Consider the following 57,671-nt stretch of genomic DNA (forward strand, 5'->3'; position numbering starts at 1 on the left):
GCTCGGCATCGGCTGCTTGATCAGTCAAGCCGTACAGATCCTGGCGCGTTTAGCCGCCAGGTGTTTATTCTGGGCGATCCGAAGCGAATAGCGAGCGGGGCCGGAAACGGCCATTAATTTTAGGGGAATTACCATGCTGAGCCTGGATTGTGTGCCGATTTCCGCTTACTGCAAAGAGACCGGCGAAAATGTAGAAGCCATTAACAAACGGATACAAAGGGGATTATGGCGGGAGGGTGTGCACGTATTAAAAGTGGATGGCGTAAAGGAGCGGTGGATTGATTTAACTGAGGTAGCAAAATGGGCCAGGCAGAGCAATGTTTACCACGCGGAGTAACAATCAGGAAAAATAAGACCGGCGACACGCTGATCATTACTTTCACTTATAAAGGGGTTCTTTGCAGGGAACCCTTTTCCCGTCTCGAAGTAAATAACAAAAATATCAAATATGCCGATCGTCTGCTGGGGGAAATACAAAATAAAATTGAGAAAGGCACTTTCATTTATACCGATTATTTCCCGAAATCACCCAAACTATCACTTTTCGGAAACGTGCGGCGCGGGCGGGCCATTATCGACTATCTAACTGAATATCTAAAGATTTGTAAAACCCGGAATCTATCCCCGTCCACTCTCGACGGTTATAAAAAGTGTTTCACCGCCCTTTCCGATTTGCATAAATTACCTGTCACAGATCTGACGCCGGCCATTCTTAAAAACTGGATAATGCAGCGCCAGACCGCACTGAAGACCATCCGGAATCGACTCTCTTTTTTGCGCAGTGCTCTTGATGAGGCGGTGACGGATGGATTGATCAGCATTAACCCCGTTGGCCTGGTCACAGCATCGCGCTACCAGTCTGAGCGCGGCGAGCATGAAAGTGAGTATATTGTTGATCCGCTTAACCCCGATGAGGTCACGGCGCTGCTCCAGGCGGCCGGCAATCAGCAGTGGGAAAACCTCTTCCGCTTTGCGCTCCATACAGGTATGCGTAGTTCGGAGCTCTGTGCGCTGCGCTGGACTGATATAGATTTTATTGGCAAGACGGCTTATATCATTTCCGCCAGCGTCAGCGGAGTGGTTAAGGGTACAAAAACCAAGGCGGGTAAACGGAAAATTGAACTGGATGAGCAGGCATTGTCCGCTCTCAGTAGCCAGAAATTATTTACCTTCTTCCGTGGCGAATATGTCTTCGAAGATCCAAAGACCGGTGAGGCGTGGGCTGGCGCGGATGCCATTCGGAAAAAGGCATGGGTTCCCACACTCCGCAAGGCCGGGATCCGCTATCGGAATCCCTACCAAACCCGTCATACCTATGCCACCCGCCATATCAGCCGCGGCGCGAACCTGTTCTGGTTGGCCGGCCAGATGGGCCACAAAGGGCCGGAAATGCTGTTCCGCCATTACGGCTCATATCTGGAGGAATATGACGGAAATACCGGACGCCAGTCCAGCTCCCAAAATGGAAGTTGAATCGAAAAAACGGACAACGCAGGGATAGCATATGGACGTCAATATGCACGTAAAATGCACGTGGTAAAAATATTTAAAATAAATTATATAATAATCAATAGATTAACTGCATTTATACCGGGGGTTCAAATCCCCCCAGCTCCACCATATTACCTTCTAAAGAAGTCCAAAGAAGACTAAAAAGCCCGCTGACTCAATGAGTTGCGGGCTTTTTTATGTCCTGCGCACTCTGATGTCACCTAATTAAATCCAATCCTTTTGGGCCCATTGATAGGCCCAACAAAATCGCTATTGTTTTCGTTGGGCCTACAAGCACTGAGACTAATCAGGGCAAGACAAACCAAGCCGTTAACCGATACGGAAATCAAAGCACCAAAACCTAAAGATGCCGATTATCTCCTCTATGATGGTGATGGGTTGGCTCTACTTATCAAATCAAGCGGCAGTAAACTCTGGCAGTTTCGCTACTATCGCCCTTTCACCAAACAGCGGACGAAGCAAAGTTTCGGAGCTTATCCAGCCGTCACGCTTTCTGATGCACGTAAACTAAGATCTGAATCGCGCATCTTGCTGGCAAAGCAGATCGATCCACTTGAGCATCAGAAAGAGCAGCTCATTTTCACCTCGGCATATGGGCAGTAATCGAAAGATGATGAGTTAGTGCCGCCTATTCATCAACTCATCATCGCTTAATTATATGTTTTATATGATAAAAAACTAATAATGAACAGGGTTAACAGTTTTGCGTAAAATCTTTTTTTTCCGGCAGACTCGCATAACACTGTTGCTGCCGTTTTGACTTAGTGCTAAATTTAGTATCAAATATCGTACTAAAAAGGACTCGTTATGTCTGTACAACCTATCCTGGCTAATGCGTCGGTGAGTATCAGCGATTTTAAAAAGTCACCCAATGGCGCCCTGAAAGAGGCCCACGGCCAACCGGTGGCGGTGTTGACCAACGGCCATATCTCCGGTTACTACATTTCACCGGAAACATGGGAAGCCATGGTGGATTATCAGGAAGATATCGAACTTGGCAAGATCGCCCGTTCACGGATGAAAGGTAAGCGCGTTAAGGTCAAGCTGGATGAGCTATGAGCTGGAGTTTGAAGAGCATGCCCTTAAGGAGTTTAAAAACTGGGCGCGCCGTTACGGGAGCAGTTCAAAAGAAGTTAAAGAGATTTTGGTCAATCCCCATATTCCCGCCAATCGGCTCAGCGGCATGCCTGATTGTTATAAAATCAAGCTCAGGTCTGCCGGGTATCGGTTGGTTTACCAGGCGATCGATGAAGAGGTGATTGTGCTGGTGCTGGCCGTGGGCAAGCGTGAACGCTCAGAAGTATATAACGCCGCTAAAGCCCGGCTCTAACCGGGTGGCGTGTGCGGCAACAACGATTCAAAATTTGCCTTCATCATCCCATCACTTTTCCACATTGGTATACGTTCAGGTATATCCTGAAATCTGAATTGGAATTAAATCAATATATACCAATGCATTACGTGAAAAATTCAGATTCCGCCAGCGCATGGCGCAAGCCCTGCGGGCTTTTTATGTTAGTGGAATGCTGGGGAGATCTTGTGACTATGCCTAAGATATCCGGCGCTCCCTCGAAAAGGATATCTTTCCCGCCATCGGCGATATCAGCATCACGGACATTAAAGCTCGCATGCTGGTACAGGCTTTCAACGATTACCCCCCCGGCTATCGGAATGGGGCGAAACATGCCCCCCTACCGAAGCCTCAAATACCCGCTGGACATAACTCGATTTATCAGCGAGAGAATGGCATATACCGGCGGAACGCATGAAAATGAACCGGGCGCATAAAACCGAGGCAACCGATGAACAGCCAAACGGTGAATGCAGCGCTGAAGCCAGATTGAGAGAGGTAAAAAATGAACGCTAAACGCATACCGCCAACCAAAACCCATGCCGAAATGGTCTCTGCTTGGATGGGGCAACCGGAATTCAAGGCTGAATACAAAAAGCTGGACGGGGAATTCGCCCTGCTTGATGAGCTGTTGGCCGCACGCAAAAAAAGCCGGCCTCACCCAAGCGCAAGTCGCTGAGCGAATGAGGACCAAAGCAACGTCTATTACACGGCTCGAAAGCGGTTTAGCCTCCGGTACACAAGGACCGTCTTATAACACGCTGAAAAAATATGCCGCTGCGGTAGGAAAAAACTGCAAATCCGTTTTGTATAATTACTCTTAGGGAGCGGCCTGAACGGCGCACACTGATGTACAAGATTTGGCCTCAACGGTTCGTGTCGCTGCTGTCCGTCAATCCGAGGCCATCGGAAACGGTATGCTCTGGCTACTTTTTCCGGATAAGAAAAACAGCAAATGCCGTCAGAACGCCTATCAAGGGCATGGCTCCAGCGCCTGCTAAGAAGTTGTGGTGATCTATTCGCTTTTCCTTGCAGATATCAGCAAAGCGGGCAAGCGCGTGTTTTTATCAGTGGCGCTGACCTCTTCAAATTGTTTCTTATAACCTTGTTCAGTAAGGTAAGAGGCTACGTCCGCGTCTGATTTTTCCAGAACAACGGTTTGCTTACCCTTTTGAAAAAAGTAATCCGGCATTTGGCGCTCCACATAGAAGAGGATATGATTAAATAATATATCCGGTCTAACTTAATTATGTAGACATCTGTCGATATATTCGCATACACCTGATCAACCGCTTGTATTTTAGTTGCTTAATTTCAGCGAAAATTTAAAACAGTACCAGTTAAGATAGCATGCGGAAAAGCTACATATCAATTGTTTCTGTTTGCTGGGTATGGGAATAGCCTGTTTTCATACCAGCCAAACAACTTAAGTCATCGTCATCGATTGCTAAACATTTCTGCTCATTTGCCGATATTACCTCACAGTAATTATCAGTATCCATGGAGGAATATCTATGTGTTACATTAAACCGGCAACTCAAATCTTAGATGTATACTGGGAAGGACCATACTCTTTAGATGCCATCGATGAGGATAGCATCGGCGCTTTTGTAAAGAATGGCACAGCCTCTATCAGATTTATGGAGATCACCCCGCCTACGGTCGCGATGTGCTTTTATACATTGGCAAAACAGAAAGAGGTATAAAAGAAAGATTGTCGGAACATTACAGCCGTTTTTCAAATCAATGTGATGAAGTTAAGATTTTCTTCGCTTCATTTGGAAAATTTACCAGCTGGGCAGAGATGGGTAATGATCATTACAATCCAGTGAATAAAGATGATGGCATGTTAAGCGCTATTGAATCTCTGCTGATTTATGCACATCAGCCCGCTTACAATAGCAAAGCACTTTCCGGCAAGGAATTCGGGGAAAATTTTCGTGTTTTCAACACAGGAGAAGGAAATCACTTATGCCGGAGATAAGCACTCAATTTTATCGTGATGATAAAGACGAATAGATATTATCTCACCGAATGAATACTAAGGAGGTATGAATAGGCAATAAAATAGTAGAACATAGAGACTATTTATTTAAATCCCTGTGATAATGCAATGAATATGGTAACAAGGTGGCGTTGCAACATGAATTTGATTCGCCACAGGTCTTGGACTGCCCATAGGATCGTAGACAGTCCAAGCTGACATCACCCTGTCGTCATTTTTCTTACACAGATGCGCCATAGAGTAGTGCTATCTATCACGAGAGAAAAATGATGACACTGGTTAAATTAGCAGAAACCTGGATCGACCCCAGCGTGCGCTTGCGCGAATGTAAAATCGGCCGACAGTGCGAAGTGCTTGCTAATAGCGCGATGGAATACAGTACGCTGGGTAATTTCTCCTACATCGGCGAATACTGTACCGTTGCCGACGCGCAAATCGGTAAGTTTGTCGCCATTGCCAATAATGTGCGCATCGGCGCCCCCAACCATCCCATGGCGCGCCCGTCACAGCACCGCATCACCTATTGTCCGGAATACTATTCGTCCGGCGCCGTGCGCGATCTGGATTTTTTTGCTCACCGTCGCGAAGACAGCGTTATCATCGGCAACGATGTCTGGATGGGCCATGGCGCGATTATACTGCCTGGCGTCACCATCGGCGATGGCGCGGTAGTGGCTGCCGGAGCGGTGGTCAGTAAAGATGTTGAGCCTTACCAGATTGTGGGCGGCGTACCGGCAAAAACCATTCGTATGCGTTTCTCACCGGAGGTGGGACGCCAGTTACAGCTCATCGCCTGGTGGGACTGGTCACTGGATACAATCATCGAACGGCTGGCTGATTTCCAGGATGAGGACGTTGAGACCTTTTGCGCGAAGTGGGGAAATCAGTGAATCATTTCCGATTCACCCGGAAATATGGGAAGCATTGACCGACTATCGAGAGGATGTCGGACTCGCCAAAATCGCCCGTTTGAGAATAAAAGGTAAGCGTTTTAAGTCGATTTGAACGAACCATGAAATTGAGCGCCGCCACCTGTCATCACTCATCGGTCGTGCCGGGCAGCGGTTCTGCTTGATAGCGCCGGCGGTGTTCTCTCGGCGAGTACCCCAGTACCCGTTTGAATGCCTTGCCGAAGGCGCTTTCCGTACCGTAGCCGATTGACCAGGCGATTTTGGAAACAGGGTCATCAGACGTCTGCAGGCGATCGCTGGCGAGCAATATTCGCCAGTGCGTAAGATATTCCATTGTGGTCATCCCTACCCTTTCCTTGAACCGTTGAGCAAAAACGGTGCGTGACATGCCGACGTGATGAGCGAGTTCCTGTATTTTCCAGGGATGCCCCGGATCGTTGTGCATGCATGCTATCGCGGCCCTCATCTGCGGGTCGGCAAGGGCAAAAAGCCACCCTACGCCCCTGGTTGCCTCGCTCTGCAGGTACAGCCTAAGGGCCTTCACCAGCAAAATATAAGCGAGCTGTTGCGCCACCAGCGATCCCCCCAGCTGAGGATCGCGTAATTCCTCCCTTAAGGATTCCAGCGACCATCGCATCACTTCTTTACTCGACTCGTTGCGGATATGGACGATGGGAGGCAGCGCGTTCAGCAGGATGTCGGCATGCCCGCCGGTCATGAGGAAGTGCCCGCCAAGAACGGAGCATCCGCCCACGGCGTCGGAAAAGAGCGGGACATCCGGCCTGCGCGCGGCCATTTGCACGTCGAAATTCACCGGCGGAGAAGACAGGTCCGTCGCCAGGCAAAACGGCCGGCCGCGGGGAAGGAGGATAGAATCCCCCTCCCCCATGAACACCGGGTCGGTTACTCCCTCCATCGCCAGGAAACATGAACCCGCTACCACTGAGTAGCACTTCAAGCCCCGGTGCTTAGGGAATTGGATACGGGATTTTTCGTTCACCACAAAGCCCCCCGACACATAGGTCTTGAGCTTGAGCAGCGATAACACCTCTGAGAGCGGGTCCATGCAAATCCGTACGATCAAACCAGTAATACGAACTTAAAGAATACATCGTACGGCCCTCTTTTGCTATCGTGACAACTATTGGTAAGAAGAAACGCGAGCGTCCCTCGTTGAGATAACTTATCCATTCACATCAAAGGAACAGCTATGAAAATTTTCCTAACCGGCGCGACCGGGTTTATCGGCACTGCTCTGGTGCCCGAACTCATCAACGCGGGTCATCAGGTGCTTGGGCTGGCGCGATCGGATGACGGGGCGAAACGGCTCATCGCCGCCGGGGCCAAGGTGCATCGCGGCAGCCTTGAGGACCCCGGCAGCCTGCGTCTCGGCGCAGCCGGGTCAGATGGGGTGATCCATTGCGCGTATGACCATGACTTCTCGAAGTTCGAGGAGAGCGGCAAAAAGGAAAGCCGGGCCATTGATGCCCTGGGTTCCGCGCTCATCGGCACGGATCGCCCGTTGGTCATCACCTCGGTAACCGCTATGGGTGCAGCGGCTCCAGGCCGGATCGCCACGGAGGATTATTATATTCCCAACCATCCTATCCCCCGTACCCCTACGGAAAATGCGGGAGCGGCCGTTGCCGATCGGGGGGTGAATGTGTCGGTGGTCCGCCTGCCGCAGGTGCATAATAAGGTCAAGCAGGGCCTCATCAGCCAGCTTATCGGCCTGGCTCGCGACAAAGGGGTTTCGGCTTATGTCGAGGAAGGAGTCAACCGCTGGCCGGCGGCGCATCTTCTGGATGTGGCGCGTCTCTATAGGCTGGCGTTTGAAAAGCATGAGCCGGGCAGCCGATATAACGCGGTGGCAGAGGAAGGCATACCCCTGCGCCAGATAGCGGAAGCCATTGGCAAACTGCTGCAAATCCCTGTGGTCAGCATCCGTGTGGAAGAAGCCCAATCCCATTTCGGCTGGCTGGCCATGTTCGCCGGCATGGATATGCCCGCGTCAAGTCAGCTGACCCGGCAGCGCCTAGGGTGGCATCCCACCGGTCCGGGACTGCTCAGCGATCTTGAGCAAGATGCGCGCACGGATACTCAGGGTGGGAATTTTTAATCATGGGTACTGTTGCCATTTATCTTTGGATATACTTGCCGCAGAGATTCAATCATTTGGCATAGTGTATGGCTTATATATTAGGTTTGCCGACTCCGTCGGATTATGCGGTCCTGTCCACCTGGGTGGCGGATGCCACGGCCTGTATGCGCTGGGCAGGGCCTAATTTACCGTTTCCACTGGATGCGGAAAATTTGCCACAGTTACTGAATGGACAGGATGCGACCAGAAGGAGCTATATATTGTGTAACTCTGAGCGTCCTGGCGATCCCCTCGGATTTGGCCAGGTGGTACAAAAAGAATCCGGCATTAGCCATTTGGCCCGTATTATCATATCCCCGCAAGCCCGTGGGAATGGCCTTGGCCGGGTTCTTTGCCAACAGCTTATCGCCAAAGCAACCGCAGTCAGCAGCATGAACCTATTGACGCTCAATGTGTATCGGGATAATCGAAAAGCCATGGGGTTATATCTGTCCTTGGCTTTGCCGAGGCAGATAAACAACCTCGTTCTGACATGGTTCTCATGCAAAATTATTGAAGTGATGCGTTGAATTTGCGTTTTTTCAGTCCACACTGCGGACAGTTAAATATAGCTTGCTGATAGTGATAGATTCACATAAATATAGCCACTCATCAGAAACACCGTTAATACTGCAGTATTCATCTATATTCTGTAACGTCTTTCCTTGATATTTGCTAATCCAAAAATCTGTTTTATTCATTGCTACTCGCACATATACCACCGATATTCTGAACAGCCGCTGCAAATTTCTCATGCCGATGCAAAAATACTTTGTCTCTGAAAGCACGGTTAGTTAATGTTTCCGCGCTTCTGCATAGTCAGCAGCCGGGCGTGGAAACCCGAGTAAAACAAAGGCGACACAGCACGCGCCTGGATTTGACGCTCAATGCGCTGGAGAGCGTGATGGATGCCGTCTGCCAGGACCCTATCGGCACGGGCAGGCTCAACGCTACCTTACACTAAGCATAGTGAGCTAACACAGAGAATGAGGGCCGGTAAACCAACCACACAGCTAAGGCCCGGCCCCATATTGAAAAAGGGAAAGTCATCAATTCCTATTGCCTAAGGTCCAGCGCCTGCCTCCTGTAAATCAGCAACATAAATTTCAGACGCCGCATAGCTGCCGTTCCCTTTGGCATCGACGCTAAACAGCCCGATGTCATGAAAAACAACCAAGCGATCAAAGGCATTATTGAATTTCATCGCCATCTGCTTTGGCTTGGGATGGCGGGTGTCGGAGATGAGCAGCTCAGCCAACGGCAGGCTGATATGGCCCAGGGAGACCACCGCGCCTTGGTTTTCCTCATCATGGATGCGGAATATTTCGATATAACCGTCGGAAAACCCTAGGGCTACCAGTGCGTTCAGCGAAGAAAACGCCACGCTCGCCAGCCTTCCCATACCGAAGCTTTCCGTGGAACAAGGCCGGCTGCGTTGCAGTTTTATCTGCCGGTCGCCGAAGGTATCATCCAGTACAACTTCATGGGTCAATGTACTGTCATCACGCCGGGTGTAGCCAAGAAAACGCTGGTCTGGGGAAACGAAGTCCGGCTGGTAGCCCTCAGGAGTGCCGCGGTGGGGATTATCCTCGCCCAAAAAAGACCATCCATCATCCCAGGGAGCAAACAGGTCGCCGGTGTCGGTTACCCACCACTCTTTGCCCGGGACGCACGATCCGTCCAGGTTTGCCTCTTTATAGGGAAAGAGATCCTGTGACGCGAGCGGTGAGCCCATAGACGGCATGCTGTAAAATAACGCCGCCTCCGTATGGGACGTGCGGATATGAATCAGTACTACAATACTGCCGTCCGGCGACGTAACAATTTCATCTATCTCCTGATCGGTATTATGGCGATACAGCGGGGTCTTAACCCCATCCGGCGTTTGCGCCCAAATCTGGCCCTCTAGATCGATCCAAAATATCGGCTGCTGTGTTTTCGATAAGGCGAATTTTGTGACTATCGTCCGTTGGCTGGCATGCTCCAGCGCCGGCAGCCAGCGGCGTAGACTGCCTTCGGGGTCAAGCGGCTTGACCGTCACCCCCTCGCGTTCCAGCAGCAAGGCATAGTCTTTCTTTTGCCACTTATGGCCATCGATGTATTCCTTGTCGCTGATAAAGAGCTGCATATCGGGTCGCCGGGCTATCAGTAATGGCGCGGGCAAACGCCAGACGCGGCTCTCGTCCTGCCGCCATTGCCGATGGCTCCAGGCGCTTCCTAATGGTTTATGGGAACGGCAGAGCCAGACAACTTTCTCCAAAGTGGTCCAGAGTGAAAGCGCCTGAAAATCATTAGTCCACTCAACCTTCAGGTGGCGATCCATGCTGAAAGCACGCAGCGCCACGCTGGTAGCATGCAGCAATTCATACCGGCGTTGCACGTCAAGGCGTAGCAGCAGCGCCACCTGGCGTAAACGGGTGTACAGGTCGGACTCCGGCAGCGGCAAAGTATCAACGTCGCTATAATCCATCCCGCACAGTGTCGCCAGGGTAGGATAGATATGATTGGAATAAGTTCGTATCGCCAGCCGATCAAAGCGGGAACGGGGCTCTCGTATGCCATTATTTTTCGCGGGTAAATGGTCGTGGATATCGACAATATCAAAACTGCCGGTAAATAACTCGTAACGGAGCGTCCAATACCTGTCGTCGGGTTTATCCCCCTTCAGGGATAAGGTATGGTAAATCCCATTGAAATGGGCAATATGTAAAATACGATCGCCTATTTTCAGGAACATTTTATTACCGTAGCAAAATGCGCCGTTAAACAGCGGCGGCAACAGAAAATCAATATGAGGTTCTTGCGTGGCCTGCGGGTTGTCTTCAATTTTCTTTCGTAGTGATTCGCCGATATGGTGGGAGTTGGAAAGCTCTACCGGCGAGGCGAAAACAAAATCGCCGCCGTCTATCACATAGGCCACGCGAAACATCGGGGCGGCGGGTTCGCTGGGATGGCGCAACAAGAAGGTGCAGGCGTTTTTTTCGATTGAGAGATAATAATCCGCCTCGCCGATCTTGACGCTCAAATCCTTTTCGTTATGGATATTGGCGTTGTAGCTCAAAATACCGTCGTCATTCAAGGTGTAATTATGGAGCAGCCGACGCCAGTCCTGAACCCGCGGCAATGTCAGATCCCGTTTGCGCCGATGCCGCAAAGGAGACAATTTCAGCCTGAAGGACCGGTCGTCAATTCCGGGCTCAATCATCGACACCCGCTCGCCCTTCACGTTTGTTTTCGCCAGCCAATCGTCGCTGTTATCCAGGGCTTCAGTGTTGCCGGTCTGATGATCAAGGACCCAGCGGCGGTGATTGACTTCAAATGCCGACCATTGCCGGTCGCCGAACTCCAGCATATGAAGCGGGTATACCACCAACACTTGAATAGGCAGATTGCTGGAGAGCGACCAGTAATAGGGGTTGCTTTGCGATGATGGCGCGTACGCATTCTCATCCAGCCGCACGGCGGGATGGCGGTAGTCTGTCAGCAGGCAGCGCGGATTATCGCCGCTGTACAGGCAAAAGTATTTTTTATAAATACCGAACCGACTATGAATATCCAGTTGGGCAAACATTAAATGGCCGTCCGGCATGCGTTCCCCGGTTTCCACCGCTACCATGCTGCTGTTTTGTATTTGCAAAACCGAGTAATCGGTACCTTTTATTGTCAGGGTCAGGGGAGTATTACCATACGCGCCATAGAGAATCGTCCCCTCCAGATCGAGACTTTCGGTAACGATCTTGGGTAATTCCCCTGACACTTTGATAAGCCTAGGCTGTAACGCGCCGAGTCCCACCATCGTTTTGCCGAGCACCGCCAGATAAAGCCTCTTGCTCACGATGCTCAATGAGCGCAAGGCGGCAAAACCCGGGTCCAGGCTATTCAGCGCCTGTTTGCCCATGACATCCGCGAAGTGCCTCATTGAAGAGCTCGTACCGGCGATACCGCCGGCAATCTGTACTGAGGTAGGCACGACATTGCGGAAGATTTCCTGATTCGAGGCGCTGAACATCGGCCCCCTTAACGTCTGACCGGCCCCCACCATTCCTTCCCTGAACAGGCCCAGCCCGGCCTTGACACCGGTAAAGAACAGAGGTAGCCCCACCAGGGCCCCGTCCACCAAACACTCGGCAAAGGCTGCTTGATGCTGGTTATCGATAATGGAATTGATACAGCTGTAAAAGGGAATAACGTATCCGGCCACCGTATCCAAAACCTTTGTCGGCACAGACTCGCCGCCGGTATAACCCCTGGTGTGGATTTGCTGCCGATAGGATTGATAATGGCGCTCGGCGAAGTGCTGCAGGAAAAGCGCCACCGTCTCGTTCGACCGCTTCATCAAGTCGGCGTTCAGCATCGAGGAGATGGCAAGCTTGAATTGAGAAATCATCGACGGCGCCGGCCAATCCACCATAAAAGGTTTTAGGGCGCTGTAATCGTGATGCCCAAGTTTGAGTTCACGCAGAAGGTAACCCTGGGAAGTGGTCTGCAACGTAAACAACCGTTCGGTATCACCCTGTTTGGCCTGGAAAAAAAGCGCATCCGGTTTGCCGAGGTATTGGAAGACAACGCTGGAATAAAACATATCCTGCGGCCGGCGGATCAACTCCAGCTTGGGGATGACCCATTTGATCTCCGACCGCTGAAGAAAGCGCAAATCATCCGCCTGTAACGTCTCATCCCGGACGTCGCTGGGCATAAAGGCCACAGACAGCAGGGCGTTATCCAGATCCCGGATCGTACCGGCAAAGGCATCCACTTGCTGTTGATAAAACGCATCCAGACTGGGCACCCGCTCGCCGTTATCCAGACAGTAAAAACCGGACGGCGACATCAGCAGTTGCTGGACGGATGTCTGCGCGCTCCGCTTGGCATGTCCCTTGGGGAGGCTCAGCGTCACCAACCGGGCATCCGCGCTGCCGCAGGATTGTTTAATCAATTCCGCCGCCGCAGCCTCCCTGCTGCGCCAGGCGGGCCGATGATAAGCGGCCTGATAGTGCGTAAAGCCGTTATACAGGTTACCGACGGTGAGATGACGGGCCTCCAGCTCGGCTTTTAACGCGTCAAAGGCAGCGTCAACGGTATCGGATGCCAGTATTTCCCCTAAACCCAGATCCGGCCGCGCGCGCAGAAAATACAGCAGCAGCCCCAGATACATAATCGGCTCCACGCCGGAGGCCAGCAGGCCCTGGCGATACATACCCACCAATCCGAGACCCAGTTCGATCAGAGAATAATAGGACATCGATTTGAGCTTATCCGGATCCTCCTGATTAATTGCTCGGGCGCCGAATTGCAATAGGGTCCAGGTCAGACTGCCGACCCACAGATTATCCAGATCAACGCCTGTCCGCGTATCGTTATTACCGGTTTCCTGGACACCGGACGCGGCATACAGGCTATTGAGATAAAATATGGGGACTTCTGGGGCTTCGTAATTTTCCCGCCATAGCCGTTGGTTAGCCTCTTGCCCCGCAGGATAGGGCCAGGATTGCACTATTCCGGCAAATTCCTGGTGGGTAATATGGCGCTGGGCGTCAAATAGTTTTACGACACGCAGGATGATACTCTCCTCACCATAAATAAAACGGCACAAAGCCTGCGCAATCAAACTCCGTTGTTGCAGGGGTGTGAGGTTCTCGCCCCGTCGCTCGCCGTAAAGATGACTGCCGTACAGGGTCAGGCGGGCAATATCCGGAATAATGTCCGGTAACCGATCGACGCTTTCAATCAGTTTGGCGCCCAATTGTTTTACATCGACATTTTCGGGATCCACTTTTGCCGCCGCTTTTTTATTTAAATAGATTCCGAGCATGTATTGCGGATCGGAACGGGCAAACCGGGGTGAAGGCGCCGCTTCGCGCTTTACCTTTAAGGAAGAACCTTGTCCCCGCGTCACGGCATGATCATGGCGACGGTTCCCCGACGAAGAGGCATATCGGGGCGCCTGCGGCTCTATAACGAGGTCTCGTGACATCTTTAGCGTTCGACCAGCGTAGATTGCCGCCAGATTATTATCGCCAGTGGGCAACGTTGCTTGCGTCTGCCCTTCCCTTTGCCAAGGCGACAACACCATCAGGGCGCAAATAAACCGTTCCGCTAAATTTTTAGGCTTTGCCGGCAATCCTCCTATAGCAGACATGGGGTTGCAATGAGTCACTTTCTCACTCTGCAGACTTTGCGCAAGGTAATAAAGATCGCGACCGGTTAAAGGATCATTGTTCCGGACATTGCCATGGTTAATGGAATATGCCGCCGTGAAATAATGATTAAGATATTTTTAGAGGTATCCCCTGGAGACCCTGATAGGCCGCTGGTGAATGGATTGACCGATCAATGTTATTCATCATATTGAGTACCTATCTTATTTCCAGGCATTGTATATTTTGATCGCAGCGTATAAAACGATGGCCAAATAAACCTTATTCAAGGAATGACTATAATGGCAGAAATATTAATTAAAATAGATTTATCCAGGTTTTTCTTTGTTAAAGATATCAATAATACAATATAAATACATTCTTATATAGAATTACATATCGTGTTTTTCTGAATACACTGAATTGATATAAAATATATCATCACTGACTGATTATAGAATTCAAAGACATTTATTGTTAAAGAGATATTTCCAAGAAAAATCTCGAAAAGCGATTTTTACGTGCTTTTGAACTTCAATATTACATATCCATGGCGATAATTTATTACCCCGAAATATAACAAACCCGTCGGCAAAATTATTACATTGGCGAAAGGCTGTTTCACCGGCCGGCTCATAATAAACGTCTCGGCGGCTATCGCAACGTTGATTCTTACGCATCCCTTCAGGCTTGGTTTACCGCCACAGTCAAGGGATTTGTACAGCGGTATGGGAAAATTCGGTCTTGAATAACTCTTTCAGTTATTTTGAACATATTAGCCAAAAATTTTTCTGGACTATTTTATTAATGCTCGTTAATATTAGTTCATCGAAAGCAAAAAGCTTTCACCCTTACAACGAGAACACAGGATACCATCATGAAAAAGACAATCGCAGCACTCGCACTCATCGCCGCCATGGTCGCACCGGCAGTCTCGATGGCCGCCCAGAACGATTATCAGGATTATGCCCATACCTACCCGGTAAGCCAGGGCAATGCCCATCATGTTAACACCGCTGAATAACAGCCCGGCTAACTGATACAAAAATTTTCATCATAACGCCCCTCCCTGGAGCATCGCTACTGGGGAGGGGCTTTTATTTGCAGGTAAGCAGTAATTCACGCTCAAAAAAGACTGACCTCCATTCTTTTTTCACTTGAATACCCCTCGCTCAACAGTTGGTACTTCGCCAGCGCTTCACGGCTGTTTTTTGCCAGAACGTGCAAATGTGAAATGGCGAAACTCTGGCATAATGCCGCACGTATAATTTCTCCGGCGTCCGGATCGTCCAAAGACTGCGGGGTTACCACTTCCCCTTTCAGTAAAAAGATAAAGCGTTGTTTTGACATCATGATCTCCTGAGTAAACCCCGGTAGTAACCAGTGCGGGACGTGATGGTTATCACATGTGCGCGCCCTGAGGCCCATAAAGAGTAGATAGCAAAAAGCGATTTAAATATAATCACTTATTCTCTTCTTTCGATAACCAATTGGAATGGATACTCTGCTCTTGCGTGCCTTTGTCCTGTTGGCGGAGACACAAAACTATCGTGAGGCGTCGCAACGGCTTTTCATTACCCAGCCTGCGCTGTCAAAAAAGATCAAACTGCTGGAAAACGAGCTGGGCCTGACCCTGTTTGTCCGGGGAAGACACGGCGCTCAACTGACCCATGCTGGAGTGCTGCTGCTGGAGAAAGCGCGTGAACTGGTGGAGCAAGGGGAAGCGTTGCGGCATTATGCTCTCGATATTGCGAAAGGGACCAAGGGAAATCTGGCCATCGGTTTTGGCATTTCCGGCATTAAAATCGCGCCGGACTGGGTGGCGCGCTTTCGCCGGGCCTATCCGGATGTCATCGTCAGCCTGGAGGATATTTCTTCCACCCAACAGACCGCCCAACTGTTATCCGGCCAGCTGCAATTGGCTTTTATGCGCATGCCGGTGGAACCGCCGCTTACCGGACTTAAACTTATTTCCGAATCACTGGTGCTGGCGGTGAAGAAAAAAACGGTACCGGCAACCACCGACCTCCAGGACTATCAGCTCATTGCTTCGCAGCCCTTTATCCAACTGTCTGCGGAAAAAGGACCGGGCCTGTTCCGGCAAATAGAACTGTTTCTGGAATTTAACCACATCGTTCCAAATATCGTGCAGCGGACGCGGGACCTGCAAACCATGCTGGCCTTGGTGGTCGCCGGTGTAGGCGTAGCCGTCGTGCCGGAAAGTACGGTTTATATTGCCCCCGAAGGCATAGATATGATCCCGCTGCGGGGCCCTTATGCCCATTGGGACGTGGGAATGTTTTGGAACCCCGCCCTGGCGGATCCGCTGCGGGATCTCTTTATCGCCATGGTGCAGAGTGCCAATGAAGGCGACCCGGCGGCATGACGGCTGTGTTTACCTTCGCCCTTGATAAACACTTCAACGAGATTAATTTATCTCAAACCCTGGTTAGGCTTCGATGGTGAAAATTCTGTGATCAATTTCACAGAATTCAACGTCTTTAACATAGTATGGTAGTATGGAGAGTAAATGAGGATCATTATCAGATAACATCTCGTTAAGGAAATTTTGAGGCCATGCTGAGAATTAGATCATATCCATAGTGTTTATAATAAGGTCAAGAGTATGGCGCATATAATGCCTTTATTGTGGGTTTTAGTCGGGATAGCGGTGTTGGTAATATTGATTGTTAAAGTCAAAATGCACACTATTTTGGCGTTAATGGTCTCGGCAATTTTTCTTGCATTTGCCGAAGGAATGCCCATCGATAAAATAGTCGCCACGATACAAATGGGGCTAAGCAGTATTTTAGGCACGCTAACCCTGATTGTTATTTTTGGCGCCGTGATCGGTAAATTAATGACGGAATCCGGTGCATCGCAGCAGATTTCCGATACTATTATCAACCTGCTGGGCGTGCGCTACCTGCAATATGCATTGTTGATCATCGGTACTATTTTCGGCATGGCCATGTTTTATGAGGTGGCGTTTTTGATTACCGCGCCGCTGGTGATAAGCATAGCGAAAAAAGCCAATATTCCCTATATGAGATTAATTGTGCCTTTGGTGGCCGGCGCAACCATGGGGCACAGCATTTTTCCGCCGCAGCCGGGACCTATGGCGTTAACCACCGCGTTTCATGCCAATATCTCGCTGGTCTATATCTTTGGCCTGATAGTTATCATTCCCTCCATAATCTGTTCCGGCATCATATTGACAAAATTCATTCCGGGCATCGATAAAATGCCGCTGGGTGACATTATGGCGCCCCCCGAGTTCAAACCCGCCAACGAGCTGCCGGGGTTCGGCATCAGTTTATTGGTGCCGTTGCTGCCTGCTATCTTGATGATTTTCTCGTCAATCATCCGGCTGATAGTGGATAAAGACAGCGAGCTGTTCAAGGTGGCAGCCTTTCTCGGCAGCGCCGAAATCAGCATGCTGATTGCCGTGCTGGTAGGCATTTTCGCACTGGGCGTTTTAAGGGGAAAAAGCGGCCAGCAGATTACGGACACCTTAAGCGTCGCCATCTCCGGCGTATCAAACGTGTTATTGGTCATTGCCGCCGGCGGCATCATGAAAGAAGTGATTATCAACACCGGCGTCGGCAACGCCATTGTCAGCATGGTGGGGAATATTCCGGTTTCGCCGCTGATTCTGGCATGGCTCATTACCGTCATTATACGTATCCTGACCGGGCAAGGCGCCGTAGCCGCCATCACCGCCGCGGGCATTGTGGCGCCCATGATTGATGCTTTCCACGTCAATCCGGTCTTGATGGTATTGGTGTGCGCGGTGGGCAGCAATACCATGACATTGATGTATGACGGCGGGTTTCTTTTATTTCAGCAGTCATTCAAGATTTCCATGAAAGACACCTTTAAAACCTGGGGATTATTGGAGCTGGTAAATTCTCTGGTGGGGCTGGCGGTGGTGATGCTACTGAGCCTGTTTGTCCACTGAACACCAGCGGACCTAGCAGACCTTCGGCCACGACAAAGTCTCCCGGTTTATGACGTCGGTTATCATAGCCACATACGATGGCGGGACGTGTCCCGCCCTAGCATGGTGCGGTAATAGCTTACCCGTCCCAGGGAGGACTTGGCTGGAAGGCGTCCACAAGAAAATTGATCATGACGCGGGTCTTGGCCGGGAACGCATTGCGGGTTGAGTAAACCAGATGTATACCGCCCAGATCCGCAGGCTCCGCATCCAGATTAGCGCTTTCAAGTTCGCCGCGGGCAATCGCGCCGGCAACAATGAATTCCGGTTCATAAATGATCCCCAGCCCGGCGACGGCCGCCGCCAGCAGCGCATCCCCATTGTTCGCCCATAAGTTTCCCTTTATCGCGATTTTTTTGTCGCGCTTAGCGCCAAAAAACCACTCATCGGTATGGGCAGCGGCGGAAATCGTCGAACCAAGACAGTTATACCGGCGCAGTTCAGCAATCCGCTCCGGCCAGCCGTAACGCCGCCAATACGCGGGCGCGGCGCACACCACCATCGAGCAATCGGCCAGCTTGCGCGACACTAAGCGATTGTCTTTCAGCGGTCCGACCCGGATGGTCAAATCCCAGCCTTCATCGATAAGATCCACGATACGATCGTTTAATCCCAGCTCCACCGTGACGTTAGGGTGTTGATGGGAAAAGGCCGTAATCAATGGCGCAATATAACGGCTGCCAAAAGACAATGGCGCGTTGAGTCTCAATACGCCGCTGGCATCGACCCGCTGGGAAGCCAGTAGATTTTCAACGTCATCCAGCTCCGGCAACAGCCGGTTTACCACCTGAAGGTACTGCTGCCCCGCCTCGGTCAGACTTAGCTTACGCGTACTCCGCTGGAATAACCTTGCCCCCAGGCGCGTCTCCAGCGCATCAAGATGCTTGGTGGCCATGGCCGGCGACAAGCCGAGCTGCCGCGCCGCGCCGGATATACTGCCGACACGCGCGGAACGAGAGAAAACCTGCATTCCGGTGATGCGATCAAGCATTGATTTCTCACTGAGAGTAAGAGCTGAATTTATTAATGAGCAGATTATCATGCCGTCAGGAGAAATATATTATCGATCTGACTTTCAACGCCATGAACCGTCGGGAAAGATCATGGTTGCGGCCAGCATAAATCCGCCGGATCTAAAACTCATCTCCGGCCGGATGTTTGCTGTCTTTCCGCTGAGATTCGCCCAGGCGCCATCCTGCTGACATTGACCGATTGGACATTGATGGATAACGGCGCAATCTGTGGCGCTTTTGTCCAGCTCACCACTAGCGCCGCGTTGCTCGGAAATATTGCGCAATTGGTTTACGCCGGACAGCTGCGGGTGATTACGGATAGCGCCTATCCGTTGGCGCAGGCGCGCAACGCGCTGGGAAAGGTCGCTTTTGGCCATGGGGCGGGTAAGGTCCTGGTATCGGTCCAGTCCGCGGGCCGATAAGCCGCTATACCCAGACTTTCATTACCTCCAGGAGATCAGTATGAAATTTTTATTTGAAAACGAATCTTTTTCCTTCGAGACACTACGCACGGCGGGATTCGCCAATTATGGCGGCGCGGATCTCGGAGAGGTCATCGTGACGGCGCGCGCCATTCCCGAGGGGGACGAAACGGCCTGGCTGGAACAGTGGGAAGCCACCGCCAATCGTGTGGCCGCCATCGGCGAGCGTTCCCTGGCGGCCGGGCATCGGGTGAGCGCACGGGAAGCCTTTCTGCGCGCGTCGAATTACTATCGCACCGCGGAATTTTTCAAACGGGCCGCGCCCATCGGTGATGCCGATGTGGCGCGACTGTCCGGCCGCATGACCCAAACGTTTATTCAGGCGGCGCAGCTGCTCGATACGCCTTTTGAACTCGTTGATATCCCGTATGAAAACACCACGTTACCAGGCTACCTGTTCCTGGCCGATAACAGCGGTGAACCCCGCCCGACGATAATCTACAACAATGGCTTTGATTCTACCCAGGAAGAATCCTATGTTGCCATCGGCGCCGCCGCGCTGCGCCGGGGTTACAACGTTCTCGCCTTTGACGGTCCGGGTCAGGGCGCCGCGTTACGCGCCGCAAAAATCACCTTCCGCCATGACTGGGAAAACGTGTTAGGCCCGGTGATTGACTTCGCGCTGACGCGCCGAGAGATTGACCGGGACCGGATCGCCCTGTTCGGCTACAGTCTGGGAGGCTATCTGGTGGCCCGCGCCGCTGCGTTTGATCACCGCCCCGCCGCCTTGATTCTCGATGACGGCCTGCTGGATTTTCATTTTGCCTTTGAACACATGCTGCCGCCGTTCCTGCTGTCATGGATTAATGAGCGGCAAGATGAACGCGCCGATGCCGTGCTGCAACTGCTGATGTCCATAAAAACCGGCGCCCGCTGGGCAATACAAAACGGAATGTGGACCTTTGGCGCCGCGTCCCCCAGCGAGTTCGTCCGTCAGACCCGGCGTTATACGCTGGCCGGTATTGCCGGCGACATCCGGACGCCGACGCTGGTACTGAATGCTGAAAACGATCAGTTTCTCAAAGGACAGCCGCAGGCCATCTACGCGCAGCTGCAAGCGCCGAAGAAGCTGGTGACCTTCACTGAAGCCGAAGGTGCCGGAGAACATTGCCATATGGGCGCCATGTCCCTGGCCCATCAAACCATTTTTGACTGGCTGGGTGATACCCTGTCCAACCGCGGATGATAGAACGATAAGGGCCGGCATCCCTCCGGCCCCATTTCATATAATCGATTATTGATAACAGAAGAAAAAATGTCCGATACTTCACTGCTGTTTACATCAACCCAAATAGGTCGCTATACCGTTCCTCATCGGGTTGTCATGGCGCCGATGACCCGCTCCCGCAGTTCACAGCCAGGGGATATTCCCAATGCCATGAACGCGCAATATTACGCGCAGCGCGCCGGCGCGGCGTTGATCGTTACGGAAGCCACTCAAATCTCTCCGCAGGGGAAAGGCTACTCCTTTACTCCAGGCATCTACAGTCCGGCGCAGATAGCCGGATGGCAAGGCGTAACCAAGGCCGTGCATGATGCCGGTGGGCGTATTTTCTTGCAACTCTGGCACGTCGGACGCATGTCGCACCCGGATTTCCACCATGGTGAATTACCGGTGGCGCCCTCAGCAGTGCCCTTTGACGGCGCGATCTGGAAGGTCGATCCTGACACTGGGAAAGGCAGTATGGCGCCCTGTCCGATACCCAGGGCATTAACCCTGGAAGAAATCAAAAATATCGTCAATGACTACCGCCAGGCGGCGCGTAACGCCATCACCGCAGGATTTGACGGGGTGGAAGTACATGGCGCAAACGGCTACCTGGTGGATCAATTTTTACGTACCACGTCTAACAAACGCACCGATGAATACGGCGGTAGCCGGGAAAACCGGCTGCGTTTCCTGCGGGAAGTGATGGATGCGATAATTGAAGAAGTCGGGGAGGACCGCGCCGCCATCCGTCTGGCGCCCTTTCTCACCGCCCGCGGCATGGCATGCCCGGATATATTGCCCACCATCCTGGCGGCCGCTGATTACCTGCAGGGAAAAGGGATTGCCTACCTGCATCTGGTTGAGGCCGATTGGGACGATGCGCCGCAGTTTACCGAGGCGTTCCGCCAGGCCATCCGCCGATACTTTCATAATCCGATCATCGTTGCCGGCAAATATGACAAGGCCCGCGCCGAATGGATACTAAATAAAGGCTACGCCAACCTGGTCGCTTTCGGCCGAACCTTTATCGCCAATCCGGATTTACCGCGCCGGCTGGCCGAAGGACTGCCTCTGGCCGATTTCGATAACGAAACCCTGTTCGGCGGCGGGGCGCATGGCTATACCGATTATCCCTCCTGGAGCGAGAACGGCCGCGCCGTATAGCGGCTGGCCGGCACTCCTGCCGTGGGCACCATTATCCAGGTGGAAGGCACCCCAGTCCGGCCAGTGTCTCCTCCACCGCCTGATCAAGCGGGGTATGGGGCTCGCAGCCCAGCAGCGCCGTCAGACGTCGGTTGTCCAGCCTGACCGGCCGGCGCCATAAATAGCGCATCTCCAGCAATTCCCGCAGGGTGGGCGCCAGTGGGGAAGCCAGCCGCACCAGCCCCCAGGGGAAGGTACGCAGCGCCGGTTGTCCTCCGTGGCGCGCCACAACGCGGCTTATGGCCGATGCCATTTGCATGCCGTCGGCATCCCAATGGCCGCCCATATGAAACGTGGCAAAGGGCGCGAGGGAGTTCCCGCGGTCCAGCAGCGCCGCTATGGTGTTCGCCATGTCCGGCAGAAAGCACCATTGATGGCCGACACCGCGGTCGCCGGGCTGGTTGATACGCTTCACGGCCCGTCCCGGTGCGATCAAGCCCTGCGAGAACCAGTTATTGGCAGCCCGCGGCCCGAAGAAGTCCCCTGCCCGTACCACTATCGCCCGGGCGCCCTGCCCGGTGGCCGCATACAAGCGCCGTTCCAGTTCGACGCGGATGCCGCCCTTGCGGGTCAGCGGGTGCTGCGGGGCATCTTCATCCAGCAGCGGAAAGGCATCCGGGCCATAGTTGTAAACCGTGCCCGGCAGCACGATGGTGGCGCGCTCAGCGATGGCGGCGGCAATGGTATTATCGATCATCGGCAGGACCAGTTCCCCCCAGCGGCGATAGCCGGGGGGATTAACGCCGTGCACAATGACGCCGCACCCTTGGGCCGCCCGCCGTACGTCATCGCTATTCATTGCATCGCCGCGCAGCCAGGTGATGCCGTCGTGCCCTGCCCCGGTATCCGGCGGCCGGCGATGCAGCGCCACAACCCGCCAACCGGTGTCGCGAAGCCTGCGGGCCGTTTCTCCGCCGATACCGCCGGTGGCGCCCAGCACCAGGACCTGTTTTCTCGAATTATCCGCTCTCGTCATTTTTCATCTCAGTCTATTGGCCGATGGAAAGAGTCTGCCGCCGCCGGTAGCAAAAGGAAATTGTTGATGATAGCGTATCGGCTATACATTTATGTATGGTGATGGGAGCGAAGAGGTATGTCTGACGCTATTGGATGGGAGCTTTACCGGACCTTTCTCGCCGTGCTGACCGAGGGGTCGCTTTCCGGCGCGGCGCGCGCCCTCGGCATTACCCAGCCTACGGCGGGTCGCCATATCTCGGCCCTGGAAGCATCGTTCCGCCAGCCGCTGTTCATTCGATCGCAGACGGGGCTGATACCCACGGAAGCCGCGCTGTCCCTGCGCAGATATGCGCAGGACATGCGGGATACCGCGGCGGCCCTAGCGCGCGCGGCCACCAGCCGGGGCCGGGAGGTGACGGGTACGGTGCGCGTCTCCGCCAGCGAAGTCATCGGAGTAGAAGTGCTGCCGCCGACGCTGGCGCGGCTGGGGCAATCGCATCCGCAGCTCAGGATTGAACTGGTGCCCACCAACCAGGTGCAGGACCTGCTGCAGCGTGAAGCCGATATCGCGGTGCGCATGACGCCGCCAAAGCAGGAGTCGCTTATCGCCCGGCGAGTGGGGGAGGTGGAACTGGGGTTGTACGCCCATGCCGGCTACCTGCGGCGGCGGGGCATACCGTCGGCGCCGGCGGATTTGATGGGGCATGCGCTGATAGGGTTTGACACGCAAACGCCCTTTTTGCGGGCCGCCAGCAAATCGCTGCCGGAGTGGACACGCGAAGGGTTTACCTATCGCACCGACAGCGATGTGGCGCAGCTGGCGCTGATCCGCGCCGGCTGCGGTATCGGCTGGTATCAGTCGGCGCTGGCCGGACGGTCCCCGCAGCTGGTGCGCGTGCTGCCCGCCCAGTGCCAGTTCAGGCTGGAAACCTGGGTTACCATGCATGAAAATTTGCGCAACAGCCCGCGCTGCAAAGCTGTTTTTGATGCGCTGGCGCTATGTCTTCAGCAGCATACGGCGGCGTAGAAAACAAGACCGGGGGCACCGCCGCCATGGACCTGGGCGCCGGTTTATTTGCCCAGCGTGGCAAACATGGCCACCACAGCTACGGCCATTACCGCCGTGCATATCCAGCCCAATACGCTGAGCCGGGAGGAGATGACAAATTTACCCATAATATCCTGACGCGCCGCCATCAGCATCATCACCACCATGATAGGCACGGAAATAACGCCATTGATTACCGCGCTCCAATACAGCGCCTTGATGGGATCAATGGGCATGAAACAGATTCCGATGCCAATCAGGGTCGACACGGCGATAATGGTGTAGAACTCTTTGGCATACTTGAATTTCAATTCCAGGCTGTTTGGCAATTTAAAGGCCCCGGCGGCGGCATACGCGCCCGAGCCGGCCAAGACCGGAATCGCTAGCATGCCGGTGCCAATGATGCCGGCGCTGAACAGCCAGAAGGCAAAATCACCGGCGACAGGGCGTAACGCGGTCGCCGCCTGCGCCGAGGTATGGATTTCAGTCACCCCGTGCATATGCAGCGTCACCGCGGTGGTTAAAATAATGGCGAATGCCACGACATTGGAAACCGCCATGCCGATGAAGGTATCGATTTTAATCCGGCGGAAATTGATTGTCGCCTGCTCGGGGGCATGTTTAATCGCCTCCGCCTCGTCATCGGCATGCTGCTCTTCCACCTCTTGCGAGGCCTGCCAGAAGAATAGATAGGGGCTGATGGTGGTACCGAAAATGGCGACTACTGTCGTAACATAGGCCGGCTTCCAGGATAAATGCGGCCAAAACGTATTAATTAAGACCTGTGTCCAGGGTATATGAATAATAAAAATGGTTGCCACGTAAGCAAGCAATGCCAGGGTTAGCCATTTCAATATTCGCACATAGCGTTTATAAGGAATAAAGATCTGCAGAAGTAATGATATTAAGCCAAACCCCACCACATACCAGCGGACGGGACCTTTTACCAATAAATTCAGTGCTCCCGCCATAGCGGCAATATCAGCGCCGATATTGATGGTATTGGCAATCAGCAGCAAACCCACGATGGCATAGAGCAGCCATTTGGGATAGTGTCTGCGAATATTGGTGGCGAGTCCATGACCGCTGACACGGCCTATTTTGGCGCTGATAATCTGGATACCCACCATTAGGGGATAAGTGAGCATCAGCGTCCATAGCATGCTGTAGCCAAATTGCGCGCCGGCCTGGGAATACGTCGCAATGCCGCTGGGGTCGTCATCGGCGGCGGCGCTAATCAAACCCGGCCCGAGTTTTTTCAACCAAGATTTCGACGGTTCGTTTTTATTATCTTCGGGTTTAACTTCCACCCCTTCCAAGCCCGTGGTATTTGACATATGACTCCAGAGCAGACCTAGGTATGTCCGCCCATTTACTATTGCTCTCTTTTTGAACTTCTGCCTGGAAGGCTTTGCCGCTAATAGCAAAAAATCCATTTTGACTTTAGTTCACGGCTAATGAATATGCCACTGACAGCCCGGCTCATTTTGATATCAATGTGGTCTGGAGAATCGTATAAAAAAGCTTATACAGCTCTGATGATTTTTTAATTTTTAAATCAATAGCAATCCTATAAAAGGCAATGACAATTAACCGATTCGGCGACAAATGAAACAGTCCCTTCGCAAGGAGGACGAAGGGTGGCATAAAGATTGTCCTACGAGGGACCCAATGATTTAAAACGAATTTTCCCAAGAGCAATGACCAATAATTTTTTAGGGACTGACATAAAAAAATATGACGTTTATCTCAAAATCACTGTTTAAGGAATAAAGGATATTTTAGATCACCAGGACAATTATTAAGCGCAATGTTCAATTTTGCTGGCCTATACTCCTGACCATAGCGGCGGAAAGCTCGACGGATTTGTCACAGGCATTGCCCCAACTATCCCAGCCCGGTACCCGGTTTCGGGCAAAGAGTTCGATACGCGGGACGTCGCCCACCAGTTCCACCAGTAAGCGACGAAACAAATCGGGCTTGGCGCTGTGTTCGCCGCGCGGCGCCGTCTGGTGCTGGCAGATGCCGGCGCTTGCCCGCACGGGCAATCTGCCCCGCACGGCAAACATGCAGTCTTCGGAATTAGCGCGCGTCAAATGGCCCATGCCGATAGCGGAATTCCCTTTGCACGGGTTTGTTTTATGCCAGGTGAAGCCTTTCATCGTCATAAAGCGGAACCCCCAGGCCTCCACAACCTTCAATGCCTCAAGGGGCATAGAGGGTACGTGCCACATCGCCAACAGACAGGATGCGGGATCGGCTAAATCCCAGACCGGCAACCGGCAGATATCGGTAACGGTCATGACGGGATACTTGAATTGAACGCCCCGCTCGCCGTCCTTGGATTTATCGCGATATTGCCAGGGCGGGTCGGCGTAAATAAGCTTAAATTTCACGCCGCACCCCAGCTTTATAAAATAAGAAAAAACCGCTCATGAGCTCAATCCTGACATTCGATGAAGGAAATTGCATAAGCCAGGGAGGGGAAGAGAAAAACATGAGCGATGGTAACGATCGAAAAATTTTTCTTTTCCGCCAATGGCCTTCAAACCTTAGGAAGGCGGTCAATATATGTCAAATAAACAACCGGGCCAATGCCTTCACTGCAGAAAAATTAATCATTGCTAAAGAGGCTTGCCCGGCAGCAGCTATTCCTTGGCGATATGCACGCGCAGCCCCTCCTCTCCCGGCGCGAGATCGGGGCGCAGCGTCAGTGCCGGAATATCGTAGGCACCCGTATTCTGCGGACGGAAGGGGATAGGCGCAGCGGTCCACAGCGTATCAAGACGTTGCCCCAAGGCGTCGCGGATATGGCCATATCGTTCTTCATCGGTGCGGCCGGTACGGTAGATAACGAATGGCGGCACGACATCGAAACCGGGGTAATACAATATCCCATGCTGAATAGGGAATAAGATATCCTCAATGGGGCCGTTAATGCCGCGGGGGCCGTAATGGGACTCCCACCCGCCGGTGGTGACCAGCAGCATCGCCCGCTTTCCCGCCATCGCACCTTCGCCGTAGCGATCGCCCCAATGGTTGTCGGAGTGTTCACCCACCCCGTAAGCGAAGCCATAGGCATAAACGCGCTCCACCCAACCCTTGAGAATGGCCGGCATGGAGAACCACCACAGGGGGAACTGCAGGATAACCGCATCCGCCCACCTGAGTTTTTCCTGCTCAAGGGCGATATCATGGCGCTGGGTGCCCGTTTCATAAGCCTCTTTGGACGCCAGGGAGGCGTCAAAGCGCGCATCGGCCGGCCACGCCGTACTGTCTTGCGCGTCGAGGGAGGCCTTCCATTTCATGGCGTACAGGTCCGATACCTGTACATGATGGCCGGCATCCTCAAGATGCCTGACCGAAAAATCCTTCAGGGAACCATTTAAGGACCGGGGTTCCGGATGGGCATAGACAATCAGGACATTCATGACTGAACCTCTGTAGTTGAAATAAGGTGTAGTTGGAATAAGGGCAGCATAGGAGCTTGTCAGGTATAGTGGAAATGAATTTCCAATATTACAGGTATTAACAATATGAATAGCCTGCGCCGCCTTGACCTTAATCTGCTGATCACGCTGGACGTACTGCTGGCGGAACACAACGTCACCCGTGCGGCGGAGCGCCTGAATTTTTCCCAACCGTCGGTAAGCGTACATCTGGCCAAACTCAGAGAAATTTTCGGCGATCCGCTGTTGTTGCCCGGACCACGGGGGATGCGGCCCACCGCCAGGGCCGATGCTCTGCGCGAGCCTTTGCGGCAGGCGCTGGAGGCTCTTGAATCCGCGGTATCCCCCGCCAGCCCCTTTGATCCCGCCGCGTCCCAACATACCTGGCGCGTCGCCGCGTCCGATTACGGCGAATCCACTATTCTGCTGCCGGCGCTGGCGGGATTGCGCAGCGCAGCGCCCAGCGCCCGGCTGGCCTTTATTGAATCGGTTCCGTCCGGCCTTGCCAGACAGGCGGAACAGGGTGAAATCGATCTGGCCCTTCATACCAGCGAAGGGGCGCCTTCCGGCCTGCATCGCCGGGCGCTGTTTACCGAGCGCTATGTCCTGGCCGGCCGGGCCGGTCATCCCCGCTTGAAAAAACCGCCGACCCTGGCGCAGTTCTGCGAGCTCGATCATGTGATGGTGTCGCCGGACGGCGGCGGGTTTTACGGCGTAACGGATACCGCCCTCGCCCAATTGGGCCTGACGCGCCGGGTGGTGCTTTCCGTTCCCCATTTCCTGTTGCTCAGATCGGTGCTGGCCGCCACCGACCTGGTGGCGATAATGCCCTTGCGACTGATGGACGGCCTGCCGGCGCTGCAGGTCGTCGAACCGCCCGTTGCCGTGCCGGGCTTCGAAATGTCCATGCTCTGGCATGAACGGGTTCATCGCGATCCCGCCCATCAATGGCTGCGGGACTATATCGCGGCTTCCTGTGATTCCCCGATGGCGGGATAGCGTCAGCGTAGTGTATTAAAAAAACGCCGTATGTCAGCCGCCAGCTCTTGCGGGCGTTCCAACGCGGCAAAATGGCCGCCGTGAGGCATGCTGCTCCAGCGCTGCAGATTGTAGCCCCTGCGCACCCAGCTTTGCGGCGGCATTGGGAGCTCTTTGGGAAAATGCGCCACCGCCAGCGGCGGACTGATGCGTTCACCGGCAGATAACAGCAGAGGATTCCGGCGCCCCTCGACATACATACGGAAGGAGGAGCCGATGGTGCGGGTAAACCAGTAAAGGGAAATATTGGTTAACAGAACATCCAGCGATATGGCCTTTTCCAGATCTCCGTCACAGTCGCTCCAGGCCCGGAATTTTTCCGCGATCCATGCGGCAAGCCCCGCCGGCGAATCGTTAAGAGCAAACGCCAGGCTTTGCGGACGCGTACCCTGCACATGCCCGTAAGCCCCTTGCTCATTGGCCCATGCGGCGCTTTGGCCTGCAAAATCCTGTTCTTCCTCGGTTAGCGGCTGTTTGTCATCTATATAAGGGCGATACGAGCCCGGAATAAAATTCAGATGCAGGCCAATCACTCTGGCCGGATAAAGCCTTGCCAGCCAGCTTGATACTCCCGCCCCCAAATCGCCGCCCTGCAGGGCGAACCTGCCGTAACCCAGCTTCCCCATCAAGGCGGCCCATAGGTGCGCGGTTTGGCCGGCGCCCACGCCGGGTACCGTCGGCGCGGACGAGAAACCATAACCGGGCAATGAAGGCACTATAACATCGAAAGCATCGGATTCACTGCCGCCGAAACGGGCCGGATCCGTCAGGTAGGGGATAATATCAAGCATCTCCACAAAGGAACCGGGCCAGCCGTGAGTCAGGATCAGCGGCATGGGAGAAGGCCCTTTGCCGCGCTGATGGATAAAATGGATCCGCTGACCGTCAACCCCGGCGATAAAATGGGGAAAAGCATTAAGCCGGGCTTCCTGCGCCCGCCAGTCAAACCTGTCCCGCCAGTAGTCAACAAGATGCCGCATAAAATTTAACGAGGTTCCCTCACGCCAGCTGTCGTCGTCTATGGACTCAATCCAGCGGGTGGCTGCCAGGCGTAATTTCAAATCGTTTAACTCGGATTGCGCAATCCGTAACGTAAAAGGTTGTATGGCCATAGTGAGAGAGCACCCGACGCTTATTGGATAAACCCAGTATAGGGGGACGTGGATCGTTCATGAAGGAACCAAACGGAAAATTAACGTAACTCATTAAGTTAAGGGGAAAGTAAATTTTTGCGAAGACGATTCCAAGCACATGTTTTCAATTTGCATTGTTTGCAGCGATTATCTAATCTTCGTCACATAAAAATAAGTCTGCATGTCTTCATTTTTGGGCCTACCCTGGCCCATTTTTTTGTCAATTAAAGGTAGAGGTTAAGGAACCATTTAATCTGGACCATAGCGCTGCGATACCATTCGGGCATCCTTTGCCGGCAGCCGCTGTCAATGGCTAGAGTTCAATGTGTTCATGACGCAGTATCATCGCCAGGGCCAATCCCTGTGCCGGGTCGTAGCTATCAGGCAGGAAGCGGATATGGGTATGGCCATAGGCAAAAGGGAGAGTACGATGCCGCGCCACGGTTAATACCCGTTCGGTAAAGAGCGGCGACACGTTGTAGACGCAATCGATAAGCAAGGTCTTGGGGTTCACCAGATGAATGATCTGGCTAAGGGCATTGCCCAGCAACTCTCCTGCCCGGGCGATCGCTTTATCCACCAGCGCCGGAGCCTGCGTTCGATCGGCCCACCGTAAGCCCGGCTGTAGCTGGCCCAGCTGCGCGTTGATGGCGGATAATCCAATGAGCGATTCCAGGCAACCCCTCTGCCCGCAGGTACAAACAGGGCCATCGGATGCCACGTTAAGATGGCCCACTTCACCGGCGGTCCAACTGCCGCCGTAATAAACGCCGTGCCGGGTAATCAACGTGCCGCCGATACCTTCGGCAATCCGCAGGTAAAAAGCGGGTTCATCGGCGGGAGCGGTGGTTCCATGCTGGCGCGAGACCAGCGCCGCCGCCTTGACGATATTCATTACCCCCACCGGCAAAGGCACGCTGCGGCGTAGCGCCGCCAAGATGTCCACCTGCTGCCAGCCCAGATGGGATGAGACATGCATATAGCCGTTCTGCGGATCGATAATACCGGGAAAGCCGACGCCGATACCGATAAGCTCAGGATAACGACGGTGCATCCAAGCGCAGAGGCGGGCAATTTCCCCTACCACGCTGTCGGCGTCGGCGGTATCAATAACCAATGTCTTTTGTTCCAGCAGCTCGGAAAAATAATCATATACCGCCCAGTGCAGATGCTGACGCTCCACCATAATCCCGGCGGATTTCATTTTCTCCGGCCTAAGGGCGATATGAATTTTGGGGCGGCCGCTGGAGCTGGACTGGGCAACGCCGATTTCAGCAACCAAACCCGCGGCGATAAAATCGTCGATGATAAGGGAAATGGTATTTTTACTTAATGAAAGCGCGCGGGCAATATCAAGACGTGAACTGATCCGCTGTTGGCGTAAATAAGACAGCACATGCATTTCATTATATTGACGCAGCAGCGCGGGGCCCTTTCCTGGCTCTTTCATTGTTGGTTTAACCTGGCAATCGGCGGGAAATAAGCCGGCATTATGGCATAACCCGGTCAGGGTAAACACTATTGCTCCCGCCAAACGCACTCGCCCTGTGCATAGGTGGACAACACCTTCAACTCCCCTGTACCGTTTTCGCCAAGCAGCGCCGCATCCAGCGGGGAGCCCACCGCCAAGCCCCCCTTCGCCGGTAAATCAAGCATGGCCGCGGGACGTACCGATGCCATATCCCACGCCTCATGCCGGCTGGCCATACCCGCTGTTATCAGGGCATTGACACCGTACAGCAGCGAACGCGCCGACCCCGCCAGCAAGCCGGGATTATCGGCCAGCGACAGACGGCCCTGCTCGCTCAGGACCACATCGCCGCCAATGTGCAATTGATAGCGTCCGGGAGGCATCCCGGCCAGGCTGGTGGTATCGCTCACCAAAAAGGCCCGCTGTCGCTTCACACGCATAAATACTTTCAGCACCGACATTGGCAAATGCTCGCCGTCGCCAATCATGGCGCACCATAATTTATCCTGCGCCAACTGTTCCCAAATATAATTGGGATGTCTGGGCAGCAACAGGTGCGCCCCATTGCCAAGATGGGTTGACATCGATGCGCCCGCCTCCACCGCCACGGCAATTTGGGCGGCATCAGCGCCGGTATGGCCGAGGGAGACCGTCACGCCCTCCTGCACGCAGTTCCGGATAAACGCCGCGCTACCGGGCCACTCCGGCGCCAGAGTCAGCAGTCGGATATCTCCCCTCGCAGCCTTCTGCCAGCGCTGAAACAAGGACCAATCCGGCGCCTTGACCAAAGTCCGGTCATGGGCGCCGCGCGGCCCGTCTTCGGCGGAGATAAACGGGCCCTCCAGATGTATGCCGGCCACGCCGTAACCGACCGCGGCAAACCGGCGGCGGGCGTTGGCTATCCCCCGGACCATCTGCTCGGTGTCATCATCGTTATTGGTGATAACCGTGGGCAGAAATGTTGTTACGCCCTCCTGCCATAGACGCCGGGTCACCGCCAACACCGATTCCTCGTTGATAGGGTAATGATTGAAATCCACCCCCGCGAAGCCGTTTATCTGCAAATCCACCAACCCCGGCGCAATAATCGGCAGCGCGTCATCCTGAGGCAGCGGCCTGATTTGGCAGATCACGCCGTGCTCCGCATGGATCTCCACCGCGGCTAAATCCCGATAATCTCTGCCCCGCAGGCAAACCTTATCCATGGAGATTTTCCCCAAAGGCATCCCGGTCGGTAAACAGCCGGCAGTGGGCATGGGTACGCAGGATGGTGGCCGGACAGCCGGTGGAAACCGGCTCTCGCAGCATGGCCGTTATCGCCGCCCGCTTTTGTGCTCCCGGCACCATGCAAAACAGCCGCCCGGCGGCCATCAAGGTAGGAACGGTCAGGGTCACCGCATGGGTGGGCACCGCGTCCAGGGTGGCGAAGCAGCCGTCGTTCACCTGCTGCTGGCGGCACACCGGATCCAGCTCCACCGTTTTCATCACGGCAGGATCCCGGAAGTCCGCCACCGGCGGATCGTTAAAGGCCAGGTGTCCGTTCTCCCCGATGCCCAGGCAGACCATATCAATGGGCGCCTGCCGGATCAGATCGGCGTAATGGCGGCAGATCCGGTCCGCATCCTCCCAGGCCGGGATCAGGTGTACGGTGCCCGGATGGACAACCTCGAACAAATGGCTATTGAGGTAGTGGCTAAAACGCTGCTCCGAATCCGGCGGCAGGCCGATATATTCATCCATATGAAACGCCGTCACCCGCGACCAGTCAATGCCCTCGGCTGTCCCCAGGGCCGCCAGGAATTCATTCTGCGACGGCGCGGCGGCGAAAATAATCCGCACGTTCTCCTGCCTGGCCAGGCATTGGCGCAAAGCGTCGGCCGCAGCCGCGCCGGCCGAGTTACCCAAGGCTATGCGGTCGGCAAATACCTCGACGGCAAGCTGTTCATACCGGCCGGTCAACACTGGCAATGACATATAAAACTCCTTTAGCTGAATCTGTTTATGACTTGCGCAGGGCAACGGCAGGACGGCCGGCGGATAACGCCGCCTGATCCTGATTCAGCGCGGCCAGCAGAGTATCCACCTGCGGGCTGACCGGGCTTCGCCGGCACAGGCCGGCCAGCGCATAGACGATTAACGATGAGAGTACGGGAATGGCAACGACTTCCGTCGTGCTCATGCCCGGAATCGCAAATTTCACCACGAAGAACGCTACGATCCCCACGGCCCAGGATCCGATGGCTGCAAGGGGGCCGCATTTTCTGAACCAGGGCAGCAGGCCCAACAGCATAGGAATGGAGATAGGTCCCACCAGCCCGCCGAACCAGATAATCAACAGGGTCAGCACGCCGCCGAACCGGCCGGCGTTAACCGCAATCAGCAGCGTGGTGACGATAAAGGCCACCACCGTCACCCGGGCCACCACCAGCGAGGACTGGCCGTTGCCAAAGCGCCGGGGAAACAGCACCGGCAGGATATCCCGCGTGACCACGGCGGTAATGGCATTGGAGTCGGAGGAAGTCATGGACAGGGTATGGGCAAACATGGCCACCAGCACCAGGCCAATCAGGCCGTTGGGCAATAAGTGCATCGCCATGACCGAATAAGACTGGGACGGATCGGCGATGCCGGGGAACAACACCGGCGCGGCCCACATGGGATAAAACAGCACCAGCGGCCACACCAGGTACAACACCGCCGACAGCAGCGCGGCTTTATGGGCATCCCTGCCGCGCGGTGAAGCGATAAAGCGCTGCGCCAGGTTCCAGGTACCGCCGTTATAGCTGAGGGTGTAAATCACGAAATAGGCCAGCATAAAGCCCAGCGTATAAGGCTCGCGAATGATCTGCGTGTGGGCTGGAGGCAGCCGGTCCCACACGGTGAGCAATCCGTGCAGGCCCCCCAGATGGGCGGCAACCGCGGCCACCATCACAATGGCCGCGATAAATTGCACCACAAACTGGCCGAAGTCGTTACAGGCATCCGCCCACAGACCGCCCATCACGGTGTAAAACAGGCACAATATACCGGAGATAGCGATGCCGTAAACGGTATCCAGTCCGGTGAAAACGTTGATGATAATGGCGATGGCCGCCCACTTGGCCCCGACATCGAAGGTCTTCAGCAATACGCCGCTCCAGGCCAGCAATTGCTGGGTCGGGACGTTATAGCGAGTGGCGAGATACTCCATCGGCGATTCGATATGCATATGGATACGCAGCCGCGCCCAGCGCGGCGCAAAGATAAACGAGCCGAGAAATACCGCGATGGAGATGGGCAGCGCCCACCAGAAATAGATCGTGATGCCGTAACTGTAGGCAACGCCGGCATAGGCCACGAACACCGCGGCGCTGTAGCCCGACATATGATGTGAAATGCCCGACAGCCACCATGGCATTTTACCGCCGGCGGCAAAAAAATCCTTGGTGCTGCCCACCTTACGCATCGCCCACAGGGTAATGATCACAATCATCAGGGCATACAACGCCATGACCACATAGTCTATCCCGTTCATTTTACGCTCCGGTAGTTAATCGCGATTCTCGCCGCCCCATGGGGGACGGGCAGTTTGTCTGCGCCTGGTATTCACATACATCCTAAGTTAGGACCAATTGGTTCTGACTTAACTGTATGACCATACATAGAGTAATTATTTAGTCCTATATAAGGATTAATTAAAGCTAACACAGCGCCATTGCCATGTACGAGAGTTATATCACAGTTAATCGGCAACACAGCGGACGGGCCATAGGGCTTTTTTATGACCCGGTTTGGCGGGGTATCATCAGCAATCGGCAATGTTTACAGGGATCGCCGTACCGTCTCATCCATCCCGGTGAACGTCATTTATCGCTTATCGAAGCGCAGCGTATTTTCTCTCTGGTAGTGAAAACCGCAGCCAGGGTTTATTTTACGCCAGTGAATTCACAAGGCTATCGAGCTCATGATTATCCATTCCGGTAGCGCGTTCAATCGCATCGCGGTCCAGGCCCATAGCCAGCAAATTACGGGCGATCTCTCTCGCTTGCTGGCTGCGTCCCTCATTTATTCCTCGGTTCAGCCCTTCTCGCAATCCTTTTGCAGACCTTCTTGTAGTCCCTCTTTCAGTCCTTCTTGCAGACCAATCTTGCGTCCCATCTGTTTTAGTTGTTCTGCGACAGTCATCATATCTTCCCTGTAACGTGGTGTATTTTCGATAAGAATACGTAAAAAGCCTCCCAGTCAAGGAGATCGGCCTCCTGCGTCAAATAGCGTATCAGACACTCCGCCTGCGCTTTACTGAGCTGCGCCAGATCCATCAGCAAGGCAATATCCAGCAGCCGGATATTGATATCCCTGTCCCGGATATGCTTTTGCACATACTCCAGCAAGGCGACTTTCTTATGGGTTTTGATTTCGTCGTCAGGAATTACCGTAACATCCACCAGGGGAAATGCCTGAACATACAGCGCTTGCGCCAATGCCGGATTGTGGAAACAGTCCAGCCAACGCAGGCTGTAAGGATAAGGACTCTGTCTTCCGTGATAAAACAGCAGGGGTATGACCAGCGGCAGTTTTTTGTGGCCCTGCTCAAGATGGCGGTGCATGGCGGCTATGCTGTAGCGCAAAAGACGAAACGCCATCATCTCGTCCACGCTGGACTGGTGCTCTATGAGGCAGTAGACATACCCCTCTCCTTCGGAGCTGTCCAAAGAGTAAAGCATGTCTGAGTACTGAGTACGCATGTCGTCCTCGACAAAGGAGCCGGAGGTGACCGCCAGCGTGCCGAGATCGCACATTTCCCGCAGCGCCGGCGGCAGGTGTATTTGCAGAAAATCCTCCACAACGCTGACATCGCTGAAGAATTTTCTGAATAACGCATCATGAGGGGCAGGAATAGTTTTCATTGGCGCACTGTAACGGCGTCAATGAAAACGAAATATAAACGCTATACCGCGCGAGCAGGGGAGATAATCTATTTTCGGCGGGTTTCACATTTTAATGCAACACGGCCATGTGTTTCTGCGATGGAGCCGCCGGTGACCCGCAAAGGACATTATCTCCCCCCATCCACGCTCAACACCTGGCCGGTCACCCAGTTTGCCCAAGGAGAGGCGAAAAACAGCACCGCATGCGCAATGTCCTCCGGTGCGCCGAGCCGCTTTAGGGCAATGCAATCAATGAGCTGCGCCTGGCCCTCTTTACCCATGGCCTGCCACTGTTTCTCAGTGGAGGGATTACTGCGGATAAAACCCGGGGCAACATTGTTAACGGTGATATTCCACGGACCCAGCTCATGGGCCAACTGACGCGTCAGTCCAATCTGCCCCGCTTTGGCGCCGGCATAGGCCTGGATGCCGGTAAGGCTGACATCCAGCCCGGCACGGCTGGAGATATTGACGATACGGCCGAATTTTTGCTGCTTCATGGCGGGCGCGGCGGCCTGTGACATCAGAAAGGCGCCGGTGAGGTTGACGTCCACTATCGCCTGCCATTGCGCCAGCGTAACCTGCTCAATGGGCAGGCCGGTTTGTCCCGCCACGCCGCCGGCATTATTCACCAGGGTATCCACGGGGCCGTGTTTTTCAATCAGTTCGTCAAACAGCGCCGTAACGCTTTGGCTATCAGCTACATTCAGGGTAAAGGCATGGCAGGAGGGGCCGCACAGCCGGGCGGTCTCTTCAACCCCGCCGGACTGGATGTCACAGGCGAAAACCGTCGCGCGCCGGCTGGTGAATGCCTGGCATATGGCACGGCCGAAACCTTGCGCCGCGCCGGTGACCACCACGCGGCGAGCGGAAAAATCAAAGGTATCAGGCATCGCGTTTTTCTCCCAGCAGTGCAAGCGTGGCCTGCGTTTGCGGCAATTCACCTTTTTCTATGCGATGGATCAGTTCCACCAGCCGGGCGGTTAACGGCATCTCAATGCCGCACCCGGCGCCGATGGGGATAACCGGCGCGATTTGCGCATCGACTTCCGTTTGCCGTTTCCGTACCGCCAGGTCGCGCCAGATGCCGGAATGGGATTTTGCCGAGCGGCGGTTATGGGCCACCATGTCGTTAAAGGATCGGGCGGTTGTTTCAGGGGTTGCATCAGGCAAAAAAGCCAACGGGTCAAAACCGTCGAAGGGCAGCAGGACTATGCCTTTGGCGGCGGCCACGGCGCCAATTTCCCTGGCGAGCGCGGTGAGTACCGGCCGGTATTCCTCCATGGCCAGCACATCGGCAATACTGTCGTCGGTAAGCGCGGTGGCAAACAGCAGCGCGCCGTAGATTATTTTCGACCAGAGATAGCCCCAGATATTCGCGGTGAGGACGGCATTGGGTTCGAATTTTTGCAGCAGCCGGAATAACGTTTCCGTGCGCGGCAACGTCACCCCATCCAGTTCCCCGATCACCACCGCCCCGCGGCCGCCAAGGTGAATCACCCCGGGCTCAAGAAAATCCGCGCCAAAATTGAGAAAGGCGCCGACGGTGCGCTGTTTGCCGATAAATTCGGCTATCACCGTCTCATTAAGACCGTTTTGCAAAGAAACGACATAACCTTGGGGCGTTAATAACGGCGCGATGGTTTCCATGGCGCCGCGGGTATGATGGGATTTTACCGCCAGCAAAACGGCGCCCAGCTTGCCGGGAAATTGCTGCGCCATCTCTTCGGGCAGAAAGGCCGGGGCGCGAACGCATCTATCCCCCAATGGTCCTGTAATGCGCAGCCCGTCGCGATTAATCGCCGCCACATGCTCAGCCACGCTGTCGACAAAAATCACTTTTTCGCCGGCATCGGCAAAGGCGGCGCCTATTGCGCCGCCGATGGCGCCGGCGCCCCAAATCACCCAGGGCGCCTGTTGATGTTCATTTATTGAAAGCGTAGAGAGCGGTGCCGACATACTGGAGACCTCCTGGCATAAAAGGGCTGTTTGAGCTTGTTTATAGTGATTCGATAATCTGGCGCAGCTCATCAATGGCGGTTTGCCAGATAGCCAGCATCTCATGGTCCGGCCGCTGGTAATAACCACCGTAGTTGCCGTCCCCCAGATAACTGCGGGCCTGGGTCGGATTCATCTTGCGCAATTGAGCCAGGTTCACCATGGGCTTTTGGCTATCCGGCTGCGCCACGCCGGCCAGCCGCGTCCAGGGGAAATTTTCCATCCATGAGGCATGAGACGCCACGGGATCGATGGCGGTGACTTTGGCCCATGCCAAAGGAGCGTTCCACCAGTTATGCAGTTGTACCGTCACCTCCGGATTATGCACCATCCATTCGCTGATGATGTTCTGCGCCGGAGAATTGCCCCCGTGGCCGTTTACCAGCAGGATGCGCCGGAACCCCTGGCGTTTGAGGCTGTTGAGAATGTCGTAGAGCAGAGCGGTATAGGTACGCATGCTCAGGCTGATGGTGCCCGGATAATCGCTGAACGCCGGCGTCATGCCAAAGGGCAGAACGGGAAAAACGGGTATACCGTAGGCTTCGGCGGCATCCGTCGAGATCTTTTCCGCCAGGATGGAATCCACCGACAGGCTAAGAAAGGCATGCTGTTCAGTGCTGCCTAACGGTACGATGGCGCGATCGTCTGTGGACAGGTAGTTTTCCACCTGCTGCCAATTCATGTCACTAATTTCCATTGAATTCCTTACTATCAAGTGCATTGCCGAAATCACGTTGCAAGAGCGGCAGGACCACCCGCTGTATATCCCCCGTATCGGGAACGTGGCGATATTCAAAGGCCTGCTGGCCCGGCTTAAGCCCGGCGGCGAGCTCCTCGGCGCCGGTGGCGTAGACTACCGTATCCGCCTGCGGCAACTGTGCCGCAAGGGAAGGATCGTCACGCTGGATCACGGTAATATGGTCAACATGGGGCGCAAACCGCTTAACCCCCTCGCTCATCAAGGCGGTGAACTCGGGAAAAATCGACACCACCAGCACGCGGGTCAGCGGATCCAGGGACGCCAGGGCGCGGCGCGTATTCTCCGAGGGGATAAGATTGATATTCATCACCCGCGCACCCGGCAACAGCTGGCTGACTTCGCGACGGCGATGGGCAAACGTCAGCAGCAAATCCGCCGCCGCCGCCCGCCGCCGCAAGAGTTCGTCGCTCTTGAGGTCGGTGACCGTCGTGGCTTCGACTAATGCCCTGTTTCCCAGCGTTTCGGCAACGCTCGCAGCATAGTCACGGGCGGACGCAATGAAATTCCCCACCAGAAAAACGCGTTTTTGACTGAAATTCCGCTGCCGGTCGTTGAACCGGCCGATGACCAATTGCCCCAGTTCCTGGACGGTATGACCCATACCGATACCGCACTCAAGCAGGTCGTCTATCCGCTGATACAGCAGGCCGCTGTCCGGCATACCCGAGGGAAGCGACTGTTTGGCGTCGGCGATAAATGTGCCGGAGCCGGGCTTACTGAATACCAGCTCCGCCTCTTTCAATTCACTGTAAACCTGCGCGACCGTCATGGGCGCCACTCCGGCCATTCCCGCCATAGCCCGGACGGAAGGCAGTTTCTCGCCCGCTTTCAGCGCGCCGAAAGTGATTGCATATTCAATCAGCCCGCGCAGCTGTACCCCGAGGGGAAGCGGTGAACTGCGATCCAAATGAAAATCCATAATGAGCCTTCAGGTGTAATAGCGCACTAATACAGTAATATTGATTTTTACTGAAATGCAAGCCGGATTTGCCTATAGGAGAGTTAAAGAACTGTTTTAGCTAACTATAGGAAAATAATATCTCGCTTTTTTAAGACAGATTATTGACATTGTGTGACAGATGACTCAAATATTGTACCAGTACACTAGAACAGATCGGCAACAGCACCATCATTCCGCAGCCTGATGCTGCGTAACGATCACATTTTTCGACGATCAAAGGGGCGTGGCAATGACGGCATTATCTAAAATAACCCTGATAGCATTACTGACGGCAAGCGCTCTGGGCCTCTCGGCCGCCCAGGCCGCCGACGCCGTACAACGCGGCGGGACGCTGGTTTACGGGCGCTATGCCGACAGCACGTTTCTAGAGCCGGTGTTTAACGACAGCAATAACGACATCTGGATTCTTTCGAATCTGTACGACACGTTGCTTGAGCCTACCCGCGACGGCAAAGGCGTCGAGCCTGGCCTGGCCACCGCCTGGCAAGTGGCCGGCGACGGCAAGAGCGTGACCCTGACGCTGCGCCCCGGCACCCGTTTTTCAGACGGCTCGCCGATTACCGCCCAAGACGTGAAGTGGTCCCTTGAACGCGCCAGCAAACCCGGTAACGGAATTTGGCAGTTTATGGTCAGCGCAATCGATAGCGTCACCATCAAGGATCCGCAGACCGTGGTCATCAACCTGTCCCATCCCGACCCGGCCATTCTCACCGCACTGACGGTCTTCAATACCTCCATCATGCCGGAGAAAGCCTTCGAGGCCGCGCCGGGCAATACCGATCGCGAAAAAGCCACCGCCTTCGCCGAGCATCCGGTGGGTTCCGGACCCTTTGTGTTGAAAGCCTGGCAGCATAACTCCACCATGACGCTTACGCGTAATCCCTATTATTGGCGCAAGGGCGAGGATGGCAAAGCGCTGCCTTATCTCGACAACATCACCTTTGAAATCGTGCCTGACGATGCGACCCGTATCCTGAAGCTGCAGTCCGGCGAACTGGACGGCGCCGAATTCATTCCCTACTCCCGGGTCAATGAATTAAAGGGCCAGCCGTCGCTGAACATGGTGCTGTATCCTTCCACCCGCGTGGAATACGCCAGTATGAACGTGCGGCCGCAAATCGACGGCAAACCCAACCCGCTGGCGCAGCCCAAGGTACGCCAGGCGCTGAACTACGCCACCGACAAAGAGGGCGTGATCCAGCTGGTAACCTACGGCATCGGGAAGCCGATGACCTCCTTTATGTCCACCTCCACCCCCCTGAATTCCGGCACGGCCCCCTTGTATCCGGTGGACGTGGCGAAAGCCAAGACCCTGATGAAGGAAGCGGGCTATCCGTCAGGCTTTAGCACCAGCCTGATGATCCTGGCCGGCAACGAAGACGACATCAGCATCGCCACCGCCCTGCAGCAAATGTGGTCGCAGATTGGCGTTACCGTCACCATCAGCCAGGTGGATAACGCCACCCGTACCGAGCGTTACCGTAAAGGGGATTTCAACATGCGCCTGTCCCCCTGGACCGACGATATTGCCGATCCCAATGAAATCGCCTCCTACTTCGCCTATTCAAAGAATATCGATGCGCTGCACTCCGGCTGGAAAAATGACCAGGTAGACCAGCTGTTTGAAGCCTCGCAAAAGGAGATGGACCCGGTTAAACGGGCGGCGGATTACAAGCAGATCCAGGATATCTACAACAGCACCGGTCCGACGGTTCCGCTGTATGAAAGCTCCTATCCGGTGGCGCTGAAAAAGAGCGTGCATGATTTTGTGCAGATCCCCCTGGGGAACAATATCTTCACCGCCACCTGGCTGAGTAAGAAATAACCTTTGGCATCGTCCATCGCAGATAGCGCAGCCAACGCGGCTGCAACGCGAAAGATTACTGGTATGCCCAGCAAGGCGGCAAGGCCGCCTCAGACTACTGACAAACGTACTCGGAGCTAATAAGGCGGGACAGGCTGCCAGAAGAGTAAACCGTCCGCGCCATGGACCAAAACGCCTGGAGCGATTTGGAACAACGCCGCTTGGCGTTGGCCCGTAAGGGCGGCTCTCAGGGAAGAGAGCCGTAATCGCGCGGATCGAGCCTACAGGGACGTATTTTCGGCGTGTTTACGATCTGGCAGCCTGTTCCGACCGGGCGCTTTGTCAACACGCTCAGGCGGAAAAGCCGCCTGCTTTGTACCTAGTCACTGGAGGGCCGGGTGCCTGAACTGACCTATATTCTGAAACGCATTCTGCTGATTATCCCGACGCTGCTGGTTATTCTGGTGGTGACGTTTGCCATCGTCCGCCTGCTGCCGGGGGACCCGGCCAGCGCTATGATAGGGGATCGCAGCACCAATGCCGATGTGGCGCGCATCAATAGCGAACTGGGCCTCGACAAGCCTTTGCCGGTGCAGTTTTTCCTGTTTGTCCGCCAGGTGGCAACGGGGAATCTGGGTAACTCGTTCGCCTTGCATGCGCCGGTCACCACCGTGCTTGTCGATCGTCTGCCGGTGACGCTGTTGCTCACCGCCATGGCGGGATTTTTTGCCCTGGTCATGGCCATCCCGCTGGCTTTTTACTCCGCCCTGCGGCGCAACAGCGCGGGTGACATGGCCATCCGCGGCTCCTTCCAGGTCACGCTTTCCATGCCGCCTTTCTATATCGGCCTGGTCTTGTTGACCCTCTTTTCAGCCCACCTGCATTTGTTTCCGGTGGGCGGCTATGGCGATACGTTCATTGACAAAGTGTGGCACCTTTTTCTGCCGTCCATGACCCTGGCCCTGAGTCTCACCGCAGTACTGATGAACAGCCTGCGGGCATCCATCATCGCCGTACTGGATGCGGAATATGTCACCTTTGCCCGGGCCAAGGGGCTGAGCAACCGCGTTGTCCTGCTACGCCATGTTTTGCGCAACTCGCTTATTCCCATGCTTTCCCTGTTTGCCCTTAACATCGGCACCATTATCGGCAGCGCGGTGATTACCGAAACCGTTTTTGCCGTACCGGGTATCTGCCGGCTGATGGTGGACAGCATCTTCAGCCGTGACTACCCCATGGTTCAGGGACTGGTTATTGTCCTGGCGGTGCTGGTTTCGCTGATCTTTTTAGCCACCGATATCGTTCAGGTGATGCTCGACCCCAGGAGGGCAAGATGACAACCCTGCCGCTGCGGCGCTCTTTGACCCGTTCATGGCGTAACCACCTGCCCTGGCCTTCCCTGCTCAGCCTGTTGATTTTGGCCTTCGGTCTGGCGGCCTCGTTTTTCCCCGGTTGGATAGCGCCGTTTGATCCGCTGCAGTTCGACTATCGGGCCATCCTCAAAGGCCCTTCCGCCCAGCATTTGTTCGGTACCGATAATTTCGGCCGTGATGTGTTTAGCCGGGTGATTTATGCCTGGCGCATCGATCTGGAGATAGCCCTGTTCACCACGCTGTTTCCCATGATATTCGGTACCCTAATGGGACTTCTGGTGGGCTTTTACGGCGGTATCGTGGAAACCCTGTTCCAGCGCGTGGTGGACGCGGTGATTACCTTCCCGCTGCTGGTGCTGGTGATTGCCATCGTGGCCATTCTGGGCCCGGGGCTGAACAGTATGTATATCGCGGTGGGCATCATCTACTGGGTATTTTACGCCCGCCTGATTGCCGGCGAGGTCAGCGTGCAAAAACGGCTGGATTATATCGCCGCCGGCAGGGTTATGGGATACAGCCACCTGCGCATCATCTTCCGCCATTTATTGCCTAACGTGGTCACCACTACGCTTGTGTACTGGATGACCGACATGGCGCTGGCGATATTGCTCGGCTCCAGCCTGGGCTATCTCGGGCTGGGGGCACAGCCGCCCACGGCGGAATGGGGAGTGTTGATCGCCTCGGGCAAAAATTTCATGGATACCGCCTGGTGGATCACGATATTTCCCGGCTTTGCCATTGTGATTACCGGCCTGGGCTTCAGCCTGCTCGGCGACACCCTGGCGGAACTTTTACGTCCCGGCAGCCGTTAACCCAACTGCGGAGTGACATTGATGAATACGCCATTAAGCGGACGCGAACCCGCGCTGTTAGAGGTCACCAACCTCAATACCCGCATTCATACCGCCCGCGGCGAACTGCCCGCCATACAAGACGTCAGCCTTACGCTGCGGCAGGGGGAAATTCTGGGACTGGTGGGAGAATCCGGCTCGGGTAAAAGCGTGACGCTACGATCCCTGTTAAAGCTGATGCCCACCTCGGCACGGGTGACGGGGTCGGTAAAATGGCAAGGGCGCGAACTGGCCGAACTGGATGCCGCCGCCATGCGCGCGGTGCGCGGTGGGGAAATCGCCATGATTTTCCAGGAGCCGATGATAGCCCTCAACCCGGTGCTCACCGTGTGGCGGCAGATTGAAGAAAGCCTGCACGCCCATACCAAACTGAACCGGAAAGCCAGGCGGCAGCGCGCCATCGAGTTACTGAACCAGGTGGGCATTCCCGCGCCGGAAAGCCGCCTTGACGATTATCCGCACCAGTTCTCCGGCGGGATGCGCCAGCGCGTGATGATAGCCATCGCCCTGGCGGGAAGTCCCAGGCTGTTGCTGGCGGACGAACCCACCACCGCGCTGGATGTGACCATTCAGGAACAAATCCTCAAGCTGATGCTCACTTTGCGTGATCAGCTCAGCATGGGAATTATTTTCGTCACGCACGATCTCGGCGTAGTGGCGCAGCTCTGCGACCGCGTTGCCGTGATGTATGCCGGGCGCATCGTGGAAACCGCACCGGTGGCGGACTTACTGCAACGTCCCCGCCATCCATATACCCAGGGACTTATCGCGTCGGTTCCCCAGTCCGGCGATGCGCGCACCGCGCTGCGTTCAATCGAAGGCACTCCCCCTTCGCTGCTGGATCTGCCCCTGGGGTGCAGCTTTAACCCCCGCTGCCCCTACAGCACTGATTTATGCCGGCTGCAGGTGCCGACCCTGGACCGGCTGTCGGAAAACAGGCAGGTGGCCTGCCATCACCATCAGCGTATTCAGACATACCTGGCTGAGCAGTTGGAGAGAGCATGAAATGAGCAATCCCTCTCGCGAGATCCCCATTATCAGCGTGGAAGACGCCATGGTGCATTTCCCGGTTAAGCAATCCCTCTCGCAATATATAAAGGGTGAGCCGAAAAAATTCATCCAGGCGCTTAACGGCGTGCGACTGGAGATTACACGCGGCGAGACGCTGGGCATCGTCGGCGAATCCGGCTGTGGAAAGTCCACCCTGGCACGCACCCTGGTGGGACTGGAAACGGCCACCGACGGGCGCGTGCGTTTCAAGGGACAGGATATCGCCGAACTGCGAGGTCATCAGCGGCGCAGCTTCAACCGTCAGGTGCAGATGATTTTCCAGGATCCCTACGGCTCGCTGAATCCGAGAATGACCGTTGGCCAAATGCTCAAGGAAGCCCTTTCGGTGCACCATGTCCTGCCGAAGAAAGGGATCCCGGCCCGGATCCGGGAATTGATGACGCTGGTGCGCCTGCCCGCGGATGCCATCGACAAATATCCCCATGAATTTTCCGGCGGACAGCGCCAGCGCATCGGCATCAGCCGGGCTCTGGCGGTGGAACCGGAAGTGCTGGTGGCGGATGAACTGGTCTCGGCGCTGGATGTTTCCGTCCAGGCGCAGGTGGTGAACCTGCTGCTGGATTTACAGCAAAAGCTGTCGTTGACGGTGCTGTTTGTCGCCCACGATTTGCGGCTGGTACGCCATATTTCACACCGGGTGGCGGTAATGTACCTTGGAGAAGTGATGGAGGTAGGCGATACCGAGACTTTATATGAGACGCCTCTTCATCCCTACACCCAGGCGCTGCTCCGCGCCGCCCCTACCCTTGATCCCGCCGACCGGGGAAAAAACGTCAGCCTCACAGGCGAGCTGCCCAGCCCGCTGGCTCCGCCGTCGGGCTGCCGGTTCCATACCCGTTGCCCCAAGGCCACCGATCTCTGCCGGGTCGAACGCCCGATATTGGCGGTGAAATCATCGGGACTGAAGGTCGCCTGCCACTGGGCGTAAAGCATGATGAATTCGCCCATTTCCGGGCATAATGCAATTGAAGCAATAATAAGGTAAACAGCATGATTGAGACTGTCTCCCCGATAGCATTGGCGCTCCACGGCGGCTGCGGCGTGATGGCGGAACACGAGATGACAGCGGACGAGTGGCATGCCGCCCGCGAGGCGCTCAAACAGGCGCTGGCGGCCGGCTGGCGGGTGCTGCACGCCCGTGGATCCGCGCTGGATGCCGTACAGGCCGCGGTGCTGGTGATGGAAGACTCGCCCTGGTTCAACGCCGGCTACGGCGCGGCCCTGAATGCCGATGGGGAGCATGAACTGGACGCGGCCATTATGTATGGCGCCACGCTGGCCGCCGGGGCGATATGCGGGGCCAGGCATATCCGCAATCCCATTTTAGCGGCCCGCCATCTGCTCGATGCCGGCGACAGCGTGTTATTGGGCGGCGCCGGCGCGGACAATTACGCCCTGGCCCACGGTCTGGCCTGCGTTGATGCCGATTATTTTACCACTCCCCGCCGCGTCGAAGCCCTCGCGGCCATGCGCCGCCATCAGACGGCAGGCACCTATAAAGCAGCGAAAGAAGCGGAAAAGCACGGCACCGTTGGCGCGGTGGCCCTTGACGGCCAAGGACATCTTGCCGCCGCCACCTCCACGGGGGGATACAATAACAAGCCCGCCGGGCGCATCGGCGACAGCCCGTTGATCGGCGCGGGCACCTACGCCCGGGACGGCATCTGTGCGATATCGGGCACCGGCCAGGGGGAGTATTTCATCCGCCACGTGCTGGCCCACGATATCGCCAGCCGGATAGTCTACGCCGGAGAAAACATCGAGGAGGCGACGGCGCACCTTATCCTTGGAGAGTTTAAACAGCAGGGCGTTGGCGCCGGCGCCGTGGCCATTGATGCAAAAGGCAATATCACCGCCCCATTCAACACGCTGGGCATGTTCAGGGGCTGGGTATTGCCTGACGGACGAGCATATGTCGCCAGCCATGCCGAACTCTATCCGGTGGATTTATGATAGGTTTTTAACCTAGACCGTAGAATCCATTAGCCCATCGAGTTCAGCATGGCTCAATCCGGTGGCACGCGCAATTGCGGCACGTTCAAGGCCCATGAACAGCAATTTACGGGCGATTTCTCTCGCTTGCTCGCTGCGTCCCTTTTGTAATCCCTTTTGTAATCCCTTCTGTTCCAATTGATCCGCAATAGTCATCAGTTCCTTCCTGTAACGTGGCGTATTTTTTGCCAGAATACTGAAAAAGACTTTATAGTCAAGGGCATTTCCCTCCTGCGCCAGATAGCGTAGCAGCGATTTCATCTGTTCTTTGCTGAGCTGTGCCCGCTTCAGCAAAAGACAATATCCATTAGCCGAGTGTTAATGTTCCTTTCCCTGATATGCTTTTGCACATACTCCAGCAATGCCGCTTTTCGGTGGGTTTTGATTTCATCATCCGGAATAACCGTCACATCCACCAAGGGAAATGGCTGACAACGTCGACATCGCCAAAAAATTTCCTGAATAACGAATCATGGGGTGTGGGGAAAGTTTTCATCGGCGCACTGTAGCGGTGTGAATATCTACAGAATATAAACACCATTTCGAGAAACTGAAGCGCAATATAAATTTTCGAGATATTTCGCATTTTAATGAAGCGCACCGACCTTTACTCTTTATTAACAACGACAATATATGAATATATCATTTTGAATCTAGCGAATATCTTGATTTATCGTGGAGGTGAACTGTGGTTCAGCGAGCGTTATCGTCCGGGCTTCAGGTCCGGACAGGGATTTATCCGCGGGATTTTCCAAATCAGCCAGGCGTGTATCGTTTCGCCCGACCGATGTTAATCTAAGTTCATACAGGCAGCCGCTATAAAATAAAGCTGGCCACCAGTTTTTCCAGTACCGCCGATTGATCCTCGAGCGTGCCGGCGGCAATTGAGGATTCGGTCACCAGGGCGGCATTCTGCTGGGTTGTGGTGTCCAGTTCACCGATGGCGCGGGCGATTTGTTCTATTCCCTGGCTCTGCTCTTCCGAGGCGGAAGAAATTTCCCCCATAATATCATTCACCCGCATGACCGAGGCGACTATTTGTTTCATGGTATCGCCGGCCTGCGCCACCAGTGCGGAACCCGCGTCAATGCGCGAAACGGACTCGCCGATAAGCATGGCGATTTCTTTCGCCGCCTGTGAGCTGCGCTGCGACAAACTGCGCACTTCGCTGGCCACCACCGCGAATCCGCGGCCCTGTTCACCGGCGCGCGCCGCTTCCACCGCCGCGTTAAGCGCCAGAATATTGGTCTGGAAAGCAATGCTGTTGATGACGGCGGTAATATCGGAGATTTTCTTTGAACTGGATGAAATGGCGTCCATGGTCGTGACGACATTTTTCATCACTTCACCGCCCTGATGGGCATTTTGAGTGGCTTCGCCGGCGATCAGGCTGGCATGTTTGGCGTTTTCCGCATTGTTTTTCACCGTCGAGGTGAGCTGCTCCATGCTGGCGGCGGTTTCCACCACGGCGGTGGTTTGCTGCTCGGTGCGTGAGGAAAGATCTGTGTTGCCCATGGCGATTTTAGCCGCCGACGACGCCACGGTGCCGACGCAGTCGCGCACATCGGAAATAATCGTACGCAGCTTGGCATTCATGCGCGCCATGGACGCGGTAAGCTGCCCCAGTTCATCATTACGATCGGAGGTTATCGACCCGCTGAGATCGCCATCCGCGATACGCTCGGCAACCGCCAGGTTGTTCAGCACCGGCCGGGTAATTTGCCGGGTGATATACCAGGAAACCAAAACGCCGAAAATCACTGCGATAAAGCCTATAATAATGGTAATGCTTGCCGACCCATAGGCCAATGCATCATTTTTTTTCTGCACGGCATTGATAATGACTTTAACCGCGGCACTGCTCTTATCCCCGGCGGCCTTGACGTTGTTTTCGGCCGCGTTTAAATTCTTGTAGTTTGTATAATAGGTCTCGCTGAGATTCTTATATCGGCCAAAATAACCCCACAAAGTATCGAACTGCAATTTTTGTTCCGGAGTCAGGCTGGCGGCCAAGTCCTGGTATTTTTTCTCATCATCCGCATAATTTTTTTGCAGCAGGGCCAGGGCATCATCGTTGCCTTTCAGCTGCAGATTGTAGGCGTTTTCTTTGATTTCACTAAAAGATAAGGCAAATCCATTGAGTTTATTCTCCAAATCCGCACCCAGTGTCTGGGTAAGCAAGGCGGTTTTGAAGGCGTCGATGGCATTCTCACTATACAGGTCATGCAATTGCGATTTAATCTCAACCATTTTCTTGGCGTAAGCGCTCATATTCTCTAATGATTTATTAAAATCGCCGAGATACAGGGCAATACCATCAAGATTATCGCGGGAGGTTTTATCCCAGGGCAACGCCTGTGCTTCTTGCGTCAGCAAGGTGGCGTGATCGATAAACCCGGCCATCACCTTACGTACGCCGTCATCAAGTGAATACAGATATTTAACGCGATTGACTTTAACCTGGAAGACATCGATATTGATATTATAGATTAAATTGGTTTTTTCATAAATATCGCGTATGGACTTAAACCGTTGTACGCTTAATCCTGAGGAAATAACCACCAATAATAAAATAATGCCAAATCCCAAGTAGAGCTTATGGGATACTTTAAAGCTGTTTATTTTACTTTTTAAATTAATCATAATATCTTTCCATATAAATTAACCTATCCAGACGTCGAATACATAATAAAATGTTCAACCTTGCTATCGGCCATTTCGTCCAGTTCTTTAGGCTATTTCGTGCCGGCTGCACATGCGCCTATGATTATTATGGCAGTTGCCTAATAATGGCGTTTTAGCTATTTTCGAGTTCATGCAGGGGATTGTTTTTAATAAACCCAGCGGATATTTCCAAGACAGCGCGCCGGCACGGCGGAAAACCGCCGGAATCTCCCAGGATAACCATCCCCATGTTGCGCAGTGGTACGACCGTCTGGGCCGCCGGCTGGCGGTCCGCTGCGCCATTGAACGACTCAATGCGCTGATTGCCCCAGCCTGAACCGGCTTTGCGCCCGGCTTGGGTGCGCTGACCGGGTATCCGGTCGGCACATGACGAGAATAAAATATTTTTATGAATCTGAGGCCAGACACGAATAATTGTCATCAACGACTCCCATAATAACTCTCATCATTGTCTGTTATACAAGGAGTTGCCGTGCCCCATAACATTCATATGGACAAGGAATTGAGTTGGCTCGCCTTTAACGAACGGGTTCTGCAGGAAGCGGAAGATCCCCACAACCCTCTGGTGGAGCGTATCCGCTTCCTGGGCATCTACTCCAGCAACCGCGATGAGTTTTATAAGGTCCGCTTTGCCGATTTGCGGCGGCGGCGACTCATCAGCGAGGCCCTGGAAACGGATACCGACATATGGCTACTGAACGAGGTACAACAGCGCATCAGGCAAAGCAACGATAAATTCGACGCTTTATATAATGACCTGCTCCGTGAACTGGCGCGCAACCAGATATTTCTGCTGAATGAAAACCAGATTTCCGAAGCGCAGCGTCAATGGCTGAAAAATTATTTTCGCCAGTCGCTGCGAACGCTGCTTTTTCCGATATTGATTGAACCCGATACCAGCCTGGTCACCTTCCTGCGTGATGAATACACCTATCTGGTGGTGGAAATGATCCAGGGCGCGTCGGCGCGCTATGCCATGCTGGAGATTCCTTCCGACAAGACATCGCGTTTTATTTCCCTGCCCGCCGACGCCGGATCGCGGCGCCGCAGGCCGCTGATCCTGCTGGATAACGTGATGCGTCTTTGCCTGGATGACATTTTCGGCGTGTTCTTCGATTACGATACCATCCAGGCCTATTCAATGAAAATGACCCGCGATGCGGAATTCGACCTGACCATGGAGACCGATACCAGCCTGCCCGAAATGATGTCTTCCGGACTCAGACAGCGGCTGAAAGCGGAGCCGGTGCGCCTGACGTATCAGCGCGATATGCCGGCGGATATGCTGACCATGCTGTATGACAAACTGGGCATTGAAGATCACGACTCGGTGATCGCCGGGGGACGCTATCATAATTTCCGCGACTTCATCCGCTTTCCCGATATGGGCAAGCGACGGCTGGTGAACGAGCCCCTACCCGCGCTGCAACACCCGCATTTCACCGGTTACCGCAATATGTTCGACGCCATCAGCGTACGGGATATCCTGCTCTATTACCCATACCATACCTTTGAACATACGCTTGAAATCCTGCGTCATGCCTCCTTCGATCCCAGCGTGGTCACCATCAGGATCAATATTTATCGGGTCGCGCGGCATTCCCGGGTAATGGACGCCATGATTCATGCCGCCAGCAACGGTAAAAAGGTGACGGTAGTGGTGGAGCTCCAGGCCCGCTTTGATGAAGCAGCCAATCTGGAATGGTCGCGCCGGCTGAAAAGCGCCGGCGTGCAGGTCGTTTTTTCGGTGCCGGGGCTGAAAATACATTCCAAGCTGTTTCTCATCAGCCGCCTCGAAGACGGTAAGCTGGTGCGCTATGCCCATCTGGGCACCGGCAATTTCAACGAAAGCACCGCCCGGCTGTACACGGATTACGCTCTGTTGACCAAAGATGAACGCATCACCAACGAAGTGCGGCAGGTGTTCAGTTTTATCGAGAATCCCTACCGGCGGGTAAAATTCAACTGGCTTATTGTGTCCCCGCTGAATGCCCGCATCCGGCTGTACCGGTTAATCGATGCCGAAATAGCCGCCGCCGCCGCCGGTCTGCCGTCGGGGATCAGGCTCAAGGTCAATAACCTGGTGGATACGGGATTGACAGAGCGGCTGTATGCCGCCTCCGCCGCCGGCGTGCCCGTTCGCCTGCTGGTACGCGGCATGTGCACGCTAGCCCCGGGTGTGCCGGGCGTCAGCGAGAATATCCAGGTTATCAGCATCCTCGATCGGTTCCTTGAACACGACCGGGTCTATCAGTTCCAAAATAAAGGTGCCCCCCGGCTGTTTCTTTCTTCCGCCGACTGGATGACCCGCAATATTGATAACCGTATCGAAGTGGGCGTGGAACTGCTCAGCGACGAATTGCGCAATCAGGTAAACGATATTCTTGACCTGCTGTTCAGCGACACGGTAAAAGCGCGCATCCTCGATCAGGAGATGAGTAACCACTATGTCCAGCGCGGACGGCGGCGCAAAGTGCGCGGGCAGTATGCGGTCTATCATTACCTGCAAAACCCCGAGCAGTCTGATGACACACAGGCCGCTGTCCTCGATAAATGCGCTGTTGAATGAAGAACATGCCGGGCGTCCGAGCGATTCGTTCGCCGCCGGGCACATTACAATTCTTTAATAAACCGGCTGGCCGCATTGATTAATTCTCTTTATGGATAATACTTGAACTACCTTTAAAAGGAGTTAACTATGCGACGTTTTCTGATGTGTATCGGTATTATTGCAATCACCGTGTCCCTGAATGGCTGTCCTTGGTGGCATGGTCACGGCGGCCACGGCGGCCGTGGCGATGCCATGGTGTCTGTACTTAAATAATTTTTAACCGACGCCCTTACCGGACGCACTGCAACAGTGAAAGGGTGGAAGTCAGGTCAATCAAGGCGCGGACGACTGCTCATTCACAGACTGGCCCAAAGCCAAAATATCCTGAAAGGATGTTTTGGCTAACTTTCTCCAAAAGATGTTGTTGTCAAGACCAGCTCTGCCACACTACTACGGATATAGTCAAGATCTGATGCTATGACGCTGATATATCCTCTATTATCACCTCTACAGTGACCGTTTATACGCGAGTCCCGACCACTTGCTAACGAGGCTCTATACGGTGATATCAAAACCTCAGCACTTCTTTGCGATTAAAAATCTGTTTGACATCCACATTTTCTTTAGAAAAGTGAAATAATAAAATAAAATCGAGAACCAGCTCTTGCAGCATAAAATCACCAGGGCCGAAATCATTTTTATTAAATAAAAGTTCAATACATTGCTTTATGGACAGCGATATTTTCTCCGATTTGCAGTATTTCTGGAATTAGAAAAAATTGATTTTCTATTTAAAGGATCCGTTTTTAATAGGGTGCCAAACGTTTTTTTAATCTTATCAAATCCACGAACTCCCTCTGGAGATACATCAGCATGCCGTTTGATATATTCAGTTATAATGAAATTCACTACCGCATAGTCTTTGAAATCATGCAAAATATCCCGGCCGTAATTTTGTTCAAAGCGCTGCTTAACGACGCTGGCATGGTTGCCCGCCAAGTCAAACATACTGTCCTGGCAGCGCTGGTTAAAATCTTTTATAAAGCTGTCTGGCTGAATACCCCCGGTAGCCAGAATATTGACGTTGCCCACCCTTCGGCTACCGATAATGTCTTCACATGATCCGGCCGCCGAAGGCTGGATGCGATCCGCCGGCTGGGCAGTCGTACTGGCCACGGTCCGGTTCGATATCGGCCCAACCACCGTCACGAAACGTTTGCCTGGCTGAGTTGTTACAGGACCTTCAGCGGAAGCGGCGGGGGGGGAGGCGGGTTTCGCTGCCCCCTGGACGTGAATACCCCCATCTTGGGTAGGATTGGGTTCCCTTGTGTTTGATAATGAGCAACAGGGAAAACAACTCCAAGTCCTTGGCGTATTGATTTCATTCATGGTGAGTCCTTTCTGAGATGGATTAAAACAATAAGTCATGCTTGCTATCAATATATCAATAGCATAAACATCAAACCTTTAAGCTAACATTCTTATCGGGTCTTAAGCATTTGCATCACTATAAGACCTACCTTGGTTATAGGCAAATAGTTTATTCCAGCGCGTCGCTTTACAGACAAGTCTATAATAATTAACCAGACAATATAGGGTATAGCTCTAAAATATACTTTCCCAGTTATCCCGATAATTTTAATAAGTCGGCTGATTTATAAACTTGCAAGTGTTATTAGCAAAGCATTAAAAAATTAGGCAGGTCAATAAAAACATTTCACATGGACACTTAATGCATCATTCAGTTAAGAGTTTCATAACGTGGACCGGCGCACCAATGCGCCGGGTAAACACGGATCGGCATTAGGCCAGGTCGCCGCCGTTGGACGCGATGACTTTTTTATACCAGTAAAAGGATTTTTTCCGGCTGCGGGCCAGGGTGCCTTTGCCGTTATCGTCCCGGTCCACATACACCAATCCATAGCGCTTGCTCATCTCGCCGGTAGACGCGGATACCAGGTCAATGCATCCCCACATGATATAACCCATCACCGGGACGCCGTCTTCGATGGCATCGGCCAGGGCGCTGATATGCTCACGCAGATAGCCGATACGGTAGTCGTCGATGATTTCCCCGTTTTCATTGATTTCATCCCGCGCGCCCAGGCCGTTTTCAACCAGGAACAGCGGCTTCTGATAACGGTCGTACATCATGTTCATGGTGATACGCAGTCCCAGGGGATCAATTCCCCACCCCCATTCGCTGGCGGCAATATGCGGATTTTTCAATGATTTTACAACGTTGGCGGCGCTGGTGTTGTGTTCATCCATGTCCGCGGCGGCGCAGCGGGACGCGTAATAGCTGAAAGAGACAAAATCCACGCTGTGCCGGCGTAAAATCGCCGCATCCCCTTCCTCCATAACGATGCTGACGCCTTTTTCCCGGAACACGCGCGCAGCATAAGCCGGATAGGCGCCCCGCGCCTGCACGTCAATAAAGAACAGGTTTTCACGATCTTTTTCCAGCGCTGCCCAGACGTCTTCCGGTTTACAGGTATAGGGATAGAAATTGCCCCCCGCCAGCATGCACCCCACCTGATTTCCAGGATTGACTTCGTGGGCGATTTTGGTCGCCAGGGCGCTGGCCACCAGCTCATGATGGGCCGCCTGGTATTTTATCTGCTCGGGGTTCTCACCCGCTTCAAACACCAACCCGGCCCCGGAGAAAGGACTGTGCAGCAGAATATTGATTTCATTAAAGGTCAGCCAATACTTCACCAGCCCGTTGAACGCCTCAAAACAGGTGCGGGCATAACGGGTAAAAAACGTCACCATGCGCCGGTCGCGCCAGGATCCATATTCAATGACCAGATGCATCGGCACATCAAAGTGACTCAAGGTCACCAGCGGCTCGATGCCGTATTTGCGGCACTCCAGGAACAAATCGCGATAGAAGTCGATGCCCGCCTGATTTGGGGCCGTCTCGTCCCCTTTAGGGTAAATGCGGCTCCAGGCGATAGAAGTGCGAAAGACGGTGAACCCCATCTCCGCCATCAGGGCAATGTCTTCCCGGTAACAATGATAAAAATCGATGGCGTCGTGGCTTGGGTAAAACTCATCCCCGCGCAATGTATAACGCTTTTCCAGACCCAGCTTCACCGGCATGCGGTGGGGGCCGTGGGGAAGCATATCCACCGTCGCCAGGCCTTTTCCTCCTTCGCGATACGCGCCTTCGCACTGGTTCGCCGCAAGCGCGCCACCCCATAAAAAACCCGCCGGAAACCTGCTGTCGGACATGTAATACCTCTTTTTTCTAAATTGTCATGGTTTGCAAAAGCCGGTTCAGGAGGTCTGGCCTTTCAGCGCGCTCACTTCGGGCTCCGCCCGTGGCGCATTGCCGGAAACCGCCGGCGGCTCGCTCTGCGGAAGATCGTCAAAGCCCAGAATCAGCGTGGTGATAAACGAGACAACCACCGCCAGAATCATCACACCCACCACCCAGACCATGCTCATGGGGTGGGCCGGATCAAAAAACTGTACGCTGGTGAACAGGCCCGGCGCCGCCATGGAATGGCTTGCCAGCCCGCCGATGCCGGCCACCGCGCCGCAGATAAATCCGCTGATGAGACAGGCGATCAGCGGCCGCTTCAGACGCACCGCCACCCCGTACAGCGCCGGTTCGGAAATGCCGGCGATAATCGCCGACGCGGCCGCCGCCAGCGCGGTCTGGCGCAGCTCCCGGTTTTTGGTGCGAAAGGCCACCGCCAGGGAAGAACCGCCCAAGGAGAGGTTGGAGCCGATCTCCGACGGCATCACCATCCCTTCCCGGCCGGTTTCCGCGATAGTCTGGATGATGGTCGGGGTAAAAACGCGGTGCATGCCGGTCATCACCAGCAGCGGCCACAGCCCCCCCATAATGGCCACCGACAGCCAGCCCAGATAGCTGTGGACGGTATACACCACCGCGGAGATACCGCTGCCGATCCAGATACCCAGCGGTCCGATGATGACAATGGCGATGGGGGTGGCCACCAGCACAATCAGCATCGGTTTGAGGAAATTCTTGGTCACCGCCGGCGTAATTCGGTCAATGCCTTTTTCGATATAAGACAGTATCCAGGTCATGCACAGGGCCGGGATCACCGTATAGGTGTATTTCACCGCGGTTACCGGGATATACGCGAATTCCACCGGCTGCCCCTGCGCCGCCTTGGCCATCAGATCGATAAACGCCGGATGAACCAGCACGCCGGCAATGGCTATCGCCAGCGACAGGTTGGTTTTAAATTTCACCGCCGCGGACGCGGCCACCATGATGGGCAGGAAGAAAAACGCGCCGTCCCCCATGACGTTAAGAATGGCCAGCGTATACGAACCCTTGTCGAATATCCCGGCCATATCCAGGATCATCGCCAGCAGTTTCACCATCGAGCCGCCGATAATCGCGGGAATCAACGGCGACATGGTGCCGATCAGGGCGTCAAGAATGCCGGCGCCGATGCCTCTGAGGGTTATTCGGCTTTTTTTCTCCGGTCCGGCCGCCGGCCCGGTTCCCCCGGGCTGGCCAAGCTTGAGCACTTCGGCGTAGGCCAGCGCGACGTTATTGCCGATAATCACCTGGCACTGCCTTTCGTTATGCACCACGCCCATCACGCCATCAATGGCTTTCAGGGCCGCGGTATCCACCTGATTTGTATGTTTAACCACAAAACGCAGGCGCGTCATACAGTGGGTTAAAGCCTCGATATTGCTAAAACCGCCGATGGCTTCGACAATGGATTTTGCGGTTGCCGCGTAGTTCTTCGCCATTTAATTTTTATCTCGCAGTAGCGGGAAATACGGAGATTTCTCAATGAAAAATTCAAGAAGAAATGATTGACATAAGAAACCGGTTTCACAAAAGAATGATTAATTTAGATAAAATTGGCAATAGCTAAAATTTACAAAATGTTAAATTTGTGAACACTGTCACTAAATTGACCGTCTACACAGTGGATTGTATTTTTACTTTTAAAAACAGTACTATAAAAAAATAGCGCTAAGTTCTGCCCAAGGGCCGACATGACGGGATTGCTGAAACGCCGGCATAAATCACGTAAACTGAGCCGCGAGCTTTTGTTGGCAAAAGAGACGATATGACGACAATACGTGAAGTGGTAAAAGAGACGATATGACGACAATGCTCGAAGTGGCGCACAAGGCGGGCGTCTCCAAAGCGACGGTTTCGCGGGTATTGTCAGGCAACGGTTATGTCAGCCCTGCCACCAAGGAGCGCGTCTTCAAGGCCATCAAAGAGAGCGGTTATCGCCCCAACCTGCTGGCGCGCAACCTTGCCACCAGCAAATCGCAAAGCATCGGCCTGGTGGTGACCAACACGCTTTACCATGGCACCTATTTCAGCGAACTGCTGTTCCAGGTGGCGCGAATGACGGAAGATCACGGCCGCCAGCTTATTCTGGCGGACGGCAAGCACAGCGCCGAAGAGGAGCGGGCGGCGATCCAGTTCTTATTGGATCTGCGCTGTGATGCCATTATTATCTATCCGCGGTTTATCAGTATTGATGCCCTTGATGAAATCATTCATCAGCACAAACAGCCCATTATGGTTATCAACCGCAAGCTGCTCAAAAATGACAGCTACTGCATATATACCGATCACCGGGAATCCAGCTTCCGCGCGGTGAATTATCTGTTTGAGCTGGGCCATCGGGAGATCGC

General features: G+C 54.2%; 52 protein-coding genes and 4 pseudogenes (1 of these 56 running past the window's edge). 30 read left to right on the plus strand and 26 right to left on the minus strand.

All coding sequences use genetic code 11. The annotated features are described in order from the left end of the window. The first annotated feature begins 133 nt into the window (after positions 1-133). The 8 genes and pseudogenes from GTU79_RS21380 (at position 134) to GTU79_RS30725 (ending at position 3,687) form a co-directional block, all read left to right on the plus strand. Complete coding sequence (locus GTU79_RS21380; protein ID WP_203524674.1) at positions 134-337, plus strand: excisionase; 204 nt, start codon at positions 134-136, stop codon at positions 335-337. Continuing rightward, a complete protein-coding gene (locus tag GTU79_RS21385) occupies positions 301-1,473 on the plus strand; it encodes a site-specific integrase (RefSeq protein WP_203524675.1) in 1,173 nt (390 codons plus the stop codon). The genes GTU79_RS21380 and GTU79_RS21385 overlap by 37 nt, the downstream gene beginning before the upstream one ends. Positions 1,474-1,797: 324 nt before the next feature. After that, positions 1,798-2,088 (plus strand): annotated as a pseudogene (locus GTU79_RS21390) (integrase arm-type DNA-binding domain-containing protein); the annotation flags it as partial. Positions 2,089-2,319: 231 nt separating this feature from the next. After that, the gene (locus GTU79_RS21395; RefSeq protein ID WP_203524676.1) at positions 2,320-2,571 is read left to right on the plus strand and encodes a type II toxin-antitoxin system Phd/YefM family antitoxin; all 252 of its coding nucleotides are present in this window, start codon (positions 2,320-2,322) and stop codon (positions 2,569-2,571) included. Then, a complete protein-coding gene (locus tag GTU79_RS21400; RefSeq protein ID WP_214513342.1) occupies positions 2,561-2,842 on the plus strand; it encodes a type II toxin-antitoxin system RelE family toxin in 282 nt (93 codons plus the stop codon). Before GTU79_RS21395 ends, GTU79_RS21400 begins: the two co-directional genes overlap by 11 nt. 223 nt (positions 2,843-3,065) lie before the next feature. After that, positions 3,066-3,155, plus strand: a pseudogene (locus tag GTU79_RS31560) (hypothetical protein); the annotation flags it as partial. Between the two features lie 213 nt (positions 3,156-3,368). After that, a complete protein-coding gene (locus GTU79_RS30720) occupies positions 3,369-3,542 on the plus strand; it encodes a hypothetical protein (RefSeq protein WP_253073390.1) in 174 nt (57 codons plus the stop codon). Positions 3,543-3,546: 4 nt separating this feature from the next. Continuing rightward, positions 3,547-3,687 (plus strand): hypothetical protein, encoded by a 141-nt coding sequence (locus GTU79_RS30725; protein WP_253073391.1) that lies wholly within the window; start codon positions 3,547-3,549, stop codon positions 3,685-3,687. Positions 3,688-3,789: 102 nt separating this feature from the next. Here GTU79_RS30725 and GTU79_RS21415 read toward each other — a convergent pair. Beyond that, a pseudogene (locus tag GTU79_RS21415) lies at positions 3,790-4,055 on the minus strand (hypothetical protein). A 477-nt stretch (positions 4,056-4,532) separates the two neighbouring features. Between GTU79_RS21415 and GTU79_RS21420 the strand changes: the two are divergent. Then, entirely contained in the window at positions 4,533-4,847 is a 315-nt protein-coding gene (locus GTU79_RS21420) for a hypothetical protein (RefSeq protein WP_214513343.1), read from the plus strand. Positions 4,848-5,137: 290 nt separating this feature from the next. After that, positions 5,138-5,758 carry a DapH/DapD/GlmU-related protein gene (locus GTU79_RS21425; protein ID WP_203524773.1) on the plus strand — a complete coding sequence of 207 codons (621 nt, stop codon included), beginning with the start codon at positions 5,138-5,140 and terminating at the stop codon, positions 5,756-5,758. Positions 5,759-5,906: 148 nt separating this feature from the next. On the opposite strand, the gene GTU79_RS21430 is transcribed toward GTU79_RS21425, so the two are convergent. Next, positions 5,907-6,845 (minus strand): AraC family transcriptional regulator, encoded by a 939-nt coding sequence (locus GTU79_RS21430; RefSeq protein ID WP_203524681.1) that lies wholly within the window; start codon positions 6,843-6,845, stop codon positions 5,907-5,909. A 144-nt stretch (positions 6,846-6,989) separates the two neighbouring features. Here GTU79_RS21430 and GTU79_RS21435 point away from each other — a divergent pair, with 144 nt between their 5' ends. The 3 genes from GTU79_RS21435 to GTU79_RS31030 all read left to right on the plus strand — a co-directional run bounded on the left by GTU79_RS21435 (position 6,990) and on the right by GTU79_RS31030 (position 8,883). Then, positions 6,990-7,898, plus strand: a complete 909-nt coding sequence (locus GTU79_RS21435) for an SDR family oxidoreductase (protein WP_203524682.1) — start codon at positions 6,990-6,992, stop codon at positions 7,896-7,898. A gap of 68 nt (positions 7,899-7,966) precedes the next feature. Further along, entirely contained in the window at positions 7,967-8,449 is a 483-nt protein-coding gene (locus GTU79_RS21440) for a GNAT family N-acetyltransferase (RefSeq protein WP_214513344.1), read from the plus strand. 302 nt (positions 8,450-8,751) lie between these two features. Then, on the plus strand, positions 8,752-8,883 hold the full coding sequence (locus tag GTU79_RS31030) for a hypothetical protein (protein WP_275956904.1): 132 nt from the start codon (positions 8,752-8,754) through the stop codon (positions 8,881-8,883). Between the two features lie 99 nt (positions 8,884-8,982). On the opposite strand, the gene GTU79_RS21445 is transcribed toward GTU79_RS31030, so the two are convergent. After that, entirely contained in the window at positions 8,983-13,893 is a 4,911-nt protein-coding gene (locus GTU79_RS21445; RefSeq protein ID WP_203524683.1) for a hypothetical protein, read from the minus strand. A 1,040-nt stretch (positions 13,894-14,933) separates the two neighbouring features. Here GTU79_RS21445 and GTU79_RS21450 point away from each other — a divergent pair. Continuing rightward, positions 14,934-15,080, plus strand: coding sequence for a hypothetical protein (locus tag GTU79_RS21450; protein WP_165934248.1), 147 nt, complete (start codon positions 14,934-14,936; stop codon positions 15,078-15,080). Between the two features lie 101 nt (positions 15,081-15,181). On the opposite strand, the gene GTU79_RS21455 is transcribed toward GTU79_RS21450, so the two are convergent. Beyond that, positions 15,182-15,409, minus strand: coding sequence for a hypothetical protein (locus tag GTU79_RS21455; RefSeq protein WP_203524684.1), 228 nt, complete (start codon positions 15,407-15,409; stop codon positions 15,182-15,184). A 142-nt stretch (positions 15,410-15,551) separates the two neighbouring features. Here GTU79_RS21455 and GTU79_RS21460 point away from each other — a divergent pair, with 142 nt between their 5' ends. Both GTU79_RS21460 and GTU79_RS21465 read left to right on the plus strand, forming a co-directional pair. Next, positions 15,552-16,442 (plus strand): LysR family transcriptional regulator, encoded by an 891-nt coding sequence (locus GTU79_RS21460; RefSeq protein WP_132926499.1) that lies wholly within the window; start codon positions 15,552-15,554, stop codon positions 16,440-16,442. A gap of 240 nt (positions 16,443-16,682) precedes the next feature. After that, positions 16,683-18,017, plus strand: a complete 1,335-nt coding sequence (locus GTU79_RS21465) for a gluconate:H+ symporter (RefSeq protein ID WP_203524685.1) — start codon at positions 16,683-16,685, stop codon at positions 18,015-18,017. 118 nt (positions 18,018-18,135) lie between these two features. On the opposite strand, the gene GTU79_RS21470 is transcribed toward GTU79_RS21465, so the two are convergent. Then, positions 18,136-19,047 carry a LysR family transcriptional regulator gene (locus GTU79_RS21470; RefSeq protein WP_203524686.1) on the minus strand — a complete coding sequence of 304 codons (912 nt, stop codon included), beginning with the start codon at positions 19,045-19,047 and terminating at the stop codon, positions 18,136-18,138. A gap of 213 nt (positions 19,048-19,260) precedes the next feature. Between GTU79_RS21470 and GTU79_RS21475 the strand changes: the two genes are divergently transcribed. The 3 genes from GTU79_RS21475 (at position 19,261) to GTU79_RS21485 (ending at position 21,925) form a co-directional block, all read left to right on the plus strand. Then, on the plus strand, positions 19,261-19,491 hold the full coding sequence (locus tag GTU79_RS21475) for a zinc-binding dehydrogenase (RefSeq protein WP_203524687.1): 231 nt from the start codon (positions 19,261-19,263) through the stop codon (positions 19,489-19,491). Between the two features lie 40 nt (positions 19,492-19,531). Continuing rightward, positions 19,532-20,737 (plus strand): alpha/beta hydrolase family protein, encoded by a 1,206-nt coding sequence (locus tag GTU79_RS21480; RefSeq protein WP_203524688.1) that lies wholly within the window; start codon positions 19,532-19,534, stop codon positions 20,735-20,737. 69 nt (positions 20,738-20,806) lie between these two features. Beyond that, on the plus strand, positions 20,807-21,925 hold the full coding sequence (locus GTU79_RS21485) for an alkene reductase (RefSeq protein WP_203524689.1): 1,119 nt from the start codon (positions 20,807-20,809) through the stop codon (positions 21,923-21,925). 31 nt (positions 21,926-21,956) lie between these two features. Here the strand turns inward: GTU79_RS21485 and GTU79_RS21490 are convergent, their stop codons facing one another. After that, positions 21,957-22,940 (minus strand): NAD-dependent epimerase/dehydratase family protein, encoded by a 984-nt coding sequence (locus GTU79_RS21490; RefSeq protein ID WP_203524690.1) that lies wholly within the window; start codon positions 22,938-22,940, stop codon positions 21,957-21,959. A gap of 117 nt (positions 22,941-23,057) precedes the next feature. Here GTU79_RS21490 and GTU79_RS21495 point away from each other — a divergent pair, with 117 nt between their 5' ends. Next, positions 23,058-23,948, plus strand: a complete 891-nt coding sequence (locus GTU79_RS21495; RefSeq protein ID WP_203524691.1) for a LysR family transcriptional regulator — start codon at positions 23,058-23,060, stop codon at positions 23,946-23,948. Positions 23,949-23,992: 44 nt separating this feature from the next. Here GTU79_RS21495 and GTU79_RS21500 read toward each other — a convergent pair whose 3' ends face one another. From GTU79_RS21500 to GTU79_RS21510, 3 genes are all read right to left on the minus strand, one after another. Continuing rightward, positions 23,993-25,306: an NRAMP family divalent metal transporter gene (locus GTU79_RS21500; RefSeq protein ID WP_214513345.1), complete on the minus strand. Its 1,314-nt coding sequence runs from the start codon at positions 25,304-25,306 to the stop codon at positions 23,993-23,995. A gap of 477 nt (positions 25,307-25,783) precedes the next feature. Further along, positions 25,784-26,365: an MT-A70 family methyltransferase gene (locus GTU79_RS21505; RefSeq protein ID WP_203524693.1), complete on the minus strand. Its 582-nt coding sequence runs from the start codon at positions 26,363-26,365 to the stop codon at positions 25,784-25,786. A 252-nt stretch (positions 26,366-26,617) separates the two neighbouring features. After that, entirely contained in the window at positions 26,618-27,400 is a 783-nt protein-coding gene (locus GTU79_RS21510; protein WP_203524694.1) for an NAD(P)H-dependent oxidoreductase, read from the minus strand. A gap of 105 nt (positions 27,401-27,505) precedes the next feature. On the opposite strand from GTU79_RS21510, the gene GTU79_RS21515 reads away from it, so the two are divergent. After that, positions 27,506-28,417: a LysR family transcriptional regulator gene (locus GTU79_RS21515; protein ID WP_203524695.1), complete on the plus strand. Its 912-nt coding sequence runs from the start codon at positions 27,506-27,508 to the stop codon at positions 28,415-28,417. Between the two features lie 2 nt (positions 28,418-28,419). Here the strand turns inward: GTU79_RS21515 and GTU79_RS21520 are convergent, their stop codons facing one another. From GTU79_RS21520 to GTU79_RS21565, 10 genes and pseudogenes are all read right to left on the minus strand, one after another. Further along, positions 28,420-29,568 (minus strand): epoxide hydrolase family protein, encoded by a 1,149-nt coding sequence (locus GTU79_RS21520; RefSeq protein WP_203524696.1) that lies wholly within the window; start codon positions 29,566-29,568, stop codon positions 28,420-28,422. Between the two features lie 334 nt (positions 29,569-29,902). Then, the gene (locus GTU79_RS21525; protein WP_338091427.1) at positions 29,903-31,108 is read right to left on the minus strand and encodes an ROK family protein; all 1,206 of its coding nucleotides are present in this window, start codon (positions 31,106-31,108) and stop codon (positions 29,903-29,905) included. Then, positions 31,108-32,265, minus strand: a complete 1,158-nt coding sequence (locus GTU79_RS21530; RefSeq protein ID WP_203524697.1) for an N-acetylglucosamine-6-phosphate deacetylase — start codon at positions 32,263-32,265, stop codon at positions 31,108-31,110. The genes GTU79_RS21525 and GTU79_RS21530 overlap by 1 nt, the downstream gene beginning before the upstream one ends. Beyond that, complete coding sequence (locus GTU79_RS21535) at positions 32,258-33,034, minus strand: 6-phosphogluconolactonase (RefSeq protein WP_203524698.1); 777 nt, start codon at positions 33,032-33,034, stop codon at positions 32,258-32,260. Before GTU79_RS21535 ends, GTU79_RS21530 begins: the two co-directional genes overlap by 8 nt. 25 nt (positions 33,035-33,059) lie before the next feature. Beyond that, entirely contained in the window at positions 33,060-34,574 is a 1,515-nt protein-coding gene (locus GTU79_RS21540; RefSeq protein ID WP_132926446.1) for a sodium:solute symporter family protein, read from the minus strand. Positions 34,575-34,970: 396 nt separating this feature from the next. After that, a pseudogene (locus GTU79_RS21545) lies at positions 34,971-35,946 on the minus strand (Rpn family recombination-promoting nuclease/putative transposase). 149 nt (positions 35,947-36,095) lie between these two features. Continuing rightward, positions 36,096-36,860, minus strand: a complete 765-nt coding sequence (locus GTU79_RS21550; RefSeq protein WP_203524700.1) for an SDR family NAD(P)-dependent oxidoreductase — start codon at positions 36,858-36,860, stop codon at positions 36,096-36,098. Continuing rightward, positions 36,853-37,926: a ketopantoate reductase family protein gene (locus GTU79_RS21555; RefSeq protein WP_203524701.1), complete on the minus strand. Its 1,074-nt coding sequence runs from the start codon at positions 37,924-37,926 to the stop codon at positions 36,853-36,855. Before GTU79_RS21555 ends, GTU79_RS21550 begins: the two co-directional genes overlap by 8 nt. Before the next feature lie 40 nt (positions 37,927-37,966). After that, positions 37,967-38,662: a creatininase family protein gene (locus tag GTU79_RS21560; RefSeq protein WP_203524702.1), complete on the minus strand. Its 696-nt coding sequence runs from the start codon at positions 38,660-38,662 to the stop codon at positions 37,967-37,969. Next, positions 38,652-39,644, minus strand: coding sequence for a GntR family transcriptional regulator (locus GTU79_RS21565; RefSeq protein ID WP_203524703.1), 993 nt, complete (start codon positions 39,642-39,644; stop codon positions 38,652-38,654). Before GTU79_RS21565 ends, GTU79_RS21560 begins: the two co-directional genes overlap by 11 nt. A gap of 271 nt (positions 39,645-39,915) precedes the next feature. On the opposite strand from GTU79_RS21565, the gene GTU79_RS21570 reads away from it, so the two are divergent. From GTU79_RS21570 to GTU79_RS21595, 6 genes are all read left to right on the plus strand, one after another. Then, positions 39,916-41,511 carry an ABC transporter substrate-binding protein gene (locus tag GTU79_RS21570; RefSeq protein ID WP_203524704.1) on the plus strand — a complete coding sequence of 532 codons (1,596 nt, stop codon included), beginning with the start codon at positions 39,916-39,918 and terminating at the stop codon, positions 41,509-41,511. 377 nt (positions 41,512-41,888) lie between these two features. Next, on the plus strand, positions 41,889-42,827 hold the full coding sequence (locus tag GTU79_RS21575; protein WP_203524705.1) for an ABC transporter permease: 939 nt from the start codon (positions 41,889-41,891) through the stop codon (positions 42,825-42,827). Then, complete coding sequence (locus tag GTU79_RS21580; RefSeq protein ID WP_132926430.1) at positions 42,824-43,675, plus strand: ABC transporter permease; 852 nt, start codon at positions 42,824-42,826, stop codon at positions 43,673-43,675. Before GTU79_RS21575 ends, GTU79_RS21580 begins: the two co-directional genes overlap by 4 nt. 21 nt (positions 43,676-43,696) lie before the next feature. Then, positions 43,697-44,719 carry an ABC transporter ATP-binding protein gene (locus GTU79_RS21585; RefSeq protein ID WP_203524706.1) on the plus strand — a complete coding sequence of 341 codons (1,023 nt, stop codon included), beginning with the start codon at positions 43,697-43,699 and terminating at the stop codon, positions 44,717-44,719. Between the two features lies 1 nt (position 44,720). Next, positions 44,721-45,713 (plus strand): ABC transporter ATP-binding protein, encoded by a 993-nt coding sequence (locus GTU79_RS21590; RefSeq protein ID WP_203524707.1) that lies wholly within the window; start codon positions 44,721-44,723, stop codon positions 45,711-45,713. Between the two features lie 62 nt (positions 45,714-45,775). Then, entirely contained in the window at positions 45,776-46,738 is a 963-nt protein-coding gene (locus GTU79_RS21595) for an isoaspartyl peptidase/L-asparaginase family protein (protein ID WP_132926424.1), read from the plus strand. 12 nt (positions 46,739-46,750) lie between these two features. Here the strand turns inward: GTU79_RS21595 and GTU79_RS21600 are convergent, their stop codons facing one another. From GTU79_RS21600 to GTU79_RS21615, 4 genes are all read right to left on the minus strand, one after another. Further along, positions 46,751-47,071, minus strand: a complete 321-nt coding sequence (locus GTU79_RS21600) for an RpnC/YadD family protein (RefSeq protein ID WP_214513346.1) — start codon at positions 47,069-47,071, stop codon at positions 46,751-46,753. Further along, a complete protein-coding gene (locus tag GTU79_RS31565) occupies positions 47,065-47,193 on the minus strand; it encodes an Rpn family recombination-promoting nuclease/putative transposase (RefSeq protein WP_420854199.1) in 129 nt (42 codons plus the stop codon). Before GTU79_RS31565 ends, GTU79_RS21600 begins: the two co-directional genes overlap by 7 nt. Positions 47,194-47,593: 400 nt before the next feature. After that, entirely contained in the window at positions 47,594-49,420 is a 1,827-nt protein-coding gene (locus GTU79_RS21610) for a methyl-accepting chemotaxis protein (RefSeq protein WP_203524709.1), read from the minus strand. A 154-nt stretch (positions 49,421-49,574) separates the two neighbouring features. Continuing rightward, complete coding sequence (locus GTU79_RS21615) at positions 49,575-49,886, minus strand: hypothetical protein (protein WP_203524710.1); 312 nt, start codon at positions 49,884-49,886, stop codon at positions 49,575-49,577. 66 nt (positions 49,887-49,952) lie between these two features. Here GTU79_RS21615 and ppk1 point away from each other — a divergent pair, with 66 nt between their 5' ends. Next, positions 49,953-52,031 carry a polyphosphate kinase 1 gene (gene ppk1, locus GTU79_RS21620; protein ID WP_203524775.1) on the plus strand — a complete coding sequence of 693 codons (2,079 nt, stop codon included), beginning with the start codon at positions 49,953-49,955 and terminating at the stop codon, positions 52,029-52,031. Between the two features lie 129 nt (positions 52,032-52,160). Next, positions 52,161-52,286 carry a hypothetical protein gene (locus GTU79_RS31035; RefSeq protein ID WP_275956905.1) on the plus strand — a complete coding sequence of 42 codons (126 nt, stop codon included), beginning with the start codon at positions 52,161-52,163 and terminating at the stop codon, positions 52,284-52,286. Positions 52,287-52,739: 453 nt separating this feature from the next. Here the strand turns inward: GTU79_RS31035 and GTU79_RS21625 are convergent, their stop codons facing one another. The 3 genes from GTU79_RS21625 to ascF all read right to left on the minus strand — a co-directional run bounded on the left by GTU79_RS21625 (position 52,740) and on the right by ascF (position 56,762). Further along, positions 52,740-53,402 (minus strand): hypothetical protein, encoded by a 663-nt coding sequence (locus GTU79_RS21625; protein WP_214513347.1) that lies wholly within the window; start codon positions 53,400-53,402, stop codon positions 52,740-52,742. A gap of 414 nt (positions 53,403-53,816) precedes the next feature. After that, the gene (locus GTU79_RS21630; protein ID WP_203524713.1) at positions 53,817-55,250 is read right to left on the minus strand and encodes a 6-phospho-beta-glucosidase; all 1,434 of its coding nucleotides are present in this window, start codon (positions 55,248-55,250) and stop codon (positions 53,817-53,819) included. A 45-nt stretch (positions 55,251-55,295) separates the two neighbouring features. Further along, on the minus strand, positions 55,296-56,762 hold the full coding sequence (gene ascF, locus GTU79_RS21635; protein ID WP_203524714.1) for a PTS cellobiose/arbutin/salicin transporter subunit IIBC: 1,467 nt from the start codon (positions 56,760-56,762) through the stop codon (positions 55,296-55,298). A 361-nt stretch (positions 56,763-57,123) separates the two neighbouring features. Here ascF and GTU79_RS21640 point away from each other — a divergent pair, with 361 nt between their 5' ends. Further along, on the plus strand, positions 57,124-57,671 hold the 5' portion of the coding sequence (locus tag GTU79_RS21640; RefSeq protein WP_132926403.1) for a LacI family DNA-binding transcriptional regulator. It continues 472 nt past the right edge of the window; only the first 548 of its 1,020 coding nucleotides appear in the window; it begins with the start codon at positions 57,124-57,126; its stop codon lies beyond the right edge, outside the window.

The organism is Sodalis ligni, from assembly GCF_016865525.2.
GTDB classification, from domain to species: Bacteria; Pseudomonadota; Gammaproteobacteria; order Enterobacterales; family Enterobacteriaceae; genus Acerihabitans; species Acerihabitans ligni.

Excerpts from the sequence above, each read along its gene's own strand:
- GTU79_RS21590 (WP_203524707.1), top strand. The coding sequence starts at position 44,721 with ATGAGCAATCCCTCTCGCGAGATCCCCATTATCAGCGTGGAAGACGCC.
- GTU79_RS21485 (WP_203524689.1), top strand. The coding sequence starts at position 20,807 with ATGTCCGATACTTCACTGCTGTTTACATCAACCCAAATAGGTCGCTAT.
- GTU79_RS21630 (WP_203524713.1), bottom strand. The coding sequence starts at position 55,250 with ATGTCCGACAGCAGGTTTCCGGCGGGTTTTTTATGGGGTGGCGCGCTT.
- GTU79_RS21595 (WP_132926424.1), top strand. The coding sequence starts at position 45,776 with ATGATTGAGACTGTCTCCCCGATAGCATTGGCGCTCCACGGCGGCTGC.
- GTU79_RS21540 (WP_132926446.1), bottom strand. The coding sequence starts at position 34,574 with ATGAACGGGATAGACTATGTGGTCATGGCGTTGTATGCCCTGATGATT.
- GTU79_RS30720 (WP_253073390.1), top strand. The coding sequence starts at position 3,369 with ATGAACGCTAAACGCATACCGCCAACCAAAACCCATGCCGAAATGGTC.
- GTU79_RS21535 (WP_203524698.1), bottom strand. The coding sequence starts at position 33,034 with ATGTCATTGCCAGTGTTGACCGGCCGGTATGAACAGCTTGCCGTCGAG.
- GTU79_RS21515 (WP_203524695.1), top strand. The coding sequence starts at position 27,506 with ATGAATAGCCTGCGCCGCCTTGACCTTAATCTGCTGATCACGCTGGAC.
- GTU79_RS21480 (WP_203524688.1), top strand. The coding sequence starts at position 19,532 with ATGAAATTTTTATTTGAAAACGAATCTTTTTCCTTCGAGACACTACGC.
- GTU79_RS21495 (WP_203524691.1), top strand. The coding sequence starts at position 23,058 with ATGTCTGACGCTATTGGATGGGAGCTTTACCGGACCTTTCTCGCCGTG.
- GTU79_RS30725 (WP_253073391.1), top strand. The coding sequence starts at position 3,547 with ATGAGGACCAAAGCAACGTCTATTACACGGCTCGAAAGCGGTTTAGCC.
- GTU79_RS31035 (WP_275956905.1), top strand. The coding sequence starts at position 52,161 with ATGCGACGTTTTCTGATGTGTATCGGTATTATTGCAATCACCGTGTCC.
- GTU79_RS21450 (WP_165934248.1), top strand. The coding sequence starts at position 14,934 with ATGAAAAAGACAATCGCAGCACTCGCACTCATCGCCGCCATGGTCGCA.
- GTU79_RS21510 (WP_203524694.1), bottom strand. The coding sequence starts at position 27,400 with ATGAATGTCCTGATTGTCTATGCCCATCCGGAACCCCGGTCCTTAAAT.
- GTU79_RS21560 (WP_203524702.1), bottom strand. The coding sequence starts at position 38,662 with ATGGAAATTAGTGACATGAATTGGCAGCAGGTGGAAAACTACCTGTCC.
- GTU79_RS21425 (WP_203524773.1), top strand. The coding sequence starts at position 5,138 with ATGACACTGGTTAAATTAGCAGAAACCTGGATCGACCCCAGCGTGCGC.
- GTU79_RS21555 (WP_203524701.1), bottom strand. The coding sequence starts at position 37,926 with ATGTCGGCACCGCTCTCTACGCTTTCAATAAATGAACATCAACAGGCG.
- GTU79_RS21440 (WP_214513344.1), top strand. The coding sequence starts at position 7,967 with ATGGCTTATATATTAGGTTTGCCGACTCCGTCGGATTATGCGGTCCTG.
- GTU79_RS21460 (WP_132926499.1), top strand. The coding sequence starts at position 15,552 with ATGGATACTCTGCTCTTGCGTGCCTTTGTCCTGTTGGCGGAGACACAA.
- GTU79_RS21380 (WP_203524674.1), top strand. The coding sequence starts at position 134 with ATGCTGAGCCTGGATTGTGTGCCGATTTCCGCTTACTGCAAAGAGACC.
- GTU79_RS21430 (WP_203524681.1), bottom strand. The coding sequence starts at position 6,845 with ATGGACCCGCTCTCAGAGGTGTTATCGCTGCTCAAGCTCAAGACCTAT.
- GTU79_RS21385 (WP_203524675.1), top strand. The coding sequence starts at position 301 with ATGGGCCAGGCAGAGCAATGTTTACCACGCGGAGTAACAATCAGGAAA.
- GTU79_RS21445 (WP_203524683.1), bottom strand. The coding sequence starts at position 13,893 with ATGTCACGAGACCTCGTTATAGAGCCGCAGGCGCCCCGATATGCCTCT.
- GTU79_RS21625 (WP_214513347.1), bottom strand. The coding sequence starts at position 53,402 with ATGAATGAAATCAATACGCCAAGGACTTGGAGTTGTTTTCCCTGTTGC.
- ascF (WP_203524714.1), bottom strand. The coding sequence starts at position 56,762 with ATGGCGAAGAACTACGCGGCAACCGCAAAATCCATTGTCGAAGCCATC.
- GTU79_RS21455 (WP_203524684.1), bottom strand. The coding sequence starts at position 15,409 with ATGATGTCAAAACAACGCTTTATCTTTTTACTGAAAGGGGAAGTGGTA.
- GTU79_RS21465 (WP_203524685.1), top strand. The coding sequence starts at position 16,683 with ATGGCGCATATAATGCCTTTATTGTGGGTTTTAGTCGGGATAGCGGTG.
- GTU79_RS21550 (WP_203524700.1), bottom strand. The coding sequence starts at position 36,860 with ATGCCTGATACCTTTGATTTTTCCGCTCGCCGCGTGGTGGTCACCGGC.
- GTU79_RS21470 (WP_203524686.1), bottom strand. The coding sequence starts at position 19,047 with ATGCTTGATCGCATCACCGGAATGCAGGTTTTCTCTCGTTCCGCGCGT.
- GTU79_RS21565 (WP_203524703.1), bottom strand. The coding sequence starts at position 39,644 with ATGGATTTTCATTTGGATCGCAGTTCACCGCTTCCCCTCGGGGTACAG.
- GTU79_RS21580 (WP_132926430.1), top strand. The coding sequence starts at position 42,824 with ATGACAACCCTGCCGCTGCGGCGCTCTTTGACCCGTTCATGGCGTAAC.
- GTU79_RS21520 (WP_203524696.1), bottom strand. The coding sequence starts at position 29,568 with ATGGCCATACAACCTTTTACGTTACGGATTGCGCAATCCGAGTTAAAC.
- GTU79_RS21435 (WP_203524682.1), top strand. The coding sequence starts at position 6,990 with ATGAAAATTTTCCTAACCGGCGCGACCGGGTTTATCGGCACTGCTCTG.
- GTU79_RS21610 (WP_203524709.1), bottom strand. The coding sequence starts at position 49,420 with ATGATTAATTTAAAAAGTAAAATAAACAGCTTTAAAGTATCCCATAAG.
- GTU79_RS21530 (WP_203524697.1), bottom strand. The coding sequence starts at position 32,265 with ATGGATAAGGTTTGCCTGCGGGGCAGAGATTATCGGGATTTAGCCGCG.
- GTU79_RS21490 (WP_203524690.1), bottom strand. The coding sequence starts at position 22,940 with ATGACGAGAGCGGATAATTCGAGAAAACAGGTCCTGGTGCTGGGCGCC.
- GTU79_RS21500 (WP_214513345.1), bottom strand. The coding sequence starts at position 25,306 with ATGTCAAATACCACGGGCTTGGAAGGGGTGGAAGTTAAACCCGAAGAT.
- GTU79_RS21400 (WP_214513342.1), top strand. The coding sequence starts at position 2,561 with ATGAGCTATGAGCTGGAGTTTGAAGAGCATGCCCTTAAGGAGTTTAAA.
- GTU79_RS21570 (WP_203524704.1), top strand. The coding sequence starts at position 39,916 with ATGACGGCATTATCTAAAATAACCCTGATAGCATTACTGACGGCAAGC.
- GTU79_RS21585 (WP_203524706.1), top strand. The coding sequence starts at position 43,697 with ATGAATACGCCATTAAGCGGACGCGAACCCGCGCTGTTAGAGGTCACC.
- ppk1 (WP_203524775.1), top strand. The coding sequence starts at position 49,953 with ATGGACAAGGAATTGAGTTGGCTCGCCTTTAACGAACGGGTTCTGCAG.
- GTU79_RS21395 (WP_203524676.1), top strand. The coding sequence starts at position 2,320 with ATGTCTGTACAACCTATCCTGGCTAATGCGTCGGTGAGTATCAGCGAT.